Source organism: Alteromonas sp. 1_MG-2023 (assembly GCF_030547075.1).
GTDB lineage: Bacteria > Pseudomonadota > Gammaproteobacteria > Enterobacterales > Alteromonadaceae > Alteromonas.
In genome coordinates, this window is sequence record NZ_JAUOQH010000022.1 from 1 (window position 1) to 57,671 (window position 57,671).

50 protein-coding genes and 1 tRNA gene (1 of these 51 running past the window's edge) are annotated in these 57,671 nt (G+C 44.2%); 35 read left to right on the forward strand and 16 right to left on the reverse strand.

Annotated features, from left to right (window positions below):
- Positions 1-558: 558 nt before the first annotated feature.
- From Q4561_RS17785 to ilvN, 6 genes are all read left to right on the forward strand, one after another.
- Entirely contained in the window at positions 559-3,030 is a 2,472-nt protein-coding gene (locus tag Q4561_RS17785; protein ID WP_303462558.1) for a TonB-dependent receptor, read from the forward strand.
- 66 nt (positions 3,031-3,096) lie between these two features.
- Positions 3,097-4,680: a tetratricopeptide repeat-containing sulfotransferase family protein gene (locus tag Q4561_RS17790; protein ID WP_303462560.1), complete on the forward strand. Its 1,584-nt coding sequence runs from the start codon at positions 3,097-3,099 to the stop codon at positions 4,678-4,680.
- A 75-nt stretch (positions 4,681-4,755) separates the two neighbouring features.
- A complete protein-coding gene (locus Q4561_RS17795; protein WP_303462562.1) occupies positions 4,756-5,250 on the forward strand; it encodes a DUF4442 domain-containing protein in 495 nt (164 codons plus the stop codon).
- 260 nt (positions 5,251-5,510) lie between these two features.
- Positions 5,511-5,891 carry a DUF413 domain-containing protein gene (maoP, locus tag Q4561_RS17800; RefSeq protein WP_303462564.1) on the forward strand — a complete coding sequence of 127 codons (381 nt, stop codon included), beginning with the start codon at positions 5,511-5,513 and terminating at the stop codon, positions 5,889-5,891.
- Between the two features lie 202 nt (positions 5,892-6,093).
- Complete coding sequence (locus Q4561_RS17805) at positions 6,094-7,812, forward strand: acetolactate synthase 3 large subunit (RefSeq protein WP_303462566.1); 1,719 nt, start codon at positions 6,094-6,096, stop codon at positions 7,810-7,812.
- The gene (ilvN, locus tag Q4561_RS17810; RefSeq protein WP_303462568.1) at positions 7,812-8,309 is read left to right on the forward strand and encodes an acetolactate synthase small subunit; all 498 of its coding nucleotides are present in this window, start codon (positions 7,812-7,814) and stop codon (positions 8,307-8,309) included. The genes Q4561_RS17805 and ilvN overlap by 1 nt, the downstream gene beginning before the upstream one ends.
- Before the next feature lie 72 nt (positions 8,310-8,381).
- Here ilvN and Q4561_RS17815 read toward each other — a convergent pair whose 3' ends face one another.
- Entirely contained in the window at positions 8,382-9,341 is a 960-nt protein-coding gene (locus Q4561_RS17815; RefSeq protein WP_303462570.1) for a hypothetical protein, read from the reverse strand.
- A 179-nt stretch (positions 9,342-9,520) separates the two neighbouring features.
- Between Q4561_RS17815 and tatA the strand changes: the two genes are divergently transcribed.
- The 7 genes from tatA to hemB are packed head-to-tail and all read left to right on the forward strand — an operon-like array spanning position 9,521 to position 15,077.
- Complete coding sequence (gene tatA / locus Q4561_RS17820) at positions 9,521-9,760, forward strand: Sec-independent protein translocase subunit TatA (protein WP_303462572.1); 240 nt, start codon at positions 9,521-9,523, stop codon at positions 9,758-9,760.
- Entirely contained in the window at positions 9,760-10,059 is a 300-nt protein-coding gene (tatB, locus tag Q4561_RS17825; RefSeq protein ID WP_013785614.1) for a Sec-independent protein translocase protein TatB, read from the forward strand. The genes tatA and tatB overlap by 1 nt, the downstream gene beginning before the upstream one ends.
- The gene (gene tatC, locus Q4561_RS17830; RefSeq protein WP_303462574.1) at positions 10,060-10,815 is read left to right on the forward strand and encodes a twin-arginine translocase subunit TatC; all 756 of its coding nucleotides are present in this window, start codon (positions 10,060-10,062) and stop codon (positions 10,813-10,815) included.
- Between the two features lie 26 nt (positions 10,816-10,841).
- Positions 10,842-11,399 carry a hypothetical protein gene (locus tag Q4561_RS17835; RefSeq protein WP_303462576.1) on the forward strand — a complete coding sequence of 186 codons (558 nt, stop codon included), beginning with the start codon at positions 10,842-10,844 and terminating at the stop codon, positions 11,397-11,399.
- Between the two features lies 1 nt (position 11,400).
- A complete protein-coding gene (locus Q4561_RS17840) occupies positions 11,401-12,180 on the forward strand; it encodes a TatD family hydrolase (RefSeq protein WP_303462578.1) in 780 nt (259 codons plus the stop codon).
- Between the two features lie 5 nt (positions 12,181-12,185).
- Positions 12,186-14,075, forward strand: a complete 1,890-nt coding sequence (locus Q4561_RS17845) for a diguanylate cyclase (RefSeq protein ID WP_303462579.1) — start codon at positions 12,186-12,188, stop codon at positions 14,073-14,075.
- A 3-nt stretch (positions 14,076-14,078) separates the two neighbouring features.
- Positions 14,079-15,077, forward strand: coding sequence for a porphobilinogen synthase (gene hemB, locus Q4561_RS17850; protein ID WP_303462581.1), 999 nt, complete (start codon positions 14,079-14,081; stop codon positions 15,075-15,077).
- A 135-nt stretch (positions 15,078-15,212) separates the two neighbouring features.
- Here hemB and Q4561_RS17855 read toward each other — a convergent pair whose 3' ends face one another.
- Together Q4561_RS17855 and rhlB are read right to left on the reverse strand one after the other, a co-directional pair.
- Entirely contained in the window at positions 15,213-16,724 is a 1,512-nt protein-coding gene (locus Q4561_RS17855) for a guanosine-5'-triphosphate,3'-diphosphate pyrophosphatase (protein WP_303462652.1), read from the reverse strand.
- Positions 16,725-16,737: 13 nt separating this feature from the next.
- On the reverse strand, positions 16,738-18,045 hold the full coding sequence (rhlB, locus tag Q4561_RS17860) for an ATP-dependent RNA helicase RhlB (protein ID WP_303462583.1): 1,308 nt from the start codon (positions 18,043-18,045) through the stop codon (positions 16,738-16,740).
- Between the two features lie 99 nt (positions 18,046-18,144).
- Here rhlB and trxA (Q4561_RS17865) point away from each other — a divergent pair, with 99 nt between their 5' ends.
- From trxA (Q4561_RS17865) to Q4561_RS17880, 4 genes are all read left to right on the forward strand, one after another.
- Positions 18,145-18,471 carry a thioredoxin TrxA gene (gene trxA, locus Q4561_RS17865; protein ID WP_013785606.1) on the forward strand — a complete coding sequence of 109 codons (327 nt, stop codon included), beginning with the start codon at positions 18,145-18,147 and terminating at the stop codon, positions 18,469-18,471.
- Positions 18,472-18,752: 281 nt separating this feature from the next.
- A complete protein-coding gene (gene rho, locus Q4561_RS17870; RefSeq protein WP_211068940.1) occupies positions 18,753-20,018 on the forward strand; it encodes a transcription termination factor Rho in 1,266 nt (421 codons plus the stop codon).
- Between the two features lie 232 nt (positions 20,019-20,250).
- Positions 20,251-21,540 (forward strand): amidohydrolase, encoded by a 1,290-nt coding sequence (locus Q4561_RS17875; RefSeq protein WP_303462587.1) that lies wholly within the window; start codon positions 20,251-20,253, stop codon positions 21,538-21,540.
- A gap of 27 nt (positions 21,541-21,567) precedes the next feature.
- Complete coding sequence (locus Q4561_RS17880; protein WP_303462589.1) at positions 21,568-24,378, forward strand: ATP-binding protein; 2,811 nt, start codon at positions 21,568-21,570, stop codon at positions 24,376-24,378.
- Here the strand turns inward: Q4561_RS17880 and nhaA are convergent.
- Positions 24,340-25,617, reverse strand: coding sequence for a Na+/H+ antiporter NhaA (gene nhaA, locus Q4561_RS17885; protein ID WP_303462591.1), 1,278 nt, complete (start codon positions 25,615-25,617; stop codon positions 24,340-24,342). The genes Q4561_RS17880 and nhaA overlap by 39 nt on opposite strands.
- Before the next feature lie 243 nt (positions 25,618-25,860).
- On the opposite strand from nhaA, the gene purE reads away from it, so the two are divergent.
- The 6 genes from purE (at position 25,861) to Q4561_RS17915 (ending at position 30,172) form a co-directional block, all read left to right on the forward strand.
- Positions 25,861-26,355 (forward strand): 5-(carboxyamino)imidazole ribonucleotide mutase, encoded by a 495-nt coding sequence (gene purE / locus Q4561_RS17890; protein WP_303462593.1) that lies wholly within the window; start codon positions 25,861-25,863, stop codon positions 26,353-26,355.
- Entirely contained in the window at positions 26,352-27,488 is a 1,137-nt protein-coding gene (locus Q4561_RS17895; protein WP_303462595.1) for a 5-(carboxyamino)imidazole ribonucleotide synthase, read from the forward strand. The genes purE and Q4561_RS17895 overlap by 4 nt, the downstream gene beginning before the upstream one ends.
- Positions 27,489-27,549: 61 nt before the next feature.
- Positions 27,550-27,625: transfer RNA gene (locus tag Q4561_RS17900), tRNA-Thr, on the forward strand.
- A gap of 287 nt (positions 27,626-27,912) precedes the next feature.
- The gene (locus tag Q4561_RS17905) at positions 27,913-28,398 is read left to right on the forward strand and encodes a copper chaperone PCu(A)C (protein ID WP_303462597.1); all 486 of its coding nucleotides are present in this window, start codon (positions 27,913-27,915) and stop codon (positions 28,396-28,398) included.
- Positions 28,399-28,537: 139 nt separating this feature from the next.
- Positions 28,538-29,011: a Dps family protein gene (locus Q4561_RS17910; RefSeq protein WP_303462599.1), complete on the forward strand. Its 474-nt coding sequence runs from the start codon at positions 28,538-28,540 to the stop codon at positions 29,009-29,011.
- A 27-nt stretch (positions 29,012-29,038) separates the two neighbouring features.
- Complete coding sequence (locus Q4561_RS17915; protein ID WP_303462601.1) at positions 29,039-30,172, forward strand: PQQ-dependent sugar dehydrogenase; 1,134 nt, start codon at positions 29,039-29,041, stop codon at positions 30,170-30,172.
- Between the two features lie 93 nt (positions 30,173-30,265).
- Here the strand turns inward: Q4561_RS17915 and Q4561_RS17920 are convergent, their stop codons facing one another.
- Positions 30,266-30,595, reverse strand: coding sequence for a DUF962 domain-containing protein (locus Q4561_RS17920; RefSeq protein ID WP_303462603.1), 330 nt, complete (start codon positions 30,593-30,595; stop codon positions 30,266-30,268).
- 174 nt (positions 30,596-30,769) lie between these two features.
- On the opposite strand from Q4561_RS17920, the gene trxA (Q4561_RS17925) reads away from it, so the two are divergent.
- Positions 30,770-31,639, forward strand: a complete 870-nt coding sequence (gene trxA, locus Q4561_RS17925; RefSeq protein WP_303462604.1) for a thioredoxin — start codon at positions 30,770-30,772, stop codon at positions 31,637-31,639.
- Between the two features lie 221 nt (positions 31,640-31,860).
- Here trxA (Q4561_RS17925) and Q4561_RS17930 read toward each other — a convergent pair whose 3' ends face one another.
- Positions 31,861-32,286 (reverse strand): hypothetical protein, encoded by a 426-nt coding sequence (locus tag Q4561_RS17930; RefSeq protein WP_303462606.1) that lies wholly within the window; start codon positions 32,284-32,286, stop codon positions 31,861-31,863.
- Between the two features lie 307 nt (positions 32,287-32,593).
- Between Q4561_RS17930 and Q4561_RS17935 the strand changes: the two genes are divergently transcribed.
- The 4 genes from Q4561_RS17935 to Q4561_RS17950 all read left to right on the forward strand — a co-directional run bounded on the left by Q4561_RS17935 (position 32,594) and on the right by Q4561_RS17950 (position 36,322).
- On the forward strand, positions 32,594-32,779 hold the full coding sequence (locus tag Q4561_RS17935; RefSeq protein ID WP_303462653.1) for a DUF2065 domain-containing protein: 186 nt from the start codon (positions 32,594-32,596) through the stop codon (positions 32,777-32,779).
- Positions 32,780-32,949: 170 nt separating this feature from the next.
- A complete protein-coding gene (locus Q4561_RS17940) occupies positions 32,950-34,248 on the forward strand; it encodes an adenylosuccinate synthase (RefSeq protein ID WP_303462608.1) in 1,299 nt (432 codons plus the stop codon).
- A 237-nt stretch (positions 34,249-34,485) separates the two neighbouring features.
- On the forward strand, positions 34,486-35,892 hold the full coding sequence (locus tag Q4561_RS17945) for an aldehyde dehydrogenase family protein (protein ID WP_303462610.1): 1,407 nt from the start codon (positions 34,486-34,488) through the stop codon (positions 35,890-35,892).
- 10 nt (positions 35,893-35,902) lie between these two features.
- A complete protein-coding gene (locus Q4561_RS17950) occupies positions 35,903-36,322 on the forward strand; it encodes a VOC family protein (protein ID WP_303462611.1) in 420 nt (139 codons plus the stop codon).
- A 76-nt stretch (positions 36,323-36,398) separates the two neighbouring features.
- On the opposite strand, the gene ggt is transcribed toward Q4561_RS17950, so the two are convergent.
- From ggt to Q4561_RS17965, 3 genes are all read right to left on the reverse strand, one after another.
- Positions 36,399-38,039, reverse strand: coding sequence for a gamma-glutamyltransferase (gene ggt, locus Q4561_RS17955; RefSeq protein WP_303462654.1), 1,641 nt, complete (start codon positions 38,037-38,039; stop codon positions 36,399-36,401).
- 162 nt (positions 38,040-38,201) lie between these two features.
- Positions 38,202-39,578, reverse strand: a complete 1,377-nt coding sequence (locus Q4561_RS17960; protein ID WP_303462612.1) for a Na+/H+ antiporter NhaC family protein — start codon at positions 39,576-39,578, stop codon at positions 38,202-38,204.
- 75 nt (positions 39,579-39,653) lie between these two features.
- Complete coding sequence (locus tag Q4561_RS17965) at positions 39,654-39,827, reverse strand: hypothetical protein (protein WP_303462613.1); 174 nt, start codon at positions 39,825-39,827, stop codon at positions 39,654-39,656.
- A gap of 191 nt (positions 39,828-40,018) precedes the next feature.
- Here Q4561_RS17965 and Q4561_RS17970 point away from each other — a divergent pair, with 191 nt between their 5' ends.
- Positions 40,019-41,812 (forward strand): glycoside hydrolase family 3 protein, encoded by a 1,794-nt coding sequence (locus Q4561_RS17970; RefSeq protein ID WP_303462614.1) that lies wholly within the window; start codon positions 40,019-40,021, stop codon positions 41,810-41,812.
- A gap of 188 nt (positions 41,813-42,000) precedes the next feature.
- Positions 42,001-43,047: a mechanosensitive ion channel family protein gene (locus tag Q4561_RS17975; protein WP_303462616.1), complete on the forward strand. Its 1,047-nt coding sequence runs from the start codon at positions 42,001-42,003 to the stop codon at positions 43,045-43,047.
- On the opposite strand, the gene Q4561_RS17980 is transcribed toward Q4561_RS17975, so the two are convergent.
- The 3 genes from Q4561_RS17980 to murQ all read right to left on the reverse strand — a co-directional run bounded on the left by Q4561_RS17980 (position 43,000) and on the right by murQ (position 48,854).
- Entirely contained in the window at positions 43,000-46,236 is a 3,237-nt protein-coding gene (locus Q4561_RS17980) for an FAD-binding and (Fe-S)-binding domain-containing protein (protein ID WP_303462618.1), read from the reverse strand. The genes Q4561_RS17975 and Q4561_RS17980 overlap by 48 nt on opposite strands.
- Positions 46,233-47,591, reverse strand: coding sequence for a DUF1343 domain-containing protein (locus tag Q4561_RS17985; RefSeq protein ID WP_303462619.1), 1,359 nt, complete (start codon positions 47,589-47,591; stop codon positions 46,233-46,235). The genes Q4561_RS17980 and Q4561_RS17985 overlap by 4 nt, the downstream gene beginning before the upstream one ends.
- Positions 47,592-47,912: 321 nt before the next feature.
- Positions 47,913-48,854 carry an N-acetylmuramic acid 6-phosphate etherase gene (gene murQ, locus Q4561_RS17990; protein ID WP_303462620.1) on the reverse strand — a complete coding sequence of 314 codons (942 nt, stop codon included), beginning with the start codon at positions 48,852-48,854 and terminating at the stop codon, positions 47,913-47,915.
- 316 nt (positions 48,855-49,170) lie between these two features.
- On the opposite strand from murQ, the gene alr reads away from it, so the two are divergent.
- Positions 49,171-50,238, forward strand: a complete 1,068-nt coding sequence (gene alr / locus Q4561_RS17995) for an alanine racemase (protein WP_303462622.1) — start codon at positions 49,171-49,173, stop codon at positions 50,236-50,238.
- 350 nt (positions 50,239-50,588) lie between these two features.
- On the opposite strand, the gene Q4561_RS18000 is transcribed toward alr, so the two are convergent.
- The 3 genes from Q4561_RS18000 to Q4561_RS18010 all read right to left on the reverse strand — a co-directional run bounded on the left by Q4561_RS18000 (position 50,589) and on the right by Q4561_RS18010 (position 52,235).
- The gene (locus Q4561_RS18000; RefSeq protein ID WP_303462625.1) at positions 50,589-51,278 is read right to left on the reverse strand and encodes a YitT family protein; all 690 of its coding nucleotides are present in this window, start codon (positions 51,276-51,278) and stop codon (positions 50,589-50,591) included.
- 214 nt (positions 51,279-51,492) lie between these two features.
- Positions 51,493-51,795 carry a hypothetical protein gene (locus Q4561_RS18005; protein WP_303462656.1) on the reverse strand — a complete coding sequence of 101 codons (303 nt, stop codon included), beginning with the start codon at positions 51,793-51,795 and terminating at the stop codon, positions 51,493-51,495.
- Positions 51,796-51,836: 41 nt separating this feature from the next.
- Positions 51,837-52,235 (reverse strand): VOC family protein, encoded by a 399-nt coding sequence (locus tag Q4561_RS18010; protein ID WP_303462627.1) that lies wholly within the window; start codon positions 52,233-52,235, stop codon positions 51,837-51,839.
- A gap of 218 nt (positions 52,236-52,453) precedes the next feature.
- Between Q4561_RS18010 and Q4561_RS18015 the strand changes: the two genes are divergently transcribed.
- The 4 genes from Q4561_RS18015 (at position 52,454) to Q4561_RS18030 (ending at position 57,495) form a co-directional block, all read left to right on the forward strand.
- Positions 52,454-53,572 carry a hypothetical protein gene (locus tag Q4561_RS18015; RefSeq protein WP_303462629.1) on the forward strand — a complete coding sequence of 373 codons (1,119 nt, stop codon included), beginning with the start codon at positions 52,454-52,456 and terminating at the stop codon, positions 53,570-53,572.
- Positions 53,573-53,581: 9 nt separating this feature from the next.
- Positions 53,582-54,379 carry an ABC transporter substrate-binding protein gene (locus Q4561_RS18020; protein ID WP_303462631.1) on the forward strand — a complete coding sequence of 266 codons (798 nt, stop codon included), beginning with the start codon at positions 53,582-53,584 and terminating at the stop codon, positions 54,377-54,379.
- A 373-nt stretch (positions 54,380-54,752) separates the two neighbouring features.
- Positions 54,753-56,126 (forward strand): alginate export family protein, encoded by a 1,374-nt coding sequence (locus Q4561_RS18025; protein ID WP_303462633.1) that lies wholly within the window; start codon positions 54,753-54,755, stop codon positions 56,124-56,126.
- 145 nt (positions 56,127-56,271) lie between these two features.
- Positions 56,272-57,495, forward strand: a complete 1,224-nt coding sequence (locus Q4561_RS18030; RefSeq protein WP_303462657.1) for an NRAMP family divalent metal transporter — start codon at positions 56,272-56,274, stop codon at positions 57,493-57,495.
- Between the two features lie 71 nt (positions 57,496-57,566).
- Here Q4561_RS18030 and Q4561_RS18035 read toward each other — a convergent pair whose 3' ends face one another.
- Positions 57,567-57,671: the final stretch of a hypothetical protein gene (locus Q4561_RS18035; RefSeq protein ID WP_303462634.1), read on the reverse strand. It continues 138 nt past the right edge of the window; 105 of the gene's 243 nt are visible here — the last part of the coding sequence; the start codon falls outside the window, past its right edge — the gene reads right to left on this strand; it ends in the stop codon at positions 57,567-57,569.

Consider the following 57,671-nt stretch of genomic DNA (forward strand, 5'->3'; position numbering starts at 1 on the left):
CGGGAATAGCTCAGTTGGTAGAGCACGACCTTGCCAAGGTCGGGGTCGCGAGTTCGAATCTCGTTTCCCGCTCCAAATTTTCATATCTTAGTAATCAATTTAAATTATCTCTCTGCTTAAACTTTCTGCCTTATTTAAGCTTTCTACGTTTATTCATGCCAATAATGCACTTTTTAGCGTAAGCGAGTGTAAATTTTCTCTTTTTACACCCTTTTAAAAGTCCTTTTTTTGAATGGGTTTTTATTCCTGCAATTTTGCACCGTGTGCGAGCATACTCTCACTGTTTTGGTGATAACCTATAAAAGTTTATATATATCAGTTGCTAATGCTGCATTAGATCCGTTGCTGATTACTCTTAATTCATATTTAGTGCATGCATGCGCGATATTAGAGCATATTTATTCAAAAAGTATTAAATATTAATGCGTTTTTGCTTTAGAATGCGCGCCCTTTACGGCACAGATTCTGCTATGGATCATGCTGAAAATATTGATGCACGTACCCAACAATAAAATTAACGGGTATTAGATAGAAGCCACGCCAGGAGAACACACTAGTATGCACTATAAAGGCAGCACCTTCGGGTACTCTTTGGTTGCCGGCGCTGTATTTACTGCTTTAAGTAGTACTGCGGTAGTCGCCCAAGAAGTTACTGTAAATGAACAACAAGTAGAAAAAATTGAAGTAACTGCAACACGCCGAAGCGGCTCTTTGCAGGAAGTTCCAATTAATATCTCTGCCTTAACATCGGACGTGTTGGCTCAACAAAATATTGAAGACTTAGACTCAGTAGCGCGCTGGGTGCCAGGTCTTACGGTTACCGATCAAGGTGGACGTAGCGATTCACCTATTATCGTTCGTGGCTTGAATACTAACTCTTCTGGGCCTAGCTCTGATGGCGGCACAGTAGCAACATATTTCGGTGATATCCCGCTGTTTTTAAATATGCGTTTACTTGACGTAGACCGCGTAGAGGTACTCATCGGTCCTCAAGGGACGCTATACGGTGCAGGTACTTTAGGCGGCGCAATTCGTTATATTCCGAAAGCGGTTGATCTGGATTTCACATCAGGCGAAGTAACGGCTGATGTATTTAGTACTAAAGAAAGTGACTCACTAGGGGGCGAAGGTAGTTTTGTTTTCAATGCGCCTATTATTGAAGGTGTGCTCGGTGTTCGTGCTTCACTAAATTATTATAATAACCCTGGCTATTTAGATTATAACTACGTGGTGCAAGAAGGCGGTGTTTCTCTTCCCGATCCAGATTGGTCAGACAGCGAAGCGGTTAGCGAAAACATTAAGCAAGTAGAAGATGCTAATGGCGAAGATACCTTAACAGGTCGTATCGCGGTACGTTGGTTACCCACAGATTGGCTTGATACTACCCTTACTTATTTCTATCAGAAACAAGAAGTAGAAGGCCGTTCTATTAGCCATTACAACGCGCTATCAGATGAAAACCCACTAAGTGACTTGGTAGGCAAGTATGAGTCTGCTTATCGTTATGAAGAGCCTAGAGATAAAGAAGATTCGTTGTTGAGTTTAGAAGTTAAAGCTGACCTTGGCTTTGCTGAGCTTGTTTCTGCTACAGGTATTTCTGATTTTGAAGCTGAAGGTCAACGAGATCAAACCGACTTACTGATTCGACTTGATTACAGTTACGAAGAATTCCCAGCTTTCTCTGCCTACACAGAAGAGATTGATGAGCGTTCTATATTTACCCAAGAACTTCGTCTTGTTTCACAGTCTGATGGCCCACTTTCATGGATTGTGGGTGGTTTTTACTACGATTTAGATAGTGATGGAAGCAGTAAAGAATTTACTCCAAACTTCGATGAGTACGCTATTGATGTATGGGGCGTAGAAGGTAACTATCGCCCAGATGACTTAGAGTATTTCTCAGTATCTCACTCAGAGGTTACCGAAAAAGCCTTATTCGGTGAGCTCTCCTATGAAGTTACAGATAAGTGGGATGTAACACTTGGTCTGCGGGCTTATGAGTATGAAATATTCACCCGTTCGGCTACCGATTTACCTCTGTATAATACGGTTTTCGGTGGTCGAGAGTCAGATTCTATTGTTCTAGATTTTAGCGAAGAGTCTGCTGACGACAGTGGCACTTTATTTAAATTTAATACAAGCTACCAGTTTACTGGCGATACGATGGCTTATGTAACCATCAGTGAAGGATTTCGTATTGGTGGAGCAAATGGTACTGCAGCGTGTCCCGAAAATGTAGACGACCTCAATAACCAAATTGTTTGTGCCTTACCAGAAGAACAGTTGTATGAAGCCGATACAACCACTAACTATGAACTTGGAGTGAAGACGAGCTTCTTCGATAACAGACTTCAAATGAATAGTGCACTTTTCTTTGTGGACTGGGAAGATCCTCAAGTGTCTGGTGCTACGGTTAATGGTCAGCAACCGATTACCGTTAATGCTGAAGGTGCAGAGTCTAAAGGTGCAGAGCTATCCTTTCGGGGTATCATAACTGACAACATAAGAGCTTACGCGACTTATGCTTATACGAAAGCTGAACTTACCGCAGATGCGCCTTTCTTATTTGGCGTAATAGACGAGCAAGGAACAGAGCTGCAAGACTATTACGATGGTAAAGATGGCGATAGATTGCCAGGTACAGCTGAACACCAGTTTTCATTAGGTGTAACTTACAGCCAAGAAATCTTAGATGATAAAATGCTTGATATTAACTACGGTATAACCGCACAAAGCGATATTTATACCACAGTTGGCTTGCGCCAAGATGGTGAGGCCTTACCTGGTTATGCAGTAAGTAATTTGACCGCCCGTATATCAGATGATGATTGGTCAGTTACCTTATACATCGATAACTTATTTAATAAGTATGCGTTTACCTCAACCCGTAGAAATGTTGGTGATATTGGTTTAGGTGCGTTTGATAGCGTATTAGATCCAAACGGTACTGACATTCAGCGTAACTACGGACATTATTTACTAACGCCTCGTACTATTGGATTGAAGTTCAATTACCAATTCGGTATGTGATAAGTTAGATTTATTCGACTATGCAAAGGCACTCTACTGAGTGCCTTTTTACTTTTAAGAGCAGTAATGAATACACCCAATCAATTATTAGAAGACGCAGTTCGTTTTTTAAATCAGCGCAATTACACCCAAGCACATCAGTGCTGCGTAGATGTCATCAAAGGCTTTGGCGACCATCCTCATGCCTACTTTTTGTTAGGTGTAATACATATTGAAATTGCTCAAATAGACAAAGCCATTCTCCTGTTAGAAAAATCCAATACGATTGAAAGTCGTCCTATAACCTTTGCTTACTTAGCAAAATGTTTTGCGTTGCGTGGGGATATGTCGAAATCGCTAGCAGCAAGTGACAGCGCATTACCTGAAGCGTTAACACGAGCGCTAGACTTAGACACAGTAGGCGTGGCGTTAAGCCGAGTAGGGTTACACGCCAAGGCGTTGACATATTTTGTAAAAGCATTGGAGATTGACAGTACTAATGCGCAGTACCATTACAACTTTGCAGTAAGCAGCAAGTTCGCCGGAAACTTTACGCAAGCCAGAGAGCACTTTGAAACCGCTATTAAATTAGCACCACATTTTTATCAGGCTCATTTCGCGCTATCTGATTTAGGTAAAGTATCGAAATCGAACAACCACATTGCCCGGTTACAGCATGTGCTCTGTGATTTAGGCGATGAATCGATTAAAGGTAAAAAGAAAAAATCCATAGAAGGTCAGTTGCACATAGGTCATGCGCTAGCTAAGGAATATGAAGCAATAGGTGATTATGATAGTGCGTTTAAGGCGCTGCAACATGCGAAAGCCCCTCAGCGCCAAGCGAGTTTGCAGTCTAGGGATAGTTTTAATCGTATCTTTGACTATTTAAAATCAGACCTACAGCAGACCACCACAACAGGGAAAGGGGAGCAAAGGGATTCGCCTATTTTCGTTATTGGCATGCCACGCTCAGGCACGACATTGGTGGAGCGAATTTTAAGTCACCATAGTAACGTCGCCTCGGGCGGAGAGCTGCAAGATTTTGGTGTTGCGGTGAAAACGCTAACCAAAACCAAGTCTGCCCACGTTCTCGATTTGCCCACGTTACAAGCGGCAAAGCATATCGACAAAGAAGCATTAGGGGGGCTATACATTGAGCGCACCGCTTATTTACATCAACAAGGTGAACGCTTAGTCGATAAGCTACCGTTTAACTTTTTCTACATTAACTTAATTCGACAAGCGTTACCCAATGCAAAAATAATCTGCCTTAAGCGTGATGCTATGGATACCTGCGTTGGAAATTATCGACAGCTTTTTTCCATTAATAGCCCGTATTACGCCTACGCGTATAGCCTCGATACTATTGGTGAACTTTATACCGGATTTTGTGATTTAATCTCAGAATTCCAAACCGCTTATCCTGAACAAATTAGGGTTCAGTCGTACGAAGCTTTGGTAAATAATCCGCAAAAAGAAGTGGCAGAGCTGTTGTCTTATTGCAATCTTCCTTGGGAAGCACAGTGTATCGACGTAGACAAAAACACATTGCCAGTATCAACCGCCAGTAAAGTACAAGTGAGAGAGCCCATTAATACTCGCTCAATTGGTCGTTGGAAGCATTATGAAGCGCACACGTTTAACCTACAAAAATTGTTAGGCTATAGCTAAAACTACTTGCATCCTTGGCGGTGGGAGCATAACCTAACTGGTCTAACCAGAAGAAGGTGTTTCAGAGAGAAGATTATGTCCGTACCAAACCCCCTTCGCAGCTTTGCGAAAAAAGCCAATACCTATCCAACATGGCTACGTCAACGAATGCTGACTTGGATGTTCCGGTACAAAGTGAAACTAACGGGCACGGTCAGTATCGATATTCTGGAAACCGATTTAAAATCGGTTACTTTCCGTCAGAAAAACTATAAGAAGGCGCAAAACCATATTGGCAGTGTGCATGCTGCTGCAATGGCGCTATTGGCCGAGTCTTCTACAGGCTTTGTTGTTGGTGTTAACCTACCTGGTGACAAGTTGCCGCTTATTAAAGAAATGAATTTCAAATATGTGAAGCGCGCGCAAGGTGATATGCACGCGGTAGCGCACCTTACGGATGAACAAATAGCATTAATGCAAACACAAGAAAAAGGTGAAGTGACGGTAGCCGTTAAAGTAACGGATGCCAAAGGCATTGAACCGGTTTTGTGTGAAATGATTTGGGCTTGGGTGCCTAAAAGTAGGAAGTAGTACCTGTATTTTAAAAAATAGGCCGAGTACTCAAGATTACCCTTTGTGCGTTTCTTATGTAACGCGCATATTCTATCCAAGCATTTTACAGTTTTATGAAGTTTTCTCTCATCTCGTTTTTCAGTTTGACAGTATTCCCAATCCCAACTATCTAATTATCAGTGTAATGAGCCAAGCGGCACAGGCACGCGGCTAATGGTTCCTCATCGTTGCACGATGCGGAGTATGATAATCCTCAGAAAGCTGAGATAGGGGGTCGTATGACAACGTTATCCAGAGAGCAATTGGTAAACCGTCCTTTTGTAGATAAAAAACACTACCCCTATGGGTTTGCTCGCTCAGGTGATTTTTCTATTACCGAAAGTAAACTATTACAAGCCCACGGTAGTCTATTTGCAGCCTTGGTAGACGGCAAAATTACGCCCAGCTCAGAGGCTGAAATCAATTATTTGAATTCAGCCCTTGGTCAATGTGAGCCAGCAACACCACAAGCGCGAGCATGGGTTAAATATCAAACGCGAATAAACAGGCCAAAAGCGGCCAGTATTTACGGTTCTAAGCGAGTGGTAACCGAAGAATTAGACGATAATGTCGGAATAGATGACGATAACCACCATGAAATAGATATAGATGACGATTAATTGTTAAATTGTTGTGAATCCCATCCTAATATTGGCCATTAATTTGCCAATATCGAAAGGTTTATCCTATTTATCTTGAATATTGGGATATATATCTCACTTTTGTGCGGTTTGGTGTTTTATCTTCCTACTTCCTTCGTTATAGTCCGCTCATCGTCAACATTCGCTGACAATACACCAAACCGATACAGGAGATAGTACTGTGAAAATGATGTCGGGCGCTGCCATGGTGGTAGAAGCGCTAAAAGATGTAGGAGTAACACATGTGTTCGGCTACCCCGGTGGTGCCGTACTAGACATATATGACGCTTTATATGCGCAAAAAGATGTCGAACATGTCCTCGTACGTCATGAACAGGCAGCCGCTCATATGGCGGATGGTTATGCACGTTCAACTGGCAAAACCGGCACAGTCCTCGTCACTTCAGGTCCTGGTGCAACAAATACCATTACCGGTATTGCGACTGCCTATATGGATTCAATTCCAATGGTAGTATTGTCGGGGCAAGTACCTTCAATGCACATTGGTGAAGATGCTTTCCAAGAAACTGACATGGTAGGGTGTTCTCGTCCTATCGTTAAGCATAGCTTCTTAGTGAAGCGTGCTGTGGATATTCCAGAAGCGATTGCGAAAGCGTACTACATTGCAAATACTGGTCGCCCTGGCCCAGTGGTAGTCGATTTACCAAAAGACATTGTTAATGTTGCGGAAGATCACCCTTATGTGTTCCCAACCGACGTAACAATGCGTTCGTATAACCCAACCGAGCGTGGGCATACAAAACAAATTAAGAAAGCAGTCGCTTCATTAATGAAAGCCGAACGCCCAGTACTTTATGTCGGTGGTGGTGCGGTTACGTCTGAAGCATCTTCACGTGTTATCGAATTAGCTGAAAAGCTTAACGCGCCGGTAACATGTACCCTAATGGGCTTAGGCGCCATGCCAGGTACACACGAGCAGTTCGTGGGTATGCTTGGTATGCACGGCACCCTTGAAGCAAACAAAACCATGCATAATGCCGATTGCATTATTGCCTTAGGTGCACGTTTCGATGACCGTGTTACCAATAACGTGGCTAAATTCTGCCCGCATGCCGACATTATCCATGTGGATATCGACCCTGCGTCAATTTCGAAAACCATCAACGCGCATATTCCGGTGGTTGGCTCGGTTGATAAAGTTCTCGACCAAATTTTAGAGCAGCTTGCTAATAAAGACCTATCTGGTCAAAAAGAGAAGTTAGCCGATTGGTGGCAACAAATTACTCAGTGGCGCTCTCGTGAATGTTTGAACTACGAGCAAGGCGATACGGTAATTAAGCCACAGCAGGTTATCCAATCTATTTACAAGCATACCAATGGTGAAGCTTACGTAAGTTCTGACGTTGGTCAGCATCAGATGTTTGCTGCCTTGTATTATCCGTTTGATAAGCCTCGCCAATGGATCAACTCAGGTGGCTTAGGCACCATGGGCTTTGGTTTGCCAGCAGCAATGGGCGTGCAGTTTGCACATCCTGAGTCTACTTCTGTCGTGGTAACAGGCGACGGTAGTATTCAAATGAATATTCAAGAGTTGTCTACCTGTTTGCAGTACAACCTGCCGATTAAAATCATTACTTTGAACAACCGAGCGCTAGGTATGGTTCGTCAGTGGCAAGATATGATTTATAAAGGTCGTCACTCGCACTCATACATGGACTCTATGCCAGATTTTGTAAAACTTGCTGAGTCTTATGGCCATGTTGGTATCAAAGTAGATAAATTAGAAGAATTAGATGCAGCGATGGAGAAATGTTTCAGTCTTAAAGATCGCCTTGTGTTTATGGACATCGCGGTAGATCAAAACGAGCACGTGTATCCAATGCAAATTAAGTTTGGCGCTATGGATGATATGCGCTTAAGTAAGACGGAGCGAACCTGATGAAACGTATTATTTCAGTATTAATGGAAAACGCACCTGGCGCACTATCTCGCATTGTGGGTGTTTTCTCACAGCGCGGATACAACGTAGACTCGTTATGCGTAGCACCTACTGACGATGGCAGCTTGTCACGTCTTACCATCATTACCCATGGTGATGATAAAGTCATTGAGCAGATTACTAAGCAAGTAAATAAGCTTATTGATGTACTTAAAGTGGTGGACCTTACCGAAGGTACTCACGTTGAGCGCGAGCTTATGCTAATTAAAGTGGCTACCCGTACCGAATCTGTACGTGCCGAAGTAATACGTAATAGTGATATATTCCGTGGACGCATATTAGATGTTCATGCGAATAACTATACGATTGAAATTACGGGGACTACCGACAAACTAGACGCTTTTGCAGCCACCATGGCTCAATGTGCGGAGGTGATTGAATCATCACGCACTGGAGTTTGTGGTTTAGCACGTGGCGAGCGCGCTTTACGCCCATGACAGGTAATCGCAATCATGCGACGTAAGATATTAAAGATGTTTTAGCAACAGACCAAAGGCGAGTAACTTAAGTTACTCGCCTTTTCCGTAATAAGCCTCTAAACGAAGCGCCATACCGTAAGACGGCGAGAAATCTTCCCGTCGTAGCCATAGAACAAAAGGTTCTACCTCGAAATAAAGCCATTCTCTAATCGGGTTGCTGCGCCAACGTAAACCGGTATACACCTCTTCTACTTGATAGGTAGGTTTGTTTAACCCTTCCACCATAAAGCTGTACACCAGCGCGTTCCTATTGTTGATAGGGTACAAATGTTGTAATTCATGACGCCATAACCAATCGTTACTTCTGTCTCGAAAATAAAAGCGGTTGTTTAAGCGCGTTACGTTGTTAGTGCTACTGATATGTTGAAAAGAGGTGCCTAACTCAGCGCCAAATTGATCCCGCGTGTATTGATAAATTTCGGTGTCATACAGCATGGCCCAATGTGAGTTAAAGGCATAAGCATTGCGGTATCTCGCTTTTACATACAGCTGGTCACGCCTGCCAGCACCCACACGAAATGAATAGTGAGAGTTTATGTCGGGGCGAAACCGCAGGGAAATAGTGGTGTTATCTTGCCTTCCTAATGACGGTGAGCGTGCCGCTTTTATGGTGTCACTTTGGGTTTCATCTTCATTGTCACTTAAAAGTAAATCTACGCGGTTTTCTAGGTGGGGAAGTGAAACACGAATACGAAACCTAAGGTCGATTTCTGCGATATCTCGGGTTCTAGGCTCCCAGCTAAGTTGAACTCTGCCTTCTGCTTTGGCTTTCTCATTAGGTAAGCTGCCGTCTGAAAAGAGACCATCGAATTTGCTAACGGTAAAGTCCATAGAGTCTGTGAAGCTGCGTTGCCACACATCAAACCATTGCATAGGTTGGGTGGTTTCGTCGTTGCTTGCCTCAATACTCGTGTGCTGCTTAGTCACTTCTGGCAGGCTATCGCTTTGGTCATTAAGCAATAAACACAATGAGACAGCTAAACACAACATAACAGGCTAAACTCCCTCTAATGATTACGCGGCGAAATGACATCCGTATCAGATAATTACCTTCAGAATGCGGGTTGAGCTTATAAACGTCAACGATTATTAATCCATACAAATATTCACGTGAAAGCTTGCGCTTTGGGTGGCATACTGTCCTAACTGTTGTATCGGAGATTATTTTTATGGGCGGTATTGGAATCTGGCAGTTACTTATTATCTTAGTAATTGTAGTTTTACTTTTTGGCACTAAGCGTTTGAAAGGGATTGGCACCGATTTAGGTGGCGCAATCAAAGGTTTTAAAAAAGCAGTAACCGAGAACGAGCAAGATGCTGACTTCGAGCAGAAGAAGCAGGTGGAAGATACAGACACCGCTGACACTGCTGCCACAAAAACGCAGAGCGACGTTAAAGAAAAATCCTGATGTTTGACATTGGCTTTTGGGAGCTATTGGTAATTGGTGTGATGGCCTTGTTAATACTGGGTCCAGAACGTTTGCCAGGTGCCATGCGGTCCACCATTAACACTATTCGAAGTGTGCGAAATACAGCAACGGGCTTTAAGCAAGAAGTTGAGCATCAGTTGCGCGTGCACGAATTACACGAAAACCTGAAGAAAGCTGAGCAGCAAGGCTTGAAAGATCTCTCGCCAGAGCTTGAACAAAGTGTTGATGAGCTTAAAAAAGCAGCTGAGTCGGTTCAGGAACCATATAAAAAACAGTAAATGTCTGACGCAAACAATTTAATATCTCATTTAATTGAGCTTCGTAGCCGCATTCTAAAAGCACTGTTAAGTGTGCTGGTGGTTTTTCTGTGTTTGGCGTACTTTTCGCAAGATCTCTACCAATTGCTCGCATTGCCGTTGCTAGATTCTATGCCAGAAAACGCTAGCATGATTGCCACCGATGTAGCCTCACCTTTTTTCGCACCGTTTAAACTTACACTGGTGTTGTCATTCTTTATCGCTATTCCCTACGTACTTTATCAAGTATGGGGCTTTGTTGCGCCTGGGCTATACCGTAATGAGAAAAAGCTCGTAGCACCGCTTTTATTCTCAAGTACTTTATTGTTCTACGCGGGCATGGCATTTGCGTATTTTGTAGTATTTCCAATCGCGTTTGCCTTTTTCAATAGCGTGGCACCAGAAGGGGTTACGGTTAGTACCGACATCTCTAGTTATCTTAATTTTGTATTGAAACTCTTCTTTGCTTTTGGGGTCTCATTTGAAATTCCCATTGCCATTATCTTACTGTGCTGGACAGGGGTAACCGACGCAAAATCACTTCGAGCCAAACGTCCTTATGTGGTTGTTGGTGCGTTCGTGGTGGGCATGTTGCTTACGCCGCCGGATATTATTTCTCAAACATTATTGGCTATTCCTATGTGGATATTGTTTGAGATAGGTGTTGTCGTAGGTAGTTTGTATGCGGGTAAAGGTCGCCGAGGCAGCGAAGAAGAAACTGGCACTGAAATCGAATAACAATTAAGTAAAACAAAGGATTTAACATGAACAAACGTGCATTACTACTGTTAGTAAGTATGCTCTCTTCTAGTGCCTTTTTGGCACATGCGGAAACCGTAGGCGAGGCGCTCGCCAAATGTAGCGAAACCAAAAATAGCCTTCAGCGTTTAGTGTGTTATGACCGCGTAGAAAAAGCCCTTAACCGACACTCTGGTATACAGGCGCCAATGCCTAGCGCCGTGGCTATTAGCCCTAGCACAACGAATGCAAGTCCAAGAACGAATGCGCCGGTTACACCACGTCAAAGCGCCCCGGTTGCTAGACAAGAAACTCGACCTGACAGTGAGTTTGGTTTAGAGCACAAAATAGTATCTAAAGATTTAGCCGATGCTTTTTCTGGCACAGTGGTGTCTATTTCAAAAACCATTCGTGAACAATTAATTCTTACCTTTGATAACGGCGCTGTGTGGCGACAAACTAGCGACGATTCTATTAGAATCAGAAAAGGGCAAACCGTTACGATAGAGCGAGGTGTATTAGGCGCTTTCTATGCAAAAATAGATGGCGTTAAAAAACGCATGAAAGTGGAACGCGTTAAATAGTATGCCTTGGTTTGACGCTGGCGTTAATCTACTCGACCGCAGATTTAACCCCGAAGAGGTTATCTCTAACGCAGTAGATGCTGGCGTTTCTCGACTTTGTATTATCACTACCCACCCCAATGAATGGGATGAGGCTGCAGCACTCCATCAAGCTTTTCCGCAAATTTGCAGTTATACCCTAGGCATACACCCTCACAACGCCAAAGATGTGGTCGAAAGTGATTATGCTCGCTTACGAAGTATGGCAAAAGGGGAAGGCGTAGTGGCCATCGGAGAATGCGGTTTAGACTTCAATCGCAATTTTTCTGCTCAAGACATTCAAATTAGTGTGTTTGAAGCGCAGTTGGCGTTGGCGGTAGAATTAAACCTGCCTGCTTATCTACACGAACGTGATGCGTTTGAACAACAAGTGTCTTGCCTGCAAAAGGTGCTGCCGTCTCTTAGCGGCGGTATTGCGCACTGTTTTACGGGTGATACAACGCAGCTAAACACCTATTTAGATATGGGGCTGTATATTGGTATTACCGGCTGGGCATGTGATGAAAAGCGCGGAGAAGCTCTTCGTAACGCCATACCCACCATTCCATTAGAACGTATCATTTTAGAAACGGATGCCCCTTATTTATTCCCCAAAACCTTACGCCCAAGAAAACGTAACAATGAGCCTGCGGTATTGCCCCACATAGGTGAACAAATTAGCCAGTTAATGCAGGTTGCCCCTGAAAAATTGCGCGATAGCAGTTATGCTAATACATGTCGTTTGTTTTGTCTTAGTGATTAATGGTAATGCAATTAAATCGTCAAGCGGTGCGCAATTATGATCTTGCTCTGTTCATTATTACCGTCGTCGCGGTTTCAATATTTGCGATTGTTGCGGTTAGCGTAACACCAGAACATACCACCAAAGACAGAGTTACCCAGCTTGCCTATTTGAATGACGCTGGGAATACGTTAACTTTCGAGCAAGTGCTTGAAAAAGACGCCTCACAGTGGACGCCAGCATCCTCACCCGTCAATTTAGGTATGAGCAGTACAGCGTATTGGTTTTCATTCATCGTGGCACCAGCAGCATCTAGTACAGAAGATTATCTGCTGGAAATAGACTATGCATTACTTGATGAATTAGCGGTTGCGGTTTATCCAATCTCTAGCGCTGCGCCCGTTGCCCGTTATCAAGCGGGCGACAAACAAAAATTTACTGTTAGACCTATTGCCAATACCACCCCACTATTTTCTTTACCTGTAAGTGCTGCACCACTAAAGGTACTCGTTCGGGTGGAAACATCAGGCACCCTTCGAATGCCTATTGCCGTATGGGAAGAGAATGAGTTTATTGAATACGCCGCCAGTCAAAATCTAGCGTTAGGGCTGTTTTTTGGTTTTTTATGTGCCATGGCAATAAGTAACATTTTCTTGTTTTTCACCACTAAAAACCGTTCATTTTTGTTTTATTCAGGTTACTCATTTAGCTTAGGATTAACCCTCGCGTCTTTGCATGGGGTGGGGTACGCCTATTTGTGGCCAGAGCAAGTTTGGTTTCAAGGAAAGGCGGTGGTTATCTTTGGTAATGCCGCCGTCTTATTTGCGGTGCTCTTTTCCCGAAGTTTATTGCCTATAGCTGAATTCAGTGCACTTGCAGATAAGGTAATAAAGATAGCCGCCTGGGGGTTTGGGGTTGGTATTCTAACAAGCATGTTTTTGCCTTACTCAATGGCGTTAAAACTTTATCTGATTATGCTGTCAATCATTGTAATTATAGCCATGATTATTGGTGGTTGGTTGTCGTATAAAAGGGTATCCATTGCCCGCTACTTCACTGTCGCTTGGTTGTTATTACTAATCAGCGGACTTGTTGTAAGCTTAGATAGCGTGAATATTATCCATGTGGGTATCTCCTCGAGTTACTTACTTATAATCGCAGGTACGGTTGAAACTGTCATTTTAGGCCTAATCTTGGCTATTAATTATAGCCATAGTCATGATGAGCTTATTACCACGCAACAATTCGCCTTAGAACAAGAAAAAGAAGCAAGCAAAGCGCAAGAAGCGCTGTTAGAAGTGCAAAAGCGTTACCAAGATGACTTAGAATACAAGGTAGGAGAGCGCACCTTAGAGTTAGAAATAACTTTGCGCGAACTGTCAGAAGTGAATCAAGAGCTAGAGCGGCTAACTGCGGTCGACCCGCTTACAGGTATTAATAATCGTCGTCACTTTGATAAAAAGTTAAAATCAGAAGGTAGACGAAGCCGCCGTGAACAAACGCCTTTATCTATTGCTGTATTTGATGTTGATCATTTTAAACGTATTAATGATACATATGGACATGCGGGCGGTGATGCTTGTCTTATCCATATCACGAGTATAATGCAAAGCATGTTACATCGTTTGTCCGACGATTTATCTCGCATTGGCGGAGAGGAATTTGCACTTATTCTGCCGAATACCGACAGTGAAGGTGCCTTACATGTTGTTGAGGCAATACGCGAACGTATCGAAAATTCCCCTATCATGTTTGAAGGGGAGGCAATACATCTAACCATTAGTGCAGGGTTAACCACCAGTGTTATCACGGACGAAGAACACGCTGAAGCGCTACTTCGGTTGGCGGATGAGCAGTTGTATGCTGCGAAAGAATCAGGACGAAATAAAGTACTTTTTAAACCGTTTTCAGGATAACTTATGAATGCTTCATTCCCGGCTCGCCGTATGCGACGCCTACGTGCAAAAGATGCACTGCGAGATTTAGTTGCCGAGCAACGCCTTACTACCGACGATCTTATCTACCCTGTATTCGTGCTTCCTGGCATAGGCCAGCGCGAAGAAGTGCCTTCAATGCCAGGGGTAGAGCGATTATCTATCGACTTACTATTAGAAGAAACGGCGAAGTGGGTTGCCCTTGGTATCCGTACATTAGCCTTGTTTCCTGTTACGCCCATGTCGCTTAAAACTGAGTGCGCGAAAGAAGCCTATAACCCTGATGGCTTAGCACAAACCGCCATGCGTGAGTTAAAGGCTCACTTTCCAGATGTGATGTTAATGTCTGATATTGCGTTAGATCCCTTCACCTCTCACGGTCAAGATGGGCTAGTGGATGAGACCGGTTACGTAATAAATGACGTCACTATTGACGTGTTGGTAAAACAAGCGCTCTCACATGCAGAAGCGGGGGCTGATATTGTTGCACCATCAGACATGATGGATGGGCGTATTGGGCTTATACGTGATGCACTTGAGCAAGAAGGCTATATTAACACCTGTATCATGGCGTATTCTGCCAAGTATGCGTCAGCCTATTACGGGCCATTTCGCGATGCAGTCGGCTCTTCAGCGAACATAAAAGGTGGCAACAAGAAAACCTATCAAATGGACCCTGCAAACAGCGATGAAGCCATTCATGAAATTGCTTTAGATGTGCAAGAAGGTGCTGATATGGTAATGGTAAAGCCGGGTATGCCCTATTTAGATATTGTTCGGCGCTGTAAAGACGAAATCAAAGTGCCGACCTTTGCATACCAAGTTAGCGGTGAATACGCCATGCATCAAGCTGCCTTTGCTAACGGCTGGTTGAATGAAGACGCGGTTATTTTAGAGTCGTTGCTTGCGTTTAAACGTGCTGGTGCCGACGGTATTCTTACTTATTTTGCCCCTAAAGCTGCCGCGCTTTTAGCTGGCGACTAGCGCCGCGAGCCAAAAAGCAAAGGAACAGCAAAGGAAAAACGCAGAGCACAGGCCATCTAGCCAGTCGCTAAAAAAATGGGATGCAACCAAAGGTCGCATCCCATTTTTATTTGTTTCTAAATGCTTCAGCGCTAACTATTTACACACAAGTTCCCAACCGGCTTTGTGTTGTAACCAACTTTCGTTGGCGAGCTCAGCGTTAATAAGAGGGTGGGCCTTTAGCCAACCGTCAGGGAAAGTCACTTCCCATTTATCGCCCTCGCAGGACAAATCTACATGAGGAATATGCTTATTTTGTCTACGTAAACACAACACCACAGAAATTCGCAATATTCTCAGTAAACCAAGCAGCATAGGTTGCGAGTCATCATGGTAGTTGGTAAATGCTTCTGCGGGAATGGCAAGCCGATGATGGGCCACAAGGTCGCGAATAGCAGCCCGTTGTAAGCGTGTAAAGCCAGGGAAGTCTATAAAAGATAATATATACGCCCCATGCTCATGATGCTTTTTATATTCTATATGCAGGCCTGTTTCGTGAAGCAATGCGGCTGCACCTAAAATAGCTTCAGTATCAAGGTGACATATATTTTGCTGGGCACATAGCTGAGCGCACAACTTAGTGGCAACACTTTTAACCGAATTAGCATGTGCCTTATCAATATGATAACGGGACATGGTTTGATTCAAGGTTTGCTCGCGTCGGTCGTTTTCCTGCATGTTATCTAACATGCCGTAAATAAGCCCTTCACGCAGTGCACCACCAGAAATATTCATGTGTTGAATGGCTAACGATTCAAACAAGCTAATTAATATGGCAAGTCCTGAAGGAAATATCGCTTTGCGATTTTCCTCTAAGCCTTCAATATTCAGCTGACTTATTTCCTTGCACTCAATACATTGCTTTTCTAAATGATAAAGGTAGTCGAGGCGTATTGAGTCGCTAATACCTTGCGCCACGAGTATTTCAGTGATCGCCTGCGGCGTGCCGGAAGCCCCTAGACAGTTTTCCCAATCAAAACAAAGAAAGGCATCGGCGACAGGGAATAGTAAAGATTTGGCAGCTTTTTTTGCGTTTTCGAAGTTTTCGGCAGTAATCTTACCGCCATCGAAATAACGCTCCATAAAGGTAACACAGCCCATATCCAAACTTTTTAAATGGATAGGCTGCATGTCGTTGCCAATCACAATTTCAGTGCTGGCACCACCAATATCGATAACTAAGCTATTGCCCTGATTTGCAGAGGTATAAGCTACACCAAGATAAATTTGGCGCGCTTCTTCTTCACCGCTTATCACGTTGAGTTTGTGCTTAAGAATTTCTTCGGCTTTCCCAATAAACACTTGGGCATTAGTAGCAAGGCGTAAGGTAGCGGTAGCCACTACCTTAATATTTGAGGGGGGAATATCTTGTAACCGTTCGGAAAAGGTTTGCAGGCACTGCCAACCGCGCTCCATGCTCATTTCATCTAGTGCAAAGTCTTCATTTAACCCTGCTGCTAAACGTACTTTTTGCTTCACTTTGCCAATGATTTGAACACTACCATTGACCACGTGAACAATGACCATGTGAAAGCTATTAGAGCCTAAGTCTACAGCGGCGTAGTACTCGCCATAGCTTTCAGAGTCGTGCTGAAGTTCTGCCTGCATATTGTCTCGAATATTAGTTACTGTTTCCGCGATTAGACGGTTTACCTCTATTGCCACCGCTATTGCCGCGACCTTTACCATTACCACGACGTGACGAATTTCTTGTATTTGGTGTGCGTCTGCGTCTTGGTTTAGGCGCATTCACATCATCAAGCAAGGCACTCGCATCGTAATCGGTAACAGGAATAGCATGCTGAATATATTTTTCAATATCCGGCAAGTTCATCGCGTACTTTTCGCAGGCAAAACTAATGGCAATACCACTTTGTCCCGCACGACCGGTTCGACCAATACGGTGAACATAGTCTTCTGCGTCGTCGGGCAAGTCGTAGTTGAACACATGGGTAACAGAATCAATGTGTAACCCACGGGCTGCAACATCGGTAGCCACCAAAATGTCTAACTTACCTTTGGTAAAGTCTTCCAATATACCCAAGCGTTTTTTCTGTGGTACATCACCGCTTAACAAGCCCACACGGTGACCATCAGCCGTTAGCCAATCGGTAACACGTTCACAGCTGTATTTGGTATTCGCGAACACAATGGCTTTATCCGGCCATTCTTCTTCAAATAGCGAAAGAAGCAGCAGCATCTTGTCATCATCAGATGGATAGAATAGCTCTTGCGATACCCGTGTCGCCGTCGTTTGCTCTGGCGCAACTTGAACGTGAGTTGGATTATTCATGTGCTCATAGGCGAGCTCTTGAACACGATAACTAAGTGTAGCTGAAAAAAGCATACTTAGGCGTTCGGTCGCAGGCGGCAAGCGTCGGAACAAAAAGCGGATATCTTTAATGAAACCTAAATCGAACATACGATCGGCTTCATCTAGCACGGCAACTTGAATATTATTCAAGGTAAACACGTTCTGTTTGTAATAATCCAGAATGCGTCCTGTCGTACCAATAATGATATCTACCCCTTCTTCAAGAGTTTCACGTTGACTTTGGTAACCTTCGCCCCCATAAATCAATCCAAGCGATAAACCGGTATGCTCACTGAGCAGTTTGGCATCGTTGAAAATCTGAACGGCGAGCTCTCTCGTTGGTGCCATAATAATGGCACGAGGGCCTTTTGATTTGCTGTTCTGCTCATTATCTGCTTTGCTTAGCAAATAGTGAAAAGTAGCAACCAAGAAGGCAATGGTTTTTCCTGTACCCGTTTGAGCTTGTCCGGCAATATCTAAGCCTTCAAGTAACGGAGGCAGAGATAACGCCTGTATTGGTGTACAATTAATAAAATTTGCCGCCGTTAAGGCGTCAACAACCTTGCTGTTAATCGGCAGGTCGGAAAATTGAGTATCAGTTAAGTGAGTAGGCATAGCTTATAGCTTATCAGTGCTTGCATTAAAAACGGTTTCTATATAACACTTATGGTAGAGCTGAAACAAATCAGCGACCGACCAAAAATGGAGAAAAGAATGAGCGACAAAATTATCCAGTTATCTGACGATAAATTCGAAGCAGATGTTATCAATGCTGAAGGTCCTGTACTGGTTGACTTTTGGGCCGAGTGGTGTGGCCCCTGTAAAATGATCGCGCCAATCTTAGAAGAAGTTGCGAACGAGTTTGAAGGCAAGTTAACAGTTGGCAAGTTGAATGTCGATGAAAATAACGAAACTCCACCTAAATATGGTATTCGTGGTATTCCTACATTGCTACTTTTCAAAAACGGTAACGTTGCAGCAACTAAAGTAGGTGCGTTATCGAAAACGCAACTTGCTGAGTTCTTAAACGAAAACCTTTAGTAGAACAGCAGTACAGAAAAAACCGGTGGCCTTGCTGCCGGTTTTTTTATTTACGCCTAAATATAACCAGTAGATGCGCCTACAGCAGCGCGAGTACAAATTATTTAACAATTGATGAGTAAAACGCTGGACGTTGATTACTTTTAGTGCTAACTTTTCACCAGCGCTCACCCGAGCAGCATTCTGCTTAGCCTCTATTCAGGCATAATCAAATCAAAAATTAGAACAGAGTAGTGACTACCATTCCTGTAAGCAAACCCCAAGCACAAAGACCCACCAGTATGAATTTAACAGAATTAAAGAACAAACCGATTAGCGAATTAGTCGCCATGTCCGAAGAAATGGGCCTGGAAAACATGGCTCGCGCTAGAAAACAAGACATCATATTCTCGATACTGAAATCGCATGCTAAAGGCGGCGAAGATATTTTCGGTGACGGGGTTCTGGAAATTTTACAGGACGGTTTTGGTTTCTTGCGATCAGCAGATTCATCTTATTTAGCAGGGCCTGATGATATTTATGTATCACCAAGCCAAATTCGCCGATTTAACTTGCGAACGGGCGATACCATTTCTGGTAAAATCCGCCCGCCAAAAGACAGTGAGCGATATTTTGCCCTGTTAAAAATCCGCGAAGTAAACTTCGATAAGCCCGAAAACTCTCGTAATAAAATCCTCTTTGAAAACCTTACTCCACTTCACGCAGCATCACGTATGCGTATGGAACGTGGGAACGGTTCAACAGAAGACATTACAGCGCGTGTTTTAGACCTAGCCTCACCAATTGGTAAAGGGCAACGTGGTCTTATCGTAGCTCCGCCTAAAGCGGGTAAAACACTTTTACTTCAGAATATCGCGCAATCTATTGCTGCGAATCACCCTGAAGCTGAATTGATGGTATTGCTCATCGATGAACGTCCAGAAGAAGTAACCGAAATGCATCGCCTTGTTCAAGGTGAAGTAGTTGCCTCTACGTTCGATGAACCTGCAAGCCGACACGTTCAGGTAGCCGAAATGGTTATCGAAAAAGCCAAGCGTTTAGTTGAGCACAAAAAAGATGTGGTCATCTTGCTTGATTCAATTACTCGTTTAGCACGTGCCTACAACACGGTAATCCCTTCGTCAGGTAAAGTACTTACCGGTGGTGTTGATGCCAATGCACTGCATAAACCTAAGCGTTTCTTTGGTGCTGCACGTAACGTTGAAGAAGGTGGTAGTTTAACGATTATCGCCACAGCGCTTATCGATACTGGCTCTAAAATGGATGAAGTTATCTATGAAGAGTTTAAAGGTACCGGTAACATGGAATTGCACTTGCATCGCAAAATTGCGGAAAAACGTGTATTCCCAGCTATCGATTTCAACCGTTCAGGCACCCGTCGTGAAGAGCTTTTAACGTCTCAAGAAGAACTACAGAAAATGTGGATCTTACGTAAAATCGTACATGAAATGTCAGAAATTGATGCTATTGAGTTCCTTATCAATAAGCTGGCTATGACTAAGACGAACGATGAATTCTTTAATGCTATGAAGCGTCAAAAGAGCTAATCAATATAATTTGAAGAAAGCGCCTAAGGGCGCTTTTTTTGTGTCTGCACGCCACCTCAAACACTGAATTATCACCCTTCACGTAATCGAAATAATTCTTATTATACTTCTGTCTAATTTCCCTAGGCTTCTGAATGAGTTAACTTCAAAAGTCTTATTGTCACAAGCACTGATGTTTTTAACTACCAGATAGTTTATTCTGGGTTTTTACTCTTCAAATGGAATAGATGTCATGTATCGGAAGTTAATTTCACTGGCGGTAGCAAGTTGTACTCCCTTTGCCTTTGCGCAAGTCGATGTTGATGCGTTGGCCACAGCAGTTGAGCCTAACGTTATAGAGTGGCGTCATCACTTTCACGAATTTCCAGAGCTGTCTAATCGTGAGTTTAATACTGCGAAATATGTCGCTAATTATTTAGAATCTTTAGGGCTAGAAGTTGAAACTGGCGTAGCGAGCACCGGTGTGGTGGCTGTGCTTGATAGTGGAAAGCCAGGTCCGGTTGTGGCGCTTCGAGCTGATATGGATGGCCTACCGGTTAAAGAGCAAGGCGACTTATCTTATCGTTCTACACAAATCGGCGAATATAACGGTCAGGAAGTGCCCGTCATGCACGCGTGTGGGCATGATACCCATATGGCTATGCTAATGGGGGCAGCAAAAATACTAACCGACATTAAAGGTGAACTTAAAGGTAAAGTGAAGTTCATCTTTCAACCTGCTGAAGAGGGCGCGCCAGCGGGCGAAATGGGCGGTGCTGAAGTCATGGTCAAAGAAGGGGTGTTAAAAAGCCCTGATGTAGACGTTATTTTCGGACTACATATAAGTTCAAACACCGATGTGGGCACAGTGCGCTACAACTCAGGTGGCACTATGGCTGCGGTAGACCCGTTTAAAATTGTCATTCACGGTAAGCAAGCTCATGGCGCATACCCGTGGAAAAGTGTCGACCCTGTGGTGACAGCGGCGCAAATGATCATGTCTATACAAACCATCGTTAGCCGTGAACTCAAGTTAATTGATGATGCAGCAGTCGTATCTATTGGTTCTATTCACGGTGGAAATCGCTCGAACATTATTCCAAATGAAGTTGAAATGGTGGGTACCATTCGCACGCTAAACAAAGCAGCTCGTGAACATATTTATGAAGCGCTTCCGCGTAAAGTGAAGGCTATTGCCCAGAGCATGGGGGCTGAAGCCGAACTTACGCTCCCTTTAGATTACTACTACCCAATTACTTACAACGACCCAGAACTTACCCAATCTATGGTCGCCACTATGCAGCGCACCGCGGGTGTAGATAATGCTATTGTTTCTAAGCCGGTTACTGGCGCTGAGGACTTTTCATTCTACCAAGAACAAATTCCTGGGTTATTTGTATGGGTGGGCGGTAAGCCACTGGACGTATCTGAAAAAGATAGCCCAGCGCACCACACGCCTGAGTTTTATGTTGACGATTCTGGTATGAAGTTAGGCGTGAAGCTACTGACTAACTTCACGCTAGATTACATGGCGCAGCACTAAACATGTTAGTGCCAGAGGGAGGCGTTGTTGTTCGCTAAACAGCCTTGGTCGCTAACTCTGGCACTACATCTGTTACTCATTGCAATAACAGGTATTGCCTTAAATGCAGTACCTGCTCCTTTCGAAAGTAGTGGCATCGCCGTATTCGGAATAGGCGCTGGCGTATACGCTGCGCTTAGGTTTCCTCCCACTGTCGCTATTCCAATTGCCTTAATCATCAGCATTCCACTATGGCTTTTTCATAGCAGTATTGTAGGTAGAGAGAGCTTATCTTTACTTCCAATCGTGGTAAGCCTTTTTGGCTACCAAAAATCTCTTCGCCAAGTCATTAAAGTAGGCGCGGGCTTTTGGTCGCTTATCTTCCTGCCAATATTAGTATTAGAGCATGCGTTCTACGAAGCCGATCAGCCTGCAATGATGTTCTCTGGTGTCCTTGTTACTTGGGTGAGCGGTGTGTTTGGGCTTATTGCTGGGCACTTTATTTATTTGGCGACTAAAGGGCTGACACGTAACCATGTGGGCTCACAAGAAAAAGTATCACTACACTTTTTATTCAGCTATTTTTTCTCTGGCTGTTTTTTCGCCGCGTCGATGGCGGTGGTGTACTTGTCTGTTTCCCTTTATCAAGACGATCAAAAAAATCAGATTACCCGTTACATGCATCAACGGGTTGCGGTTTTAGAGCAACAATTATCTGAATTTATTGGACAGCATCAAAAAGCAATTGCCGTTGCTTCTCAATCATTATCAACACCCTATGCTATCGATAAACTAGAGGAGGCGAGCAGTAATCAGCTGTCTGTATTAGCCGCCCATTATCCTGAGTTCATCACGTTTTTAATCTCTGACGAGAGTGGCAATATCACTCACTCCTACCCACCAGACTTGCTACAAAAAGCGAAAGCGATTGGCAAATCGAATGTTGCCTACCGCCCCTATTTTTCGGAAGCGATGGAAACAGGTAGTCCCTACCTTTCTAATGTATTTAGAGGGCAAGGGTTCGGCGATGACGCCATTGTTGCGATTTCTTCGCCCATTCTTAGTGAAAATGGCATACCTATTGGCATCGTAGAAGGGTCTTTATCCCTTCGAAGTTTCACAGAAATAGATGAGCTGAGCATTAACGGGTTTTCGCTTCTGCTCGAAGATGCTAAAGGTGACGTTATTTATGCTTCACCAGCATTAAAGCTAAAACCACTTAGTGAGGCACCCACTTACTTATGTAATGGTAAGTGCGATATGAACATTGAAGATGGGCCGCTAGGAAAACAATGGTTGAGGGCACAAGGGCAGTTACCTACCGCAGATTGGCAAGTTAGCTACTACTTCGATTATCGCCGCTTACTAGCGATAATGAGCGAGTATTTGTTAACCGACCTATTGCTGCTACTCGCCTTATCGGTATTTGGTACATTTATGGGCTCTGTGGTGTCCAGAATGATTGATTCTCCCATTCGACGGCTCATACGTTACATTGCTAATTTTACCCCCTCGCAGGTTCGCAAAGTGGAAACTTTATCGGGTAGCACATTACATATTCAAGAGCTTGTGTCCCTGAATGATGAATTCAGTAGTTTAGAAGGGCGGTTAGTTGAAGCGTTTAAAGCACTTGAGTCGGCGAGAGCTAATGAACAAGCGTTAAATATAGAGCTTGCTGAATTTAATCAAAGCTTGGAAGGCAAAATTGAAGAAAAAACACGGCATTTAGCGCTGGCCCTTGAAGAGGCCAAAGCCGCGAGTGTGGCAAAAACACAGTTTCTCGCCAATATGAGTCATGAAATTCGCACACCAATGAACGGTATTATAGGGTCTTGTGAATTAATGATGGATTTATCGCTGCCTGACACCGCCCGCTATAGAACCGAAACAATCTCACATTCAGCCAGTAATCTACTGATGATTTTAGATAGCATTTTAGATTGGTCAAAAATAGAGTCTGGGAAAATGCTCGTTGATAGACGCAACGTTTCAATCATGCATACTATCAATGCTTCCAGTGTTCTGTACGAGCGCAGTGCAAGTAACAAAGGCATTTCAATAAAAGTTGATATTGATGACAGTGTTCCAGAGATTTTAATTACCGACGGTGGCAAGCTTAGCCAAATCATTAACAATTTGGTGAGTAACGCCATCAAATTTACCCCTAGTGGCGATGTACTCGTTCACGCTAATTACGCGAATGGCGAGCTACATTGTTCGGTTAGCGATTCGGGTATTGGCATAGCGCCTGAAAAATTAGAAAGTATTTTCGAACAATTTGAGCAAGCAGATGCGTCTATTACACGAGATTACGGTGGTACAGGTCTAGGATTGGCTATTACAAAAGGGTTAGTAGAGCTCTTAGGCGGGCGCATAGGGGTTGAGAGCAGAGAAGGCAAGGGCACCACTTTTAGTGTGAAATTTCCTTGTGAAGAAGGTATGCCTCAAGCTTACTCAGCCTCAGTGGCCACCCACTCATTACCTAAGGATTTGAAAGTGCTGCTGGCCGAAGATAATGACGTTAACGCCGATATTGTGATGGATATGCTAGGGGCGGCTGGCGTAAAAAGATTTAGGGCTAAAAATGGTGTGGAAGCCTTAGAGGCGGCTAAGCGTCATGCGTTTGATGTAATTTTAATGGATTATCAAATGCCTATAATGGATGGACTCACTGCTTCACGACATATACGTCAACAAGCAAAAAACAAAGACAGTGTGATTATTATTGCGCTAACCGCCAATGCCTACGACGATGACAAGGCGGCATGTTATGCCGCCGGTATGAAAGCGCATTTGAGCAAACCGATAAGAAAGCAGGTGCTAATCGACAGTATTGCCCGTGAACTTGCTAGCGTTTGATGCCACTTTTCCTGTGTTTTTGCTAGGTTTGTTACCCACCATATATAACACAATATAGCCCAGTGTCGCGGAAACAATAGAGCCTGCTAAAATGCCAACCCGCTCATCAAATATTTGATTAATACCCGTCTCTTCAAAGGCTAGGCCACCAATAAACAAACTCATGGTAAAGCCCACGCCGCACAATAACGCGCAGCCATAGATATGTTTAAGGTTAAGATCGTCAGGTAAGGTTGCTAATTTTAACTTAACCATTAAATAGCAAAAGCCGAATACCCCCACCTGTTTGCCGATCACAAGGCCTAAAAATATGCCAAAAGTAACGGGGTGAAAAATACCCTCGGGGCTAATATTACCGAAGCTTATCCCTGCATTAGCGAAAGCGAACAGAGGTAAAATGGCAAAGCTGACCGTGCTGTTTAAACTACGCTCTAAGCGGGTTACTGGTGAATAAGTCTCATCTTTGCTGTCTCGCATTGGTATAAATGCCGCCAAAATAACGCCTGCCAATGTAGCGTGTACCCCTGATTTGAGCATGGCTACCCATAAAATAATGCCCACCAACATGTACGCAGGAATATCCACTACATTTCGTCTGTTCATTTGCCACAGCAGAAGTAAACACGCACCTGCCACCATAAGGGCGCCCATGGTAATGTGATTGGTATAGAAAAGCGCAATAATCACAATAGCGCCAATGTCATCGATAATGGCTAATGTGACTAAGAAAATTTTAAGGCTGGTTGGCACACGGCTTCCAAGTAAAGCCAATATGCCTAATGCAAAGGCGATATCTGTCGCCGCTGGAATGGCCCAACCCGCAATGGCCACAGGATTTTCCCAGTTGATGCCAACATATATAAGTGCGGGTACTATCATGCCACCAATAGCCCCAGTAGCGGGAAGCACAATATCTTTAGGGTTGGATAGCTCCCCTTCACATATTTCACGTTTAAGTTCTAAGCCAACATGAAAGAAAAACACAGCCATAAAGCCATCATTAATCCATAGCAGCAATGGCTTATCGATAGCCCATGTACCTGCTGAAATTTGAACGGGTAAGCTAATTAAATGGTCATAAAGATAGTCGAGGGGGGAGTTCGCGATAATGAGTGCAAGTACGGTGGCTACCATTAGCAATATGCCAGGGGCTGCTTCGCGATTAAGAAAGTCTGATACTACATCCTGTACTTCTACAATAACTTCATCAATTACGTCTTTTTGATGCTCTTTCGACATTATCGATACCTCCATTTGCCCCCGTTATGTTGAAGGCTTACGACCAGTCAAGTGCACGTGAGTTATCACAGGGGCTAGAGCTAAACACTGAATGGGTTAACTATTTGTAATTCTATAACCGTTTTACGCAAATAAAGGGGCAGCTAGATCACTTGCGGCTAATATGTGGGATTTGTTGGCGAATTAGGCTACAATCGCGGGCTTTTCCGGTTATCCAATTTACCTATCTTAGAGGATTTCTAGATGGCAAAAGTCGCAATAGTTATGGGCTCAACCTCAGACTGGCCTACCATGCAACAAGCAGCAAAAATGCTGAAGTCGTTTGGTGTTGAATTCGACGCGAAAGTGGTGTCTGCACACAGAACTCCCAACTTGTTAGTAGAATTTGCCGAAGGTGCAGCAGATGAGGGCTTTAGTGCCATTATTGCTGGCGCGGGTGGTGCAGCGCACTTACCAGGCATGATTGCAGCGCATACGCATTTACCTGTATTCGGTTGCCCTGTGAAGTCTAAAGCGTTAAGTGGTCTTGATTCTCTTTTATCGATAGTACAAATGCCCAAAGGTGTTGCAGTAGGCACACTCGCCATTGGCGAGGCGGGCGCCGCAAATGCTGGGCTTTTAGCGGCGCAAGTCGTGGCGTTGCAGGATACTCAGGTTCGTGATGCCGTTATCGCCTTTAGAAAACAGCAAACCGAAACCGTATTAGCATCAAGTAATACCTTGGAGCTAGACGAATGAGAGTAGTCGTTTACGGTGCAGGCCAATTGGCGCAAATGATGTATTTGGCGGGCAGTCCGCTTGGTATTGACGTGCAGGCTGTCGACGTAAACAACGACACCCTTGTGCACCCCGTAAGTAAAGCGCCACTAGATACTACGTTAGATCAGGCTTTAGAAGGCGCCGATGCGTTAACGGTAGAATTTGAGCACGTACCCGAGCACCTACTTGAAGACGCCGCCAAAACGGGCAAGCTAATGCCTAGTATTGAAAGTATTCTTGTTGGCGCTGACAGGGTCCGTGAAAAAGCTTTGCTAGAAGGCATGCAAGTGGCTAACAGTGCACACCGCATTGTGACTCACCTTGACCAACTCGATGAATGTATTGACGCTTTAGGTGAAAAGCTCATTCTTAAATCAAGCCGTGATGGTTATGACGGTTATGGCCAATGGCGCATAGCTGACAAGAATGAACTGCCTGAGCTAAAACGTGCTCTTGGCACATTGAACCTTGAAAAAGTCCCCTTAGTGGTAGAGAAAATGGTGCCTTTCGAGCGTGAACTTTCATTAATTGGAGTTCGCAATAAACAAGGTGATGTTCGCACTTATCCATTAGCTGAAAACCTACACTATCAAGGGCAGTTACATGTGTCAGTTGCCCCTGCAACGAATGTTGACGATGCCCTTCAAGCCAAAGCTCATGATATCTTTGTGAAGCTAGCATCTGGAATGGATTATGTGGGCGTATTGGCGGTTGAACTGTTCCAGTGTGGCGATGAGCTATTGGTTAATGAGCTTGCACCGCGAGTTCATAATTCAGGGCATTGGAGTCAATCGGGCGCGGTTACCAGTCAATTTGAAAATCATCTTCGTGCTATTTGTGGTTTACCTTTAGGTGACACGTCCGCCATTGGCCCAAGCGCAATGATAAATATTATTGGCTGTAGTAGCTTTTCAAGAGAGCTATTGAGTATTGATGGCAGCCATTTGCACTGGTATGGAAAATCTGTGCGTGAAAAACGCAAAATGGGTCATATCAATGTCACGACGGATAGCTATACAAAACTGGGCGAAAAATTACACGATTTAAGCCAATATTTGCCGTTAGAGTACTTTCCTAAACTGATTAGTGAAGCAAAACGTTTAAAAGGTTGACAAGCTTTTATTTGTGGCTATTATACGCATCCGCTGTTAACCCAGCGGGTGTGAAAAGTGTGCCGACTTAGCTCAGTTGGTAGAGCAACTGACTTGTAATCAGTAGGTCGCCAGTTCGATTCCGGCAGTCGGCACCATTTTTCAAAAAAATGTTTTTCAAAAGATGTTTTCACAAGACGTCTATCACAAAACGTTCTTCGCGTGATGTTCCTCACATGACGCACTCCAGTTTTCGATAACGTTTCCTTGCTATTGATTTATCTTCAGACTTTCTCTATTTACCTTACTCAGCTTTCGCTATCTATTATTTGTTCGAGCATTGGGCTTTGTTCGAGAATTGGGCTTGCAGATTTTTCATATTGTCTTTTTTCTTGAATAGACCTGCCGTACACTAGCATTCTACTCATATTATGGACGCTGCGGTATGACATCACACACACCTTCACTCTCTTTCAAATTACTTGCATTATTTATGTTTGCGCTGACAGCATGCAGTGTTCAAGCTAACCATCCGGTTGCCGTTAGCGATGGATATGCAAGGGCGACATTTCCCATGGCAAAATCTGCCGCACTTTATTTCACCTTAAGTAATGAAAGTGATAAGCCAGTAACCTTGATAGGCGTTACGGTAAGCTCTGATGTAGCCAACGATGCACAAATTCATACCACTGAAATGAAAGACGACATGATGCGCATGCGAGAAGTAAAAGAGGGGGTGACGGTTAGCCCGAGTGAATCTGTTTCTTTCGCGCCAGGCGGATATCACGTGATGTTATTAGGATTGGAAAAAGGCCTATCAGAAGGCAACGCCGTTGCATTAACCTTAACGTTTGATGATGCCCCCGACTTATCCATTAGCTTACCTGTCAAAGGGTTGGATAAAGAAGCCGGTCATCGACACCATCATTAAGGTGATTCGTCTATTTAGATGGTCACAATCGCTAAAATTATAATCCAAATCAACATTCTTAGAGTATGATTACTATAACCTTTGAATTGTTATTCAATTCCAAATTTAGTGAAACAATTGCTAACCCAAGGAGAGATCTATGAGCAAGATTGATATCGGTATTTCAGAAGACGATCGTAATGCAGTGGCTGAAGGCCTTAAAAAACTATTAGCAGACTCTTATACGCTTTACCTTCAAACCCACAACTTCCATTGGAATGTTGAAGGGCCGCAATTCAGACAATTACACCTTATGTTTGAAGAGCACTATATTGAGCTAGCCGAAGCAGTAGATGAAATTGCTGAACGTATTCGTACACTAGGTGTTTCTGCACCAGGTACATACAAGTCATTCGCTGAACTAAGTGCAATTGACGAAGTGGAAGGTGTTCCAGAAGCATCGGAAATGGTTGCATTACTTACTCATGGCCATGAGCAAGTAGTTAAAACGTGCCGCGATTCACTTAAACTAGCACAAGATGCTGAAGATGAGTCTTCTGCAGCACTAATTGGCGACCGTATGCGCGTTCACGAAAAGACTGCTTGGATGCTTCGCGCAATGTTGGCAAAATAAGCCGTAACACTTACTGGCGAAAATATTATGACACGCACCATAACAAACGTGCTGTCTGTTTGTACATTAGCGCTGGCTGGGGTAACCCAGCCAGCGTTTTCGCAACAAGCAGACACTAAAACAGAAACTAAAGCGCAATTTGTTGTTACTGAATTAGCAAAGGAACTTGTTCATCCTTGGGGAATGGCATTTTTACCCAACGGAGATTTGCTTGTTACCGAGCGCGATGGTGGTATTAGACGTTTAAATAAAGCCGGCGAGTTATCGCCTCGCTTTACTAATGTGCCTTCAGTAGAAGCTAACAACCAAGGTGGCATGTTAGATATTGCTATCGACCCCGACTTTGAGACCAACAACACCATTTACTTTTGCTTTAGCCAGCCCGGCGACGGCGGAAGTAGCAGCAGTGTTGCCAAAGCTACCTTAGCAGGTGACTCTTTAAGTGATGTAGAAACTATTTTTAGTGCCTTACCACTGGTAGATAATGGGTTTCACTTTGGGTGCAGACTGGCATTTAATGCTGACAAACAGCTTTTTATTACCCTTGGCGATCGCTATAAATATATGAAGGAAGCACAGAATACCGAGAACCATTTCGGCACCATTGTGCGCATTAATCGCGATGGCAGTGTGCCTAGCGATAATCCCTTTATTAACGGTAAAGCGCCTGAAATCTACAGCTACGGCCACCGTAATGTTCAAGGCATTACTATTCATCCAGAAACGGGTGAAGTATGGGCTATGGAACATGGGCCTAAAGGCGGTGATGAAGTTAACTTGCTTTCAAAAGGGGCTAATTACGGTTGGCCTGTAATTACCTATGGTATTGATTACAGCGGTGCCGTAATCAGTGATAAAACCCATTCGGAAGGCATGGAACAACCGGTACTTTATTGGGACCCTTCAATCGCACCAAGCGGAATGACCTTTTACCAAGGTGATATGTTCCCGCAGTGGAATGGCGACCTATTAGTGGGGTCACTAAAATTTACCCACTTGCGCCATATCGAAATGGATGGCGACAAACCTGGTGAGCAACATGAATATTTACGTGACAACAATGCCCGTATTCGTGATGTAGAAGTAGGCCCGAAAGGTGCAATCTTCTTGTTAACGGATGCGCCAAACGGCAAGGTATTAAAGCTTACGCCAGCTGAGTAATGGTTTGATGGCAGGATTAATACAAAGCCAGCGCACATGTAGTGTGCTGGCTTTTTGCTACTTTAGGGGAAAAGAAATTTAGGGAAAAAGAAACTAGGCCTTTAAGCTTAACTTACCGGTCAAAATATCTTTAAACATAACCCAATCACCCAGCAGGCTGTAAAGCGGGTGGCGAAAAGTCGCAGGTCTGTTTTTCTCATAAAAGAAGTGACCTACCCAGGCAAACCCATATCCCACCACCGGAATAAACCACAGTAGGGCTAAGTTGCCTGTTACTATGCTGCTAGCAATAACGGCTAAGACCAACCACGACCCAATAAAATGTAATCTTCTGCAGGTCAGATTGGTGTGTTCTGCAAGGTAGTAGGGATAGAATTCACTAAACGAGCTAAATTGCGTGTGAACGTTAGATTCTGTGGTCATGGCGTACCCCTTTGGCGAATATGGTTACGGCTAAGTTAACAACAAATTAACACGCAGTTTCATGTAAGTATGTCGTGAATACGACATTGTTGCAGTTTTTTTTAGCGGTTGTTTTTTCACATCAGTTACCCCATATTCATTGTCAGAAAATAAATTGTTAAGAAGGCCCTCTTTATGGACAATCTTGTTGCGAATAACTCGGCAACTATCGTTGATATTACTGTTGAAAACTTTCAACAAGTTATCTTGGAAGCATCGCAAGAAAAGCTTGTGCTTATTGATTTTTGGGCAGACTGGTGCGAGCCATGTAAAGACTTACTGCCAATCTTAGAAAAGATAGCCGGAGATTATGCTGACCACCTTATTTTAGCTAAGGTTGACTGTGAAGCGCAGCAAGAAGTCGCTGGGCAGTTTGGTATTCGCAGTTTACCAACGGTGATGGTAATACAAAACGGTCAGCCGGTAGATGGTTTTGCGGGTGTGCAACCTGAAGCTCAAATTCGCGAGATGTTGGCTAAATACCTTCCTAATCCTGAAGATGACTTTCTAGCCGCAGCCGGTCAAGCCATTCAAAAAGGCGACTACGTAGAAGGTTTGGCAAATGCCAAGCAAGTTTTAGAGTTGAGCCCAGATAATATCAATGCCAAGTATATGGTTATTGATTGCTATATCGAGACGGGATCGATTGACCAAGCTAAAGCGTTATTATCAGAGATAAAACTGGTCGATCAGGATGCGCGCTACAATACGCTAAACGGTAAAATAGAACTTGCTGAACAAGCTGCTGATACACCAGAAATACGTCAGTTACAGAGTGCGGTTGAAGCTAATCCCGATGATTTACAGCTTAAAGTAGATTTAGCCGTTCAACTTCATCAGGCTAATAAATCGGAAGAAGCCTTGTCACTGCTGTTAACGGTACTCAAAAAGGAGCTTGGGTTTGGTGACGCCCGTAAAATTATGCTGGATATGATAAATGCGCTAACCGATGGGGATGCGCTGAAATCTGAGTACCGACGCAAGGTTTATAGTTTACTGTATTAACTTGAAGCGGTAATGGGCCATACGTAAGTGTATTTACGTATGGGTGCTTGAATGAAAATAACTTAACAGGAGCGCGAACGCGCTCTTGTTGTTTCTGTAGTGAAGTCTAGCCCTAAAATTAGCATTTAAACCTTCCTTCTAGAGCGTTAACCTATACTGGGAACCCGTGTCTATACCTAGAAGCTATACCAAAACCTATAGCCAAAACCTATACCAATAATTTAGATTTTCTCAATTGGAGAGAAACCTTCTTTATTTAGCCAGTTAAGAGCCGAAAAATAATTTTGAAAGTAGTTTCTTTCGTACCCTTGAAGATTGAATGCTCTTTCTTTAGCTGGGTGGGTATATTCCAGCTGGGCGCGCTTTACCATGCCTGAGTCGAGCACATAGGCCGAGCGGCGAAGTCCTCTAGTAATGTTAGTTTTAATAGCATCGGTGAGTAGTTGTTGGGTTTCAGGCGTTGATAATACCCACCTGCGACCATCTAGCAAGGCAGCCCATGGTTTATCTTCAAACCTTAGTACTAAATCGTACATTTCTTCAGTAAAGGCTTCGGCGGTTTTTAAATTCCACGCACCCGTGGCAAACACTTCCAACACATTCCCAGAGATATCTAACGCAAAATTTCCGTATTTGGGAAAACGCATGAATTTGTTTCCGTGATATTAAGTGCAATACTTTACGTATAGCAGAAGATAGATATTTTGCACTATTTAGGGCTAAAAAAATCGCAAATTTTCAGTAAGTTGAACCTTAAACGTTTGTATCAGCGCGCCGTTAGCAAATGCGCGACTGATTACGCTTATCTGTCGATTCGAATTTGCAGTTGTTATTTAAGTACACAGCTATAGGCGGTACTATGAATAGCTTTAATACGTTAGCTTGCATGGTGTAAATTTAAAAGAGTACAAAAAAATACATAAGTGTTTTTTAAGTCAAATAATGAGGTAAATGATGGATTGGCTTTGGCCTGCACTAGCGATAGTGCTTATTGTAGAGGGCATTGGCCCACTGTTATTCCCCACTCGCTGGCGCTTATACCTATTACGAATAAGCCAATTGCCCACTAACCAACTTCGTCAAACCGGTGGTGTTTTGGTAGTAATAGGGGCGGTCTGCCTTTTTTACTTGTTGAAATAAGTTTAAATTCTTTACTAAAAATATCTCTAATATACAGTCGCTTAGCGTGCCTTGTATGGATGTAGTTTAAAAAATTGCCATAAGTGGCGTATTTTTGCGCATAAAACAGATGATAATAGGTGTGAATTTTTGATAGAATCCCCGCCTAATTTTCTTACACAATATGATTCATGGCAAAGAACGTTGTGGTACTCGGCACTCAATGGGGTGACGAGGGTAAAGGCAAAGTAGTAGACCTACTTACTGATCGAGCAAAATATGTGGTTCGCTATCAAGGCGGTCACAATGCAGGTCATACTCTAGTAATCGACGGCGAAAAAACCGTTCTTCACTTAATTCCATCAGGCATCCTGCGTGACAACGTTACCTGTATCATTGGTAACGGCGTAGTACTTAGCCCAGACGCACTCATGACTGAAATGACTATGCTTGAAGAGCGTGGTGTTCCCGTTCGTGACCGTTTGAAAATCAGTGAAGCGTGCCCGCTTATTCTTCCTTATCACATTGCTTTAGACGTAGCCCGTGAGAAAGCCCGTGGTGCTAAAGCGATTGGTACAACTGGGCGTGGTATTGGCCCAGCATATGAAGATAAAGTAGCTCGCCGTGGTTTACGTGTAGGCGATTTATTCAATGCAGAAGACTTTGCAGCTAAGCTCAAAGAAGTACTAGATGTACATAACTTCACATTGACGAAGTACTACGGTGAAGAAGCAGTCGATTTCGATGAAACCTTAAAAGGTGCCATGGCAGTTGCTGATATTCTTAAAGCCATGGTGGTTGATGTAACTGACGAACTAGATAAAGCCCACAAAGCGGGTTTGCCAATCATGTTCGAAGGTGCGCAAGGTACATTGCTTGATATCGACCACGGTACGTATCCTTATGTAACGTCTTCTAATACCACGGTTGGCGGCGTAGCCACCGGCGCTGGTTTTGGCCCGTTGAAGCTAGATTATGTATTGGGTATTGTTAAAGCGTACACCACACGTGTAGGTTCTGGCCCATTCCCTACTGAGCTTGATTGCGAAGTGGGTAATCATTTAGGTGTTAAAGGTCATGAGTTCGGCGCGACTACTGGTCGTAAACGCCGTACCGGTTGGTTTGATGCTGTGGCAATGAAACGTGCGGTACAAATCAACTCAATTACCGGTTTCTGTTTAACAAAGCTAGATGTGCTTGATGGCCTTGATACATTACAAATTTGTATTGGTTATAAAGATGCAGACGGTAAGATAAAAGATGTGCCTCCAATGGCAGCTGACGGTTACGATAAAGTCACCCCAGTGTATGAAGAAATGCCAGGTTGGAGCGACAACACTTACGGTGTTACAACGTTTGCAGGCTTGCCACAAGCTGCTAAAAACTACATTCAGCGCCTAGAGCACCTTACCGGTGTTCCTGTAGATATCGTTTCTACTGGCCCTGATCGTAACGAGACGATTGTATTACGCAACCCGTACGACGCGTAAACTAGCCCAGTCTAATAAGCTAAATTTAAAGCCTGGTACTTATTTTAAGTGCCGGGCTTTTTTGTACAGGCAGAAAACGATGGTTGAGGTAATAATTAAGCATCAATTAACAAAATAATTGGGTTGTGGTTTATTGCCCTTATTACTATAAGATGAATAATGGTTTAATCGGCTGAACCTGTCCCTGAATTTAAAACCTAGCAGGCCAGCAGCCTTCACACGCAGGTGGAAAGTATTATGTCTAATCATCCAACCCTTCATGCCGTAGAGCCCGGCTTTTGCTTTCTTGATACGGTCGCTACGCTTCAGACCAGCTTCAAATCCGGTAAAACCCGTTCAATAGCGTGGCGCAAGAGTCAACTTGATGCCCTAAAGCGCCTGCTTGTAGAAAATGAAAAAGAAATTCTCCATGCCCTTAACCAAGACTTAGGTAAAAGCGAGAGTGAAGCTTATGTAGCCGAGCATGGGTTTTTATTATCTGACATTAAGCACACCGCAAAGCATTTAAATAAATGGATGCAGCCCCGCAAGGTATCAACCCCACTTATAGCATGGCCGGGAAAAAGCTTTCAACAACCCGAACCTCTTGGCACAGTGCTTATCATAGGTGCGTGGAATTACCCCCTTCAGTTGCTACTAGCACCTTATATTGCCGCATTAGCTGCGGGCAATTGTGCGGTGTTAAAACCATCAGAATTAGCCGTTGAAACCTCAGCTATTGTGGCCAAACTCATTCCCCAGTATATGGATACTTCATGTGTAGAAGTCATTGAAGGCGGAAAAGAAGAGTCGTCGGCATTACTTTCCTGCAAGTGGGATCATATTTTTTATACGGGCGGAGAAGCGGTAGGCAAAATTGTGATGTCTGCGGCCGCTAGGCATTTAACCCCAGTTACGCTAGAACTGGGTGGCAAAAGCCCTTGTATCGTTGATAGCAGCACCAACTTAAAGATTACTGCCCGTCGCATAGTCTGGGGCAAGTGGATGAATGCGGGGCAAACCTGCATAGCGCCCGACTACGTGCTAGTGGTGAAAGGCTTTGAACAAAAGCTAATAGACGCTATTAAAAAGGAACTTAAATCTCAGTTTGGTAAAAACCCATTTTCTTCAGATGATTACGGCAACATTATTAATACTCGCCACTTACACCGTCTTCAAGGCTATTTAGATGGTGTTAATGTAGTTTACGGGGGGGATGTAAACGAAGCACGACCTGCAATGACACCCACCTTGGTGCTCGACCCCGCAAAAGACAGTGCCATTATGCAAGAAGAAATATTCGGACCTATTCTGCCCATAGTGCCTATAGACTCAATTGATGAGGCCATTAGCTTTATTAACGACCGACCAAAACCACTCGCGCTGTATGCGTTCAGTGATGACGATAAAGTACTTAATAACATCATTGAAAAAACCAGCTCTGGCAGTGTGTGTACTAACGATACAATGATTTTTATGACTAACCCCGAACTTCCTTTTGGCGGAGTGGGTAACAGCGGTATGGGGAGCTACCATGGGCAAGCTGGGTTCGATACCTTTAGTCACCTAAAGACAGTAATGAAGCGGGCTTTCGCCTTAGATGCCCCCGTACGCTATGCACCGTTTTCTAAATTCAAACTATCATTACTGAAAAAATTCTTATAGGACTTAACGTATGGCGCAGCCGTTTCATTTAGCAATACCGGTTAGTAATCTTGCTAATGCAGAAGCCTTCTATGGAGAACTGTTAGGCTGTGAAAAAGGCCGCAGTGATAGCCAATGGATTGATTGGAATTTTTTCGGTCATCAGTTGGTGACACACCGCGTTGAAAAAATGCCGTCACCGCCTTCCCATAATGGGGTTGATAGTCATGCTGTGCCCGTGCCGCATTTTGGTGTGGTGCTTAATATGCAGCAGTGGAAGGCGCTAGCCGACAAGGTAAGCGCTGCAGATATTGAATTTGTTATTGAGCCTTACATTCGATTTAAAGACCAGCCAGGCGAGCAAGCCACGATGTTTTTTATGGACTACTGTGGTAATGCACTAGAGTTCAAAGCATTTGCCTCTATCGAACAGTTATTTGCGACAGATTAAAATCGATTTAACCCTGAGCGCTTTCTAGGTCGAAAGCGCTGCCATTTTGCTCGTTGACGTCAAGAGATTATGCTCATTAACGTGCAGACACTATACTTTTACCGCGCCCACTTGCTTCGGAAGCGGCTTCTACACCTTGCGCTGTACGCTTAATTAAATGCACATCACCAAAGCGACGATTATCTATGGTGTAGCCCATGTCTGTTAATTCAGCCAATGTTGCCTCATCAAATCCAGGGTGAACACGAATGGTATCTTTAGGTAGCAATTGGTGATGAAAACGAGGAGCGTTAGCAGATTTTGTGGCATCAAAATCGAACAATAATGCGTTTAACAAGGACTGTGCTACCGACGAAATAATGGTTGTTCCACCAGGCGAGCCGGTTACTAAAACAACATCACCGCCTTGTTTTACTAGGGTGGGTGTCATTGAAGATAACATGCGCTTATAAGGCGAAATGGCATTAGCTTCACCGCCCACGGCACCAAAGAAATTAGGTACGCCAGGCTTAGCACTAAAATCATCCATCTCATCGTTAAGCAAGAACCCGGCCCCAGCCACTACCACGCCACTACCAAAAGTAAGGTTAATGGTGGTGGTATTAGCAATGGCGTTACCCCATTTATCCATAATAGAAAAGTGGGTGGTGTCTTCGCTTTCTTTTAGGCCAGGTTTCACACTTGGCGTGTCTGAAATACTGTTTGGCTGAATAAGTGCAGCACGGGCTTTGATATAGTCAGGGGCAACAAGTTTAGCAACCGGTACTTCAACAAAATCAGGATCGCCGAGGTATTCTGCTCTATCGGCAAAAACGCGTTTACCAATTTCAGACATAACATGTAGGTACGCTGCGCTGTTATGTTCTGGCAGAGTATGATTGCTGCCGTAGCTTTCTAGCATGCCAATCCACTGCGCCACAGCTACGCCGCCTGAGCTTGGTGGTGGTGCTGTTACTAGGGTGTAGCCTTGCCAGTTAAGTTCAAGAGGTTTACGCCATACCGCTTTATAAGCCGCAAGGTCACTGTGGTTAATTAGGCCACCATTATCTTGCATGAAGGTAACAATTTTCTTGGCAACCTCGCCTTGGTAAAATCCATCTTGGCCATGCTGTTGGATCGCTTTTAGCGTACTGGCTAATTCAGGTTGCTTGAACATTGTATTGGCTTTGGCGTGTTCAAAGTAACTAGCAAAGTTACTGTTTAAGCCTTGTTCGCGAGTGCGAGCTAAATATCGGGTGATGTTACTGGCAAGTTTGTCAGGTACTAAAAAGCCATTTTCAGCCAGTTCAACCGCAGGTGCCACAAGGCGGCTCCACGGTAAGCTGCCGTATTTTTGATGTGCAGCCCACATGCCAGCAACCGTGCCTGGAATACCTGCTGCTTTCGCGCCAAAGAGTGATTCGTAAGGTTTTACATCCCCCTCGTCATCTAAGTACATATCTCGATGTGCATCAGACGGTGCCATTTCGCGGTAATCAAGAAAGTCGGTACTGCCTTCAAACGCAATGGTCATAAAGCCACCGCCGCCCACATTACCTGCTTCAGGTAAGGTCACGGCCAGCACAAACTGCGCGGTAATGGCAGCATCTACCGCATTACCGCCGTCTTCTAAAACAGCATACGCGGCGTCGGCACTGAAAGTATCTGGCATTGCCACAGCTTGCTGCTGAGTAGATGTTGAATCTATGGCCGTTTGACTACATGCCGTGAGTAATATGAATGAGAATAGAAAAAACGTTTTCTTCAACACCGCTAACTCCTTATAAATGGATAACTCTTTAAAAACTTATCTCTAGAATTTGAGTAAATTAAAACCTCAGTAAATATACTTTGCACACGCTTTTTGCTAGATCCAGTGCAAGCTTTTATGGGAGAAACCCTAGCCAATCATAATAATGCTGGCAATGAGATAACCCACCAAGGTTAACCCGCCTGCCACAAGCGCGTAAGGAAACTGGGTTTTTACATGGGTTAATACATCACAGCCTGCGGCTAATGACGACACGGCAGTGGTATCGGAAATAGGCGAACAGTGATCGCCAAAAATACCGCCGCCTAAAATAGCTGCAACGACCAACGAAGGCGGTAATCCAAGGGTTTGAATTAACGGTACGCCAATAGGGATAAGAATAGCAAAGGTGCCCCACGAGGTGCCTGTGGTAAACGACATTACCGCCCCTGCAATAAACAACATAGGTACGATGAAAACAAGGGGAAGGTATTCACCCACCACACCTGCCACAAATACACCTGTGCCTAAGTCTTTTAAACTATTTCCTAAGGTAAGAGAAAGCAGAACAATGGTGACAAGGGGAAGCAATTCCCCCATGCCTTTAAAGCCAATTTCCACCGCTTCTTTGTGGGTGAAGCGTTTGTGCCAAAGTAAAAGACCATAGGCGATAGCGGTGGCAAGTGCCGTTGCATACAGCACAGACTTGCTGCCACTGCCTTCAGATAAAGTGCCGTTGCCTGTCCAAAACATAAAGCCCACCATGCTTAGCACCATAGTGAGTAGGGGGACTATCATGTAACGCGCTTTGGTAGCCGTTTCTGTTTGTTGGGGAATGTCTGTCTTCGAGAGGGTTTTCTCTTCTATCGCTAACGGACCGTGTACTTTGTCTGCGGCTATGGTGTAAGCCACAATCAGCAAAGTGAAAATAGCGTAGAAGTTAAAAAATACACTGCCCCACAATATTGAGGCTGAAGAAGCTGGTAACTCGTAGGTGTCTAGCAAGCTTAAAATGAATGCTCCCCAACCATTGAGTAAAATGAGTATGCAAACTGGGGCGCTGGTGGAATCAATTATATACGCCAAACGGGCGCGGCTCATGCCGAAGCGGTCGAATAGCCCTCGGGCAAAAATCCCAGCAGTTAGCACACTTAAATTCGATTCTATAAATACCGCGATACCAGTAAACATAGTAAGGCTGCCAACCTGTTTCTTATTCTTGGCAACGCCTTTGCCTACTAGGTAGTTAACCGTAGCGGTTACACCGCCAGAATCGCGAATAAAGGCCAATAATGCACCTACCAATACGGAAAATAGAATGACACGGGTATTACCTGGGCTAGACGCGGTATCGACTACGCGCTCTATAGCATTAATTGGCGCAAGAAAGCTGGTGGTGGGGCTTGCCGTTAGCAAAATAAGTGCTTCAGAGCACAGCACCGCTAGTAGCAATGCCAAAATAACTTCTTTTTTCCAGAATACGACAATGATCGCAACCAATGGGGGGATAATTGATACCCAATCCATACTACTTTCCATACTTTATTATTGTGAAATACTGCCATTCGCTTAAAGGCGAATATCTGAGCTTAAACGTTGATACTAAATGCAAACGACGCTGTTCGCGATTGCCGAAACGAATGACTTGCGAGTAAGCTGCACATTGCATAGCAATTCATAGGCATTAACATGAGCAATAGCAATAGCAATAGCAATAGCAATAGCAATAGCGATAAGCGTAACGCATAGCACACGGTTAATTCCACAGAATGACACGTATTTATTCTGTATGCATTGGTTTTTGATACCATGGCAATTAATATGCGTATCAAACCTTAACTTATCGTTATACGTACACCGTTAACTGTTAAAAAATAAACCATTACCTAGGATCTTATTTGCGCCTTCTTCCCTCGTTGACCACAGTTTTAATTCGCGTTTTGTTATTTAGTCTATGCATTTTACTGTTGCCTAGCACTTATGCGAACCAATCAAACCAGCATGAACAGATAAAAAAATCTCTTGGCCAAAAAGTCATTCTCGATTTTCGTTTCTACTGTGATGATGGCACTAGCTCGAAAGCCTGCAAAAAACCGGTAACTACGCTACCTAGTGCGTTAAAAGAGATATTAGTTACCCACAATATTGGTGGTGTAATTTTGTTTTCTGAAAACATCAAAACCAACCAACAGTTGATTACCCTTAATTACGGGATGCAACAGGCCATGGTGAAAGCAAAGCTGCCGCCGTTGTTTATCGCCGTTGATCAAGAAGGGGGGAGAGTGGCTCGCTTACCTTCTTCTATGCTCACGCCTTTCCCCGGAAACTTGGCCATAGGCGCTAGTTACTATCAACACGGTACGGCCTTCGCTGAAAATGTGGCCAGAGGTATTGGCAGTAGCTTAACGTCGTTGGGTATCAATACCAACTTCGCCCCTTCAGTAGATATAAATAGCGAGCCTAAAAACCCCGTTATCAACGTACGTAGTTTTGGCGAAACCCCCAGCGATGTAGCGGTGCTAGGGCAGTCATTTGTTGACGGGTTGCAGGCAAGCGGTGTTATTAGTGCTATTAAACATTTTCCTGGCCATGGCGATACTCAAACGGACAGTCACACAGGGTTACCCAAGGTCGGTCATTCTAAAGCGCAAGCGTTAAAAGGTGACTTATTGCCTTTTAGTCGAATCATCAGTGGTAACAATCCGCCAGGGATGCTGATGAGTGCGCATATTCAGTACCCATCATTAGATAACACCACGGTAAAAGACAAGCAGGGCAGGGTAATGACCATTCCTGCAACCTTGTCCCGTAAGATTCTCCATGACGTACTGCGAAATGAATTGGGTTACAAAGGGGTAGTAGTGACCGATGCATTAGACATGGCGGGTATTGCAAAATACTTTTCACCAGAAGATGCCATGATTAAAGCGTATCAGGCGGGTGCAGACATTGCCTTAATGCCTTTTACCATTAGAACGCCGCAAGATATTCAGGCCTTTGCAGCATTAATGGAAAAGGTAAGCACGCGAATAAACGATGGGGAAGTGACCCGGGAACAGCTTAAATCATCGCTACAGCGTATCGCCTTTCTTAAAGGAAAGTTCAATCTAAATAGCTATTCTGAGAAAGCGCTTTCTTGGCGGGTGAGTGACGTTGATAACAAAGCAAAAATAGCCAAAAATAAGCAAATTGAGAAAGCGCTTTCTGAGGCATCCGTTACAGCCCTTTATGGGCGTGAAAAACTTCCTTTAACCGACAAGGTTTGGTTAGCGTTAATGCCTGATGCACTAAGGTGTTTAGCCTTAGAAAAAAGTTTGTCGAGTATAGCGCCAAAGATAGGCATGGCGTGTATACCCCTTACTCGCATTCCTAATAAGGCAACGTTTGAACACGCGTTGAAACAGGCAGATTTATTGCTGGTGGGCGACATCTCGCCCCAGCATGCTGTGTACGAAATGAAAGGCTTCGACAGTACAGAGGCGTTGGCATCGAGAGATTCCCTTATCACTACACATGATTTTATGAAGTCGGCACTGAAGCAAGCTAAAGCGAAAAAATTGACGACAGTATTTGTGCCCCTTCGTATGCCTTATGTAGCAAAAGAAATGCAACCAATTGCCGATATCGCTATTGCTACATTCAGTTACAACGTAGATAGTGACCTATATAGCCCTATTTTTGATGCCCTGGTGGAAACCCTACTAGGTATGAATAAGCCAAATGATTATGCGCCTGTTCAGTGGGGTCGTAGCGCAAAATAGGAAATGTTGTTTGCGTTTTAAAAACTTGCTTACAACATCCGAATTGTCGCCCATTGGTTGAACTCAAGGGCTAAAACAGGCTAAAGATAAACAGACAAACAAAACTAAAACCTAAACCAAAATGCCAGATGGCGATACATTAAGTTGCTTATAACTTAGTGATTAGAATAAAAAATTGGAGTGTTAGTGTGGATACAGTGGTCGCTTTTCTGGTTCCTTTTATACCGTTAGTGTTGGCTATATTTGTTGTAGTGGTAGTGTTAGCAACACTCCATTATGCACTGCTTGCCCGCAATGCACATTTAACCAGTGAGCAAAAGCTGCCACGTCAAGTTACCTTATTAGTACTCACCATCATGGGGTTGGTCGCCATTTCCATGGCATTGCCTGTTAATGAAAGTACCCGTAATCAGGTTATCGCACTAATTGGGGTGTTGTTATCGGGTGTTATCGCGTTTTCATCTACCACCATGGTAGGCAATCTTATGGCGGGCTTAGTGCTTCGTGTTAATAAGCCTTTTAAAGTGGGCGACTTTATTCGCGTTGAAGATTACAGCGGCAGAGTAGCCGAGATGGGGCTGCTCGATACCGAAATTCAAACAGAAACTCGAGAGCTGATTGCTTTTTCTAATACCTTAATGGTGAATACACCCGTACGTGTCACCCGAGGGTCGGGCGCCATTATTTCAGTAGACCTAAGCTTGGGCTACGACCTACATCATTCAGTGGTTGAGAAGCACTTACTAACTGCGGCGGCCAATGCTGAATTGGAGGACCCGTTCGTACAAGTGATATCACTGGGTGATTTTTCGGTAAGTTACCGAGTAGCCGGGCTGCTTAAAGAAGTAAAAAGCATGCTGAGTGCGCGCTCCCGTTTACATAAATCAGTACTTGATGCGTTGCATAACACCGGCATCGAAATTGTGTCGCCTACCTTTATGAATCAGCGCCCTCAACCCGATGGATTACAGATGATTCCGCAGCAAGCTAGCAACACAGAAGAAGCCGCGAAACCTCAGGATGAAGAAGAAAGTAACCCCGAAGCGATTATTTTTGATAAAGCAGAAGAAGCCGAACAGCATGAGAAAAATCGAGAGGGTCTAGCTGAGCAAATTGAAGCCATCAGCACACAGCTTGAAACCGCCCACGGTGAAGAGAAAGACCAGCTTAAAACTCACAAAGCCACACTAGAGAAGCGGTTGGCTGATTTGGTCGAGCAGCACCGCGATGTGTGAGTAACTTACCCCACTGTGTTGGCTTAAACCAATTGCACAAGTAGCACTGCTTGCAACCCCTCTATGGCAATCTTCAGGCACCTGAAGTGCTAGTGGTGCTAATGCACTTTTATTTAACTCAGGTGTGGTGAACCCTTTAGTTCCAGCAAAGCCGCAGCACGTGATATCCGATGGAATAATTACGTTTGTTGCGCACAAGTTTGCAAGGGTACTTATCGCGTTACCCTTATCAATGTGAGTGCTTGAACATCCCACATGCAGCATGACGGGTTCAGACGTTTTTATCACGTTCAAATGAGGGGTAATGTAGTGAAGTAAATACTCGCTTACTTCTAGCGCCTTTATTTTATTGTGCTTTGTGTTTTCAGTAATTGTTCTGGCCACATTAAGCGCACATGCACTATTGTCAATAATGACAGGCCAGCGGCCTTGCTCAGAAAGTTCATACGCGGCTTGTTTCCATGACGTAAGTTTCTCAATTGCAGTGTCTGACCTGCCTTGGCTATCCCAAGGTTGACCGCAGCAAAGGTTATCGGCCGTGGAGAAAATAACCTCTACGTTAGCCTTGTCACAAAGTGAAGTAACAGCTTGAACTAGGCTCTTTTCATTTTTGCTTTTGTTATTACTTTTAGTTGCGCCGAACACCCTACTGGGGCAACTTATCATGTACACCACTTTTGACTGTGCGTTGCTGGAGCCATTTATTCCTTGTGCTTTTTGAGCCAGAGCGCCGGCAGTAGTAGTGTTAGGATTGGACTTGCCAGTTCCTTTAAATGTTCCAACAAATGTGCCTTCAGATCTGCTTTTAAATCTGCTCTTAAAAGCGCCTCTAAAAGTGGCTTTAGTCGCGGCTTCGGGAATAGCACCATGCAGTCGGGGTAAGTGCAGTGTATCGGCAATGTGATTTAAAGCCCTTTCACCCACTATCCCTTTTACTCTATGGCCTGTATTTAGGGTAAAGCGAGCAATAGATAATGCTTTATCGGTATGTTTGGCTGCCAAGTTGCTTACTGATTCGGCAAAGGCGTCGCTTATACTGCCAAAGGCGTTGTTCATACCACTAAAATTAGCTGAGGCTGTGGTGCTCGCTTGACTATTTGAGGAGCTATGCGCGCTTTGGCCTCGAATCTGTTTTATCCACTGACCAGTATCTATACCTACCGGACATGCATTTGCACAAAGCCCTGTTGCGGCACAGCTATCTACCGCCAAATGAGAGAATGCTTTACTAACTCCTTCACTAGCAGCAGAGTCAGCACCAGATTCGATTAACGATGTTTGTCGTCGCTTTAATGCAATACGTTGGCGGGGCGAAAGCGTATAGTTAAGAGAAGGGCATTGGGGCTCACAAAAGCCGCATTCAATACACGCATCTACAGTGTCTTGTACAGCTGGCATCGGCTTTAAGTGGGTAATATGGGCGTTAGGGTCGTCATTTAAAATAACCCCTGGGTTTAAAATACCGACAGGATCGATAATGTTTTTCAGTGAGCGCATTAATGCCACGCCCTCATCACCCCATTGTGCGCTCAGGAAGGGCGCCATGTTCCGGCCAGTGCCATGTTCTGCTTTTAAGCTTCCCGAAAATCGCTTGGTCACAAGCTCGCTAATTTCTTCCATAAAAGCCTGATAGCGGGCGACTTCATGCCCACTATTAAACCCCTGACTAAATACGAAGTGCACATTGCCATCTAGCGCATGACCGAAAATAATGCCGTCGTGGTAATCATGCTTCTCAAATAGCGCAACTAGCGAATTTAGGCCATCGGCTAAACTTTCTAATGGAAAGGCCACATCTTCTATGATTACCGTCGTGCCGGTAGGTCTTACTGCGCCTACTGCCGGAAATAGCCCTTTTCGGATATTCCAAAGCTTTTCGATAATGCTAGCTTCAGCGGTAAAATCTTGTAGTGGGTGGCCTTGTGCTTTTACTTTTTGATTAGATGACTTGTTTAAGCTTTCGTTTGCGTCTAAGCCTTCGCCGTCGTCTAAGCGCTCGTCTTTGTCTAAAGGTGGTCTTGAAACAGGCTGAGTTAAGATATTTCGCACAGTGTTAAGCCTAGTATCCAGTTCGCCTTGCGATAGTGCGCCCACATCAATGAGCAGAGCAACCGCTTGAGAATTTTCAACACTAGGTTTATTAGGGCTAGATTTGTCAGGGCTATAACTATCGGCGATGTGGGTTTCAGCGCTAGCCACTACAGCATCTATAAGGGGCGCGACGGCGCGAAGTGCTCTGGCGTCCATCAATTCCACCGCATCTACATCACAGGCTTTAAGCGCAGGTATAACCGCACACGCGGCTTCAAAATTTTCAAACAAATACAGGGCAGTTTGGCGCGCGCGAGGTAAAGGCACAGTGTTGTAGGTAATGTTGGCAATAAACCCTAATGTACCTTCCGAACCAATCATTAAATGGGTAAAGATATCTAGTGGGTTTTCATAATCAAGCAGGGCGTTCAGGCCATAACCCATGGTATTTTTAAGGCGGTATTGATAACGCACTTTTTCAGTCAGCGCGGTGTTGTTTATTAATGTGTCGCGCAATGCCGAAAGAGATGCCAATAAATCACTATGAGTGTGCTCAAATGCCGCCACGCTGTGTGCATCTGCCGTGTTAACTTCGCTGCCATCGGGCAATATGACGTGAATGTGGCGCAGAGTATGGTACGAGTTATTCTTAACGCCACAGCACATGCCTGAAGCATTATTTGCCGCAATACCACCAACCTTGCAGGCGTTGATAGAAGCGGGGTCTGGCCCAATCTTACGGCCATAATCGGCTAATATACGATTTGCCTTCGCGCCAATAATGCCAGGGGCTAGCGATATTGCCACGCCGTTATCTAGCACACTATGTTGCTGCCAATCTGGCGTTAGCATGACTAATACTGAATCGGTGATCGCTTGGCCCGATAAACTGGTGCCAGCCGCACGAAACGTTAGGGCTATTTCTAATCGGTTTGCCAACGCCAGAACGCCGCGCATGGCGTGAATACTAGGTACTTTTATAACTAGCTTAGGTATTTTGGTGTAAAAGCTGGCGTCGGTAGCTAAGGCAATTAGCCTAGGTTTATCGCGAATGATAAGTTCAGGCGCTAGCCATTCTTTAATACCTTCTAAAAAGGCCTGAAAGTTATCGCTCGATACTGGCTCGTACGCGGATTTTTTATGCTTTTGCGTGGTCATAGCGCATTGCCTTGCCCAGGGCCGCGATCAGTCTCTGTATCAGTAGCACTAGCAATACCAATACTGGCACCGTGCTCAATACCAGTATTTTTATCTACCGAGGTGCTGCTTTCTACACTGCTAGGCAATTCAGGCAATTCAGGCGATTCAGACGACGCTATTGGATAAAGCAAATAGGGTAAACGTTGATGTTTAAATGCCGCTAAGCCTTCGGCCCAGCTTGCTTGAATTTGCTGACTAGTTTTGCCTGCAATAATGGCCTGTCGCAGCGAGTCGGTGCCAGCCAGTTTATCGAAAAATTCGGGGCGAGTGAAAAATGTGACATCGTGTTTTTCAAACTCGGCGTAAGCGCTAATTAACACATCAATATCTAACCCAGTTATAGGGTTGCCTGCCAACAGTTTCGCCTTTAGCGTGGTGTTGTTGTGTTTAGGCGATGGCGCTGCTTCATTGGCTGCCACGTTTATACTTTCATCGCCAAGGGCTACTACAGGGTGGCCAATAAGCTGAAAAGGAAGTGCCGTTCCTCTGCCAATACTGACGTCAGTGCCTTCAAAAAAACAAAGGGTAGGGTATAGGGCGATGGCTGCATCGTTAGGTAAGTTAGGGCTAGGTGCTATAGGTAAAGAATAAGGCATTTGTTTATTATAATTCGCCACTGGCACTACGGTTATTTGAGCTTGATAAGCTTTCTGTTTCTCCTCCGACTGCTCTGCCTGATTACTCTTCGCTAGCGCAGGAACCTTAATCCACTGCTCTCCCACTATCATTAGCGCCAATTCTCCTAGCGTCATGCCGTGCAAGACAGGAATGGCGTGCATACCTACAAACGACGCATAATCTGGCTGCAAAATAGGGCCGTCGATAAAGGCACCGTTCGGGTTAGGTCTATCTAATACTATGACAGGAATTTGCGCGTTTGCAGCGGCTTCTAGCACGTAATGTAAGGTACTTAAATAAGTATAAAAGCGCACCCCAACATCTTGAATGTCGAATACCAGAATATCGGTGTTGGCTAGCATGTTGTCAGTTGGCTTTTTGGTTTTACCGTACAAAGAATGAATGGGAAGACCCGTTTTGATATCAACGTCATTATCAACTCGCTCTCCCGCCCCTGCCTTGCCACGAAAGCCATGCTCGGGTGACATAATACTAACTACATTAATATTTCGACTTAACAGGGCATCGACCAAGTGGCTAGGCTTTGATTGCGAGCTTTGTGCATTCGAACTCTTTACTGACGAGCTTTGGTTTACCACCAAAGTGACACGCTTGCCTTCAAGTAGAGGTAAATACTCGTCGAATTGTGCCGCACCCACTTGCAACTTGTTCAGTGGCAAATCAGTCTTGGGCAAATCTGTTACGGGTAAACTACTTATGAGTCCATCATTCTCGGATATGTTCTTATCAAGAAGATGCTTCCCAAGAAAACGCTCCCCATTTGAGGCGAGGCTTCTAGTCGCTGTGTCAGCGAAGGCGAGACTTGGCGTGCTAAATAATAGAAAGGCACTGCATAACGTAACGATAAACGTAAATAACTTGCAGGAAGTTAATTTCAAGGCCATTAATTTAAATATCGTCAATTCAAAGAGCGTCAATTTAAAGAGCGTTAATCCAAAGAAAGTTAATCTATAAAACATCGAGCTAATAGGCCTTTTATTGTAAAATTTCAGCAATTAAACGGGCTGTTTCACAGCGTGTCGTAAATAACCGTTACTAGCCACCAATTGTTTGGCAGCATCGTCAGCATTGGCTCCAGTTAACACCATTAAAATCGCCAGCTTTGCATTGTTATTAGACGCTTCTAGCGCGTTTGTAGCGTCAAGCTCATTACACTCTGTAGCTTGCATCACAATGCGAAGGGCGCGAGCCTTTAACTTTTCATTAGTCGCATTCACATCCACCATTAAATTCTCAAAAGTTTTACCCAGCTTTATCATGGTGGCGGTGCTTATCATGTTAAGCACCAGTTTTTGCGCAGTGCCTGATTTCATTCTTGTTGAACCGGTAAGTGCCTCAGGGCCAACTACTGGGCAAATTGAAATGTCGGCATATTCAAAAATAGCGGAATTTGGGCTGCAGGCGATAGCTGCGGTCGTTACACCAATAGACTGGGCATACTCAAGAGCACCTGATACGTAAGGAGTACGCCCGCTGGCTGATAAACCTACTAGGGTGTCTTGTTGGGTAAGGGAGATAGCAATAACATCTTGCTTACCTGCCTCGCGATTATCTTCTGCGCCTTCTACTGCATGTAATACAGCCCGTTCGCCACCGGCAATAATGCCAACTACAATACCGTCGGGCACACTAAAGGTTGGTCTACATTCGGCTGCATCTAAAATACCCAGCCTGCCACTGGTTCCAGCCCCAATATAAATAAGCCGACCGCCTTTTTCGATGCTTTGCGCAGCGGCATCTACCACTTTAGCAATCGCGGGTATTTCGGTAGCCACACTCGGCGCTACTTTGACATCTTCATGATTAATTCGCGCCAGCATGCCTTCGGTTGAAAGGGTGTCAATATCCACGGTATCTAGATTTCGCCCCTCCGACACCACACGCTCTAAGTCTTTAGCAAGGTGATGAATACTGCGTGATGATTCCGTGGGCTGCATGGTGGTACCTTATTTATTACAAAAGACGAATTATTACAAAAGACGAACAATTATTTACTCGTTAAGTTCGCTGCAAATGCTCGGGGGCTATTTCAACATTTTGCCAAAGCATGCTCTTAACTATTCGTCAATGTAACATAAAGCGGCGAAAGCTTAGAGCAATCCAGAGTAGGTCAAATAACAGCGGCTTAAATAATGGCCTAGCACTAGGTAAAGTACCAAATATTGAATACAAATTTGTACACCAAGAATTTGAATTTCACCAACTCGTGATACACTCTGCACCTACGCGAATACCAAGGATTACCCGTTTACTGTGAGCCGTCAAACCCAAGCCATTATTCACGCTGATGCTATTTTAAGTAACTTCAAACTATTAGCAGAATTAGCCCCCAAAAGCCGTTCGATGGCGGTGGTAAAAGCAGATGCTTATGGGCATGGTGCAGTTAACATTTCTCGTATTTTACAACATGTATCACCACGCTTTGCAGTGGCTATTATTGAAGAAGCTATCGCATTAAGAGATGCGGGAATTAAAGCGCCGATTGTGGTGCTAGAAGGAGCGCATCAGGCCAAAGAGTGCGCCATGGCTGCAGCGCATGGTTGTATTTTGGTTATGCACAATCAAGCACAACTAGAATGGATGTTAGCCTGCCCCGAAGACTACCGGCCCACCATTTGGTTAAAAGCTGACAGTGGTATGCACCGTTTGGGTTTTGCGCTAAACACATTACCAAGTATTGCTGAGCAATATGCACCGCTTATTACACCAGACACCGTGTTAGTTACTCATTTAGCCTGTGCTGATGACACCAACAATGACTTCACACAGAAGCAACTCAGTGAGTTTTCACAGGTTGCTAGTCAGCTAGGGCTTTCTGTCAGTATTGCTAACTCTCCGGCGACCATCGAGTGGCCGAAAAGTCGTGGCGATTGGAATCGTTTAGGTATTGCGATTTATGGCGGCCAGCCGAGTACGGCTAACATCGCTTTGGCACCTACTATGACCCTTCGCTCTAGTATTATTGCTCTTCGCGATGTACCCAAGGGAGAATCGGTTGGCTACGGTCAAAATTGGGTGGCGCAGCAAGACAGTCGAATTGCTACGGTAGGCATTGGTTATGCTGATGGTTATCCTCGTCATTGCCCTAACGGCACGCCAGTTGCGGTTAACGGCCTGCGCGCTTGCCTAGCAGGGCGAGTGTCTATGGACATGATCACCATCGATGTTACTCATCTTTCGAACGTGAATATTGGCGATAGAGTAGAGCTTTGGGGCGAGCATGTGCCTATTAATGAGGTAGCTGAAGCGGCAGGAAGCATAGATTACGAATTGCTAACTCGTATTTCAGCTCGAGTGCCTCGCATTGTGAAATATCGCTAATGTTTACAACATTTTACAGTTTTGTAAATATGCTGATGGATGAGTATTCACCGAAACAATGAGGTGTTTGAGCTGACTCTGTGCCTATACTAGAACCCCATATACAGGATTGAGGTGAATAATTCATCTTCGACTGTTATGGGTATATCACGTAAGTGAGGTTTGTATGCGTACTTCGTTTTCTCGCCCTAGGGTGAATCGAGGACTAGTAAGTCGACCGTTTAAGCCTGTACAGAAAAAAGCAGTAGGGTAGCGACCAGGATACAAAGCGTTACGTTAGAAATAACATAAAAACCCGGCATTAACATGGCCGGGTTTTTTACGTTTAGGGAAAGCGAAAAGATAGCAGTTTAGTTATTTTGCGCGTGTAAATTGGTATTAACGGCTGGGCTAGTTACCCCGTTTTGTGCGTTTTTGCCTTGTGGGGCTTCAAGATTTTTTTTTGCCGGAATATAACGTTCTGGGCGGTGATTAAGCGATATCACCATATTCAAGCAAAACGCAGCCAAAATAGAAATTAGCACCAAAGGCCAAGGAATAAAGAAGAGACCACAAAGTAAAATTACGCTGTCTACCGTTAGCTGAAACGTACCTGCGCGAATATTAAATCGTGATTGCAGATAAAAGGCCACAATACCTAATCCGCCTAAACTCGAGCTATGTCTGAACATTATTAGCATACCTACACCAATAAGCAGACCGCCTAAAATGGCTGCAAAAATAGGGTTAATGCTAGTAATATCAATAAATGCAGGAATTTGTTCGGTCAGAACAGAAACAGTGGTGACCGAAATAAAGGTGTTCAATGTGAAACGCTTACTAATACGGGTCCACGCTAGAGTGTAAAAGGGCACGTTGATTAGGAAAAACAACACACCGAAATCTATATCAATTGCGTATGTACCCAGCAGCGCAATGCCGGCGGCTCCGCCAATCATGAGATCTTGAGATTGGAATAGGAAAACACCAAATGCCACAAATAACCCCGCACTAACTAATGCAAAGATATCTTCGATAACACTGTGATTTGAGTTTTGCATAAGAGGCGATTCTTAGTTAATAAGACACGCTGTAATTATACGTTTACATCGAAGGGGTATACAGAATTGTAGTCAGATAACCGAGTACATTTAAAAACCAATGGTACGCTTAGCTTTACGACTTTTAACCGCAGGGTAAACGGTAAGTTGCTGATTTGTAAACGCTGCACCATTTATGAACGATATCAGAGGGCAGAGCCAATCCGACCATGGCTTACTCCACTATGGAATACACTACGATGTCTTGCCTATTAAATTCAACTCGGCAATGCATGTAACCGAAGTTTAGTGGGCTATACGCGACTATACGGCTACCAACAGCCAAAAACTCAGTATCCCATACCAACAAGTTCGTGGTGCTAAGTTGGCGCTCAACACTATTTTTCGATACTCCAGGCGTGAAGTTATCGCATAAATAGATAACTTCTTTTCTGGCTTCGAGCCCGTAAAACGCAGTCGCAATTAACACTGCAATGGCGAATATAGCCACAATGTCAGTAATGATAGAACGTTTCATGGGGGACAAAACAAATCTCCAGAAGGTGCTAGTACACCGAATTAATTAAGGTCAGCTGGTGCGGGTTGTAATAAATCCCACTTGTTACCAAAACAATCTTTAAAAATGGCTACTGTGCCATAGGCTTCTTCCCGGGGCGTTTCTAAAAATTCAACACCCTTAGCGCACATTGAATGGTGATCGCGCCAGAAGTCGTCGGTATGTAAAATCATAAAAACCTTACTTCCCGCTTGCTTGCCTATCAGCGCTTTGTCGTCGGATTTTGCTTTAGACAGTAATAACGACGTTGAACTTCCTTTCGGGGTAACTAAAACAAACCGAGCGCCTTCTCCTTTATCTCTGTCTTCGGTAAGCGAGAAATTAAGGGTTTGCGTGAAATAGGCAATAGCGGTGTCGTAATTGTCTACAAGGAAGGTAATAGCTGAAATGTGATGCTGCATAGAATCTTGTTTTACTGAAATTTTGTGAAATATTACCGACTATTTAACGCAAATGAAATGTGCTTCATCGACAAACGCGCTTTACATATTTCGATTACGACAATGATCTTTTTGTAAGGTTCACTCTATAAAATTTGTATTGAAGGAATATATATCACGGTAATGGTTTCCATGATGGAGTGCATCACATTGTGAGTAAATTGACATTAGGACAAGGAATGAACAGACAACTTCCACTACTTTCCTTAGCTGTGCTTCTTGGCTGCAATACGCAAACAGTAAAGGCGGACGAACTGCCCTTTACCTTAAGCGGCCATGTGCGGGTTAACTATGGTCACCAAGACTGGCAACTGCCTGAATTCAGAGATGGATTTGAATTCGAATCTATTAAACTGGGGGTTTCGGGAGAGTCTGACCAGTTTAGTTACAAAGCAGAATATCGATGGTATGAGAATACCGATTTCGACACAATTCGTTTTGCAGATCTTACTTACCACTGGGATGAATCGACGGACATTACTGCGGGTATCACCCAAACCCCTTTCGGCTTACAGCCATTTGGTTCAAATAACTTCTGGTTTTCAGTCAATTACTACTTAGGCTTCGAAGACGATTATGAAGCTGGTATCAAGATAAATCATGATTACGGTAATTGGGACTTTCAAGCCGCTTACTTTATGAATGACGAATATAACGATGCCGCTGAATTCGGTCGGTACTCATTTGATGTGGCTGATGATGGTGAGTTTCGAAACCAAGAAGATGGCCAGTACAATTTACGTGCAAATTACACGGCAAAATTCTTCCCGAGAAGTACTACCGATATTGGCGTGTCGTATCAGTATGGCGATATCTTAAATTTAGATACATTGGATGAAGGTGACATGACAGCTTACGCTGTGCACGTTCGTCACCAACAAGGTGATTTCAAAGTTGAGCTACAATACATCGATTACGAGTACGACTTAGCGGCACCTGAAGGGCAAGCGACTGACCGAGTCTCTCTGTCTGCATTTACCTTTCCTTTTTTAGCCGCGGCAGATGGCTCAACTTACTCAGCGAATTTGGTGTATTCCGTTCCTTATAAATTCACTCACATAGAATCACTCACGTGTTATACCGAATACAGTGTGGCTCAGGGCGATGAAGCATCAGGGAAAGATTCATCGCAGTGGATAAATGGCTGTAGTTTTGGATGGGATAAACTGTTTGTTTACGTAGATAGTATTCAAGGGAAAAATATGTGGTTTTCAGGTGGGCCAGGCGTAGGGTTAGACCTAGGTGGCCGCCAAGAAACAACACACAGATTGAATATTAATTTAGGTATCTATTTCTAAGGGAAGATTATGCGTTTATTAGCTATTTTTACACTACTTTTGACGTTAGTCCCACTGCAAAGTTGGGGGCATGCGTGGCTAAAAATTAAGATTGCTACCACCGAATATGCGCCTTACACCTCTTCAGAAATGGAGCATAACGGCTATATTAATCACATTATCTCTCAAGCGTTTTTAGAAACGGGTGTGGTCGTTGAATTTGTTTCGATGCCTTGGGATGAAGCAGTAGAAGCCACATTGAATGGTGAATTCGATGCCCTTTCATATGGTAACTTTGTACGTGCTAGAGGCGAGAAATTCTGGCATAGCGATCCTATCACAGCAGAGAGCCTGGTTTTCTATGTTAATACTAAATCTGACCTAGACACATGGTCGAATTTTGATGAACTTAAAAGTAAGAAAATGGGTGTAACGGAAGGCTATTTATACAATAACGAGTTGGCTAGTTATATTAAAAATACCCCCTCAGTAACGACTTACGCTACAGACAAAGAAAATTTAGAGGCATTAGTAAGCGGTGAAATAGACTTATTTCCAATAGATGATCTTACTGGCTGGTACTTGCTTCAACGAGACTTCACAGCAGAGCAGCGCCAAGCCGTGATGCCGATTAAACCGTTTATTTCCACAGTAACCACGCATTTGCTAGTGGCAAAGGGGCGAAACGACGACAGGTTGCTTATTGAGTTATTCAACAAAGGCTTAGAAGAACTCACATTGGATGGCAAGCTCACCCGCTTCAAACGGTTGTTAAAAAACGGCTTTTACCAAGATCCTAAAAAACCTGTGAATTTTGATAGACGCTAGTGCGGGTTCTATCTCAATCGAGCTATAGCCCTTATTACAGAGCGAGTCCCAAGAAGTGAGTCCTAGGAAGCGTGTCATAAGAAGTGAGTCCTAGGAAGCGAGTGACAAAGAGCAACTGAGCGACTTTTTTAACTGTTATAATGATTGAAAGGAGAGCTTGCTCTCCTTTTTTTATGCGCTAAAACTTTTATATAATAAATAGTTACACGCTTAGTAGACCAAAGATATAAGGAAAATTTCCAAAGCGGATATATACTTCACGCGTCCAGAGTATGCTAAATGAAAAGTCTGCCGATGTACTTTTCAATTTTGCCAAACATCTTGTTAAGGCAGCATTTAAACAGTGAGAGTGTAGATGTATACGTGTAGTAGTATGAATGGGTGGTTAAACCCAGTTAAGAATGTAGCTTTCAATCTTGCTTTATATCTTTTATTACCCTGCACGGTAATAGCTGCTTTGGCAGGGCTTTGTGCTAATGCCAACGCAGAAAATATTTCAAGTTCTAACCTAGAGTCTTCTCAGCCCACATTCGATATTAGCGGCTCTTTCAGGCTCAAATACGAGCATCTGAATAACCCTATTTTTCCTTCTTCTAGTGAAGACCGGGCACAAGTCAATCGCCGAATTTCATCTCGCCTATTAGTGAAAGCCGAAGCGAATTGGGACGTATTTAATGTTACTGCTGAACTTGCAGACTCACGCGCGTGGTTAGACGATAACGACCCCACATTAACGTCTTCCCAAGTGAATACGCTAGAACCATTGCAGTTCTTTGCTCGCTATACCCCAAAAAATACGATTGCTGCCGATGAAAGTGGATTGAAATCCATAACGGCAGGGCGAGTCACGTTCGACCATGGTTCTCGTCGACTAATTGGGCAAGGCGTATATCGAAATACAAAAAATGCCTTCGACGGTGTATTGGTAGACTGGACGGTAAGCGAGTGGAACGTTCGTGGTTTCTACTTATTGCCAGTAAGCCGATTACCCACGGATAGCGGAGCTGTGGCCGATGCCGACCGCGCTTTTGATAAAAGCTACAGTGAGCGGAAGTTTTTTGGCCTATATGTTACCTCGCCTGATAACAATGTGAAGGTGCACAGCTACTGGTTAAAAGAAGAAGACTCGGCAAAGCTTGCTACGAAAAACCGCGACCTTTACACCTTGGGTGTCGACTACACCAAACCTTTTGCCGATACATGGAAAGCCAATGTGGAAGTGATTGGGCAAACCGGAACCTCGCATCAAACCGCAAGTGCAAGTGACACCGCTGAATTAGACGTAGAAAGCTGGATGGTGCACGCTAATTTGGGTAAGAAAATTACCGACTTTACCTTGCTACGTGGTGAAGTAGATGTAATAAGCGGTGACAATGACAGTACCGATAACACCATATCCGACTTCGATAGCCTTTACGGCGTAAGAAGGTTCGATTTTGGACCAACAGACGTTTACCAAGCTATGCCCCGTAGAAATTTAGTCACTGCAGGGGCGCGAAGCATAACCACACCCACTACCGAACATAATATTATGGTGAGCTACAAGGCCATGTGGTATCAAAAAGCCCCAGAGTCTGTTGATAGCTTCATTGGTCATCAGTTAGAAGCAAGGTGGCGTTGGCAGGTAAAATCTTCACTACGACTTGCTATTGGTGCGGCCTATCTTTTGAAAGGGGATGGATTTGAGCGAGGGGATTACCCTGATGATAGCCAGTTTATGTTTACTGAAGCACTTTATACTTTCTAGTTTCTCATCCTATTTTCATGTTAACACTGCTGGAAGCTCGCAATTTTGCTGTGGGAATAGGTATACTCCGTAACCGCTTTTAGCCGTTTGCGATTAAGGGAAAAGATTGAGCGACAGCAATTCACTCACACATTATCAACGATTCATGCGCATGGTGCAGTTACTTGGCCCAGGTGTGTTAATGGCCACTGCTGCAGTTGGGGGAAGCCATCTTGTTGCTTCTACCCAAGCGGGCGCAAAATTTGGTTGGCAGCTGGTGGTACTTATTCTAGCGGTTAACATTTTAAAGTATCCTTTTTTCCGTGCAGGCGTTAGCTATACCATTAGCACTAGGCAAACCTTACAGTTCGGTTACCATAAAATGGGTAAGGGTTATTTAATTGTGGCGTTGTGCTTAAATGCATTAGCCTCAGTGGTGAACGCCGCCGCCCTCCTGTTATTTGCTGCAAGTCTGTTGTCTTATTTTTTGCCTTTCAATGTCTCTATTGCTATCGCGTCGGCCGCTATTTTGGGCGCTATATTGTTCATATTACTAGCAGGGCATTTTGAAGCCCTTGAAGGGGTGGCAAAAGCTATTATGGGCGTGTTGGTGTTGGCTACCGTTGCAGCCTTTTGCGCCGCAGTAGTGAATTTAGAACCCATGCCACCTAGCTTTGAATCGCCATCACCCTGGACGCTAGCGACCGTTGGGTTTTTAGTGGTTACCATGGGGTGGATGCCCGCGCCAATAGAAATATCTAGCATCACGTCGTTGTGGTTAAAGCGCCAGTGCCAAAACCAACCTGTAACGCCGAAAAATGCCTTGTTCGACTTCAACCTAGGTTATGCGGTGACCACCATTCTAGCCCTGCTTTTCTTAGGCTTAGGCGCATTGGTATTACACGGAAGTGGCGAAACACTTGCAACAGGCGGCATAGGCTTTTCCCAACAATTAGTCAGCCTTTACGCCAATACTATTGGTGATTGGGCACACTGGCTTATTGCCGTGGTAGCCTTTCTTTGTATATTTGGGTCGGCGTTAACGGTTTACGATGGTTATGCTCGGGTTATCGCCGAAGCTATTTCATTGGTATTGCCAAAGAAAATGGCGCGTGACGCGGTATTTGTTCCCGTACTACTGGCTATGGCCGCCATTAGTTTTAGTATCGTACTGTTTTTCAAATCTGCACTGTTAGCCATGCTAGGCTTTGCCATGACGTTAGCTTTTGTTACCACCCCCATGTTTGCGTGGCTTAATCACCGTTTGGTAAAAAGCGCAGCGCTGCATGAAGACGCAAAAGCCAGTTGGTGGATTACATTACTTAGCTATGTTGGCTTAGTGTATTTGTTTGGATTTTTACTGTTATTTGTATGGTGGAAATGGGGCTAGGCTGGAACTTAGGTTAGACTGGAGCTTAGGTTTGGCTAGGGTTGAGCTTTGACTAGGCTTGGTGCGTCAAGTTACGATGGCGCGCGTTTTGTGAAGATAAGCACTATTATCTGATATAGCACGTAAAAGCCTGTCAGTAGTGACACTAGCGCAATAATAGGGCTAAGAAGTAACCA

What these genes read in the sequence shown, in the direction of transcription:
- Q4561_RS17785 (WP_303462558.1), top strand. Translation starts at nt 559, where the DNA reads ATGCACTATAAAGGCAGCACCTTCGGGTACTCTTTGGTTGCCGGCGCT.
- Q4561_RS17790 (WP_303462560.1), top strand. Translation starts at nt 3,097, where the DNA reads ATGAATACACCCAATCAATTATTAGAAGACGCAGTTCGTTTTTTAAAT.
- Q4561_RS17795 (WP_303462562.1), top strand. Translation starts at nt 4,756, where the DNA reads ATGTCCGTACCAAACCCCCTTCGCAGCTTTGCGAAAAAAGCCAATACC.
- maoP (WP_303462564.1), top strand. Translation starts at nt 5,511, where the DNA reads ATGACAACGTTATCCAGAGAGCAATTGGTAAACCGTCCTTTTGTAGAT.
- ilvN (WP_303462568.1), top strand. Translation starts at nt 7,812, where the DNA reads ATGAAACGTATTATTTCAGTATTAATGGAAAACGCACCTGGCGCACTA.
- Q4561_RS17815 (WP_303462570.1), bottom strand. Translation starts at nt 9,341, where the DNA reads ATGTTGTGTTTAGCTGTCTCATTGTGTTTATTGCTTAATGACCAAAGC.
- tatA (WP_303462572.1), top strand. Translation starts at nt 9,521, where the DNA reads ATGGGCGGTATTGGAATCTGGCAGTTACTTATTATCTTAGTAATTGTA.
- tatB (WP_013785614.1), top strand. Translation starts at nt 9,760, where the DNA reads ATGTTTGACATTGGCTTTTGGGAGCTATTGGTAATTGGTGTGATGGCC.
- tatC (WP_303462574.1), top strand. Translation starts at nt 10,060, where the DNA reads ATGTCTGACGCAAACAATTTAATATCTCATTTAATTGAGCTTCGTAGC.
- Q4561_RS17835 (WP_303462576.1), top strand. Translation starts at nt 10,842, where the DNA reads ATGAACAAACGTGCATTACTACTGTTAGTAAGTATGCTCTCTTCTAGT.
- Q4561_RS17840 (WP_303462578.1), top strand. Translation starts at nt 11,401, where the DNA reads ATGCCTTGGTTTGACGCTGGCGTTAATCTACTCGACCGCAGATTTAAC.
- Q4561_RS17845 (WP_303462579.1), top strand. Translation starts at nt 12,186, where the DNA reads ATGCAATTAAATCGTCAAGCGGTGCGCAATTATGATCTTGCTCTGTTC.
- hemB (WP_303462581.1), top strand. Translation starts at nt 14,079, where the DNA reads ATGAATGCTTCATTCCCGGCTCGCCGTATGCGACGCCTACGTGCAAAA.
- Q4561_RS17855 (WP_303462652.1), bottom strand. Translation starts at nt 16,724, where the DNA reads ATGCAGGCAGAACTTCAGCACGACTCTGAAAGCTATGGCGAGTACTAC.
- rhlB (WP_303462583.1), bottom strand. Translation starts at nt 18,045, where the DNA reads ATGCCTACTCACTTAACTGATACTCAATTTTCCGACCTGCCGATTAAC.
- trxA (WP_013785606.1), top strand. Translation starts at nt 18,145, where the DNA reads ATGAGCGACAAAATTATCCAGTTATCTGACGATAAATTCGAAGCAGAT.
- rho (WP_211068940.1), top strand. Translation starts at nt 18,753, where the DNA reads ATGAATTTAACAGAATTAAAGAACAAACCGATTAGCGAATTAGTCGCC.
- Q4561_RS17875 (WP_303462587.1), top strand. Translation starts at nt 20,251, where the DNA reads ATGTATCGGAAGTTAATTTCACTGGCGGTAGCAAGTTGTACTCCCTTT.
- nhaA (WP_303462591.1), bottom strand. Translation starts at nt 25,617, where the DNA reads ATGTCGAAAGAGCATCAAAAAGACGTAATTGATGAAGTTATTGTAGAA.
- purE (WP_303462593.1), top strand. Translation starts at nt 25,861, where the DNA reads ATGGCAAAAGTCGCAATAGTTATGGGCTCAACCTCAGACTGGCCTACC.
- Q4561_RS17895 (WP_303462595.1), top strand. Translation starts at nt 26,352, where the DNA reads ATGAGAGTAGTCGTTTACGGTGCAGGCCAATTGGCGCAAATGATGTAT.
- Q4561_RS17905 (WP_303462597.1), top strand. Translation starts at nt 27,913, where the DNA reads ATGACATCACACACACCTTCACTCTCTTTCAAATTACTTGCATTATTT.
- Q4561_RS17910 (WP_303462599.1), top strand. Translation starts at nt 28,538, where the DNA reads ATGAGCAAGATTGATATCGGTATTTCAGAAGACGATCGTAATGCAGTG.
- Q4561_RS17915 (WP_303462601.1), top strand. Translation starts at nt 29,039, where the DNA reads ATGACACGCACCATAACAAACGTGCTGTCTGTTTGTACATTAGCGCTG.
- Q4561_RS17920 (WP_303462603.1), bottom strand. Translation starts at nt 30,595, where the DNA reads ATGACCACAGAATCTAACGTTCACACGCAATTTAGCTCGTTTAGTGAA.
- trxA (WP_303462604.1), top strand. Translation starts at nt 30,770, where the DNA reads ATGGACAATCTTGTTGCGAATAACTCGGCAACTATCGTTGATATTACT.
- Q4561_RS17930 (WP_303462606.1), bottom strand. Translation starts at nt 32,286, where the DNA reads ATGCGTTTTCCCAAATACGGAAATTTTGCGTTAGATATCTCTGGGAAT.
- Q4561_RS17935 (WP_303462653.1), top strand. Translation starts at nt 32,594, where the DNA reads ATGGATTGGCTTTGGCCTGCACTAGCGATAGTGCTTATTGTAGAGGGC.
- Q4561_RS17940 (WP_303462608.1), top strand. Translation starts at nt 32,950, where the DNA reads ATGGCAAAGAACGTTGTGGTACTCGGCACTCAATGGGGTGACGAGGGT.
- Q4561_RS17945 (WP_303462610.1), top strand. Translation starts at nt 34,486, where the DNA reads ATGTCTAATCATCCAACCCTTCATGCCGTAGAGCCCGGCTTTTGCTTT.
- Q4561_RS17950 (WP_303462611.1), top strand. Translation starts at nt 35,903, where the DNA reads ATGGCGCAGCCGTTTCATTTAGCAATACCGGTTAGTAATCTTGCTAAT.
- Q4561_RS17960 (WP_303462612.1), bottom strand. Translation starts at nt 39,578, where the DNA reads ATGGATTGGGTATCAATTATCCCCCCATTGGTTGCGATCATTGTCGTA.
- Q4561_RS17980 (WP_303462618.1), bottom strand. Translation starts at nt 46,236, where the DNA reads ATGACCACGCAAAAGCATAAAAAATCCGCGTACGAGCCAGTATCGAGC.
- murQ (WP_303462620.1), bottom strand. Translation starts at nt 48,854, where the DNA reads ATGCAGCCCACGGAATCATCACGCAGTATTCATCACCTTGCTAAAGAC.
- Q4561_RS18000 (WP_303462625.1), bottom strand. Translation starts at nt 51,278, where the DNA reads ATGCAAAACTCAAATCACAGTGTTATCGAAGATATCTTTGCATTAGTT.
- Q4561_RS18005 (WP_303462656.1), bottom strand. Translation starts at nt 51,795, where the DNA reads ATGAAACGTTCTATCATTACTGACATTGTGGCTATATTCGCCATTGCA.
- Q4561_RS18010 (WP_303462627.1), bottom strand. Translation starts at nt 52,235, where the DNA reads ATGCAGCATCACATTTCAGCTATTACCTTCCTTGTAGACAATTACGAC.
- Q4561_RS18015 (WP_303462629.1), top strand. Translation starts at nt 52,454, where the DNA reads ATGAACAGACAACTTCCACTACTTTCCTTAGCTGTGCTTCTTGGCTGC.
- Q4561_RS18020 (WP_303462631.1), top strand. Translation starts at nt 53,582, where the DNA reads ATGCGTTTATTAGCTATTTTTACACTACTTTTGACGTTAGTCCCACTG.
- Q4561_RS18025 (WP_303462633.1), top strand. Translation starts at nt 54,753, where the DNA reads ATGAATGGGTGGTTAAACCCAGTTAAGAATGTAGCTTTCAATCTTGCT.
- Q4561_RS18030 (WP_303462657.1), top strand. Translation starts at nt 56,272, where the DNA reads ATGCGCATGGTGCAGTTACTTGGCCCAGGTGTGTTAATGGCCACTGCT.